Here is a 49,836-nt window from a genome sequence, read left to right as displayed (position 1 = left end):
GAGTTGGCCTGCTCGTAAATCACCTGGAAGTTACGACCCAACTGGGTGATGAACTCCTGGCACGCCACCGAACCGGCGCCACCCCAGAAGTCACCGGCAGCCAGCACATCGCGAACGATGGCCTGGTGCTCGGCCTCCAACGACGCAGCCTGGGCCCGGATCAGGGCGCCGTGCGAGTCAACGTCACCGAACTGGTAATTGATCGTCATCGTCATATCCCCTAGCTGCTCAAGATCTGCTGCGAAGCCTGCTCTTGCTGCTCGTAGTTATTCGCGTCGCGGACCAGGCCGTCGCGAACCCCGTGCAGCATGTTCACGATGTTGCGGAAGGCCTGGTTGACCTGCCCCATCGTGTCGTAGGACGTGGCCTGGGCCTGGCCGCTCCACCCAGCGCCGGCGATGTTCATCGACGACGCCCACATCTTGCGGGCCTCGTCCTCCACCGTCTGCGCATGCACTTCGAAACGACCGGCCATCGCACGCATCGCGTGCGGGTCGGTCATGAACCGAGTAGTCACTGAAATGCTCCCTTCACACTGATTTGGAATGTCATCACCCGCCGCCGCTACGGCGGGCAACGTCTAAGCGGGCCGGTTATCCGACCCCGGTGCGCGGCACGACGCTAGGCCGCTGCTGGATCACGTGGGTCGGGCTGGCGCCGCCGCGGCCGAGCATCCCGCCCGGCATGCCGCCGCCCGCTCCCATTCCGCCCATCGGCATCGGCATCATCGGCATGCCGCCGCCCATCGGGGCCCCGGCCGCGGCCGCGGCCGGCATTTCGCTGCCGAGCCCCGACATCGCGGCGCTGACCATCCGCGACGGCGCAGAACCCTGCCACGTCGGCGGCACCGACATCGCCCCGACCAGGCGCGCCTTGCCGAGACCGGCCGCGGCGTCGCCCAGGCCACCGATGCCACCGCCGCCGAAACCCTTCCCGAGGGGGGCGGTGGCGTCGACCATCTTGGGCACGGCAGCGGCAGCGGTGTTCGCGCTCGCCAGCGCCGCCGGGCTCGACGCGCTCATCCCGGCCTGAGCGGCCATCATGATCGGCGACATCATCATGCTCACCGGCATCATGCCCACCTGGGCGATCGTGGACAGGGAGGAGATCGGTGCCGCGGAAGCGAGCGCCGAGACCTGCGACACGGCCGGTGCGACCGCCGACACGACGCCACTCACCGGAGCCGATATCGCGCCTCCGACCGACGATGCGAACGTCGCCGCCTGCGACGCCATACCCGTCAGCGGCGCCGCCAGGATCGACGACAGACCCGCCAGGCTCACCGGGGGGAGGCTGAACGCCGGCAACGCGGACGCCACGGTCATGGCCCCCGCGTGGTAGCCGAACATCGCCGCCACGTCCTGGGCCCACATCTCCATGTACTCGAACTCGGTGGCCGCGATCGCGGGCGTGTTCTGGCCGAGGATGTTCGTCGCGATCAGCGCCATCAGCTGGACGCGGTTGGCGACCACCGCCGGGGTCGGGATTGTCGCCGTCAGCGCCGCCTCGAAGGCCGTCGCCGCCGTCCGCGCCTGGGCTGCGGCCGACTCGGCTTGCCCCGCTGCCGCGCTCAACCATCCGACGTACGGAGTCGCCGCGGCCGCCATGGCCAGCGACGCCGGACCCGCCCAGGGCCCATTGGTCAATCCCGTCACCACCGAATCGAACGACGATGCCGCGGCCGCCAGGTCAGCCGCCAATCCGTCCCACGCCGCCGCAGCGGCGAACATCGGCCCTGATCCCGCCCCGCCGAACATCAACGCCGAGTTGATCTCCGGGGGAAACCACGGAAAGGAAGGAAACGTCACTAGTCAACACCTCCAGCCGCAAAAACGGCTTCGACATCACACACCACGTGCACGGCCGTTCGACCTGCGCTGACAACCACTGTTGGATCGTAAGCCAATTCCGCGGCGAAAACAGGGGCTTTCGTCATTTGATTTCCAGGGCCTGGCGCCTGCGGCTTGAGACGGTGGTCCGCCGGACACCGGTCCAGTTAGTTTAGGCGGGCCGAGGCGCCGCGCGGTCGATCGCGATCACCCTACACAATTCGCCCGGGCTTCATTGCAGGTTCAGGCTCCGGTTCGGCTGGGCCGGGAGCGACGACACTCGGGGCCGGCGCGTCGTCGCGCACGAGACCGGATTGATTGGCGGGGGCGCCAATTATCCGACCCCACCGAGAATTCGCTTCAATTCGACGCGGGCCGGGCCGTGAGCCCGCGCGCACGCGCGGAATCACGGCGCCCGAATTCGGGCGCGGTCAGCAGCCCTTGAGCCGCGTCGCGAGGTAATCGGTGACGGCAGCCATCGCGACCCGTTCCTGGGTCATGTGGTCGCGTTCGCGCACCGTGACGGCGTTGTCCTCGAGCGAGTCGAAATCGATCGTCACGCAGAAGGGCGTCCCGACCTCGTCCTGACGCCGGTAGCGGCGGCCGATGGCGCCCGCGTCATCGAAGTCGATGTTCCAGCATCTGCGCAATTCGGCGGCCAGGTCGCGGGCCTTGGGGCTCAGGTCGGCGTGCCGCGAAAGCGGCAACACGGCCGCCTTGACGGGCGCCAGCCGCGGATCCAGCCGCAGCACGGTCCGTTTGTCCATGCCGCCCTTGGCATTCGGGGCCTCGTCCTCGACGTAGGCGTCGATCATGAACGCCATGAACGACCGGGTCAGCCCGGCCGCCGGCTCGATGACGTAGGGCACGTAGCGGCTGTCCGTCACCTGGTCGTAGAACGACAGGTCGGCCCCGGAGTGCTTCGAATGTGTCGACAGGTCGAAGTCGGTGCGGTTGGCCACCCCCTCCAGCTCGCCCCACGGGTTGCCGGCGAAGCCGAACTTGTACTCGATGTCGACGGTGCGGTCGGAGTAGTGGGACAGCTTCTCCGCCGGGTGTTCGAACAGCCGGAGGTTCTCGGGATCGATGCCCAGGTCGACATACCACTGCCACCGGGTATCGATCCAGTACTGATGCCATTCCCTGGCGGTGGACGGCTCGACGAAGAATTCCATCTCCATTTGCTCGAACTCCCGGGTGCGGAAGATGAAATTGCCCGGGGTGATCTCGTTGCGGAAACTCTTGCCGATCTGGCCGATGCCGAAGGGCGGTTTTTTGCGCGCGGTGGTCGCGACGTTGGCAAAGTTGACGAAGATGCCCTGTGCGGTCTCGGGACGGAGGTAGTGCAGCCCCTCTTCGGTCTCGATGGGTCCGAGGTAAGTCTTGAGCATCATGTTGAACTCGCGGGGTTCGGTCCACTGCCCCTTGGTGCCGCAATCCGGGCAGACGATCTCCGTCATCGGGACCGAGTCCGGGTCGTCGAGACCCTTCTTGGCCGCGTAAGCCTCCTGCATGTGGTCCTGGCGGTGCCGGTGGTGGCAGTTCAGGCACTCGACCAGCGGATCGTTGAACACCTCGACGTGGCCGGACGCCACCCACACCTGTCGCGGCAGGATGATCGACGAGTCCAGGCCCACCACGTCGTCGCGGCCGGTGACCACCGAGCGCCACCACTGCCGCTTGATGTTCTCCTTGAGCTCGACGCCCAGCGGGCCGTAATCCCATGCCGATCGGGTGCCGCCGTAGATCTCACCCGAGGGGTAGACGAAGCCCCGGCGTTTGGCCAGGTTCACCACGGTGTCAATGACGGACGCCACGGGGTGGTCCGCTCCTTTCTCTGGGTCGAGCCTTCGGGGTCGAGGGGCGAACGGGTGCGGCGGTCGACCACCGCGCGCAGAGCACCAGTCATGGTAGCGATCGGCGCGGTGGTCTTTGACATGCGTCATCATGCATGTGACAGTGGAGGGCGATGGGCCGCCGCCCTCCGCGGCCGGCCAACCCTCCTACCTGCCACTTCTCGAGGTGATGGCTCTCTTTCCCATGGTGACGCCTTCTTACGGGCCCCCTGCGGGGCCGACCGACGCCGACGGCGACCTGGGTGCGGGCCTGAGCGTCCTGGGGCCGGGCCCCGTCCACGAGCACGCCGGTTCCGGTGAGCCCGCGCTGGCCTATCCCGTGCCGCCGCCCCGGGAAATCCTCGGCGCCGCCGGCGAACTCCTACGCGCGCTGGCCGCGCCCGTACGGATCGCGATCGTGCTGCAGCTGCGGGAATCCCATCGCTGCGTGCACGAACTCGTCGACGCGCTGGGCGTGCCGCAGCCGCTGGTCAGCCAGCACCTCAAGATTCTCAAGGCGGCGGGCGTCGTCGCCGGCGAACGTTCGGGCCGCGAAGTGCTGTACCGGCTCGCCGACCACCACCTGGCGCACATCGTGGTCGACGCCGTCGCCCACGCCAGCGAGGACATCCCGTGACGGGCGCCGGCGTGCGTTCGACCCGCCAGCGGGCGGCCATCGCCACCCTGCTGGACTCGCTCGACGAGTTCCGCTCGGCCCAGGAACTGCACGACGAGCTGCGGCACCGCGGCGAGAACATTGGACTGACCACCGTCTACCGGACGCTCCAGTCGATGGCGGCCGCGGGAGTGGTCGACACCCTGCGCACCGACACCGGCGAGTCGGTTTACCGCCGGTGCTCGCAGCACCATCACCACCACCTGGTGTGCCGCTGCTGCGGGTCCACCGTCGAGATCGGCGACCACGAGGTGGAGGACTGGGCCGCCCAGGTGGCCGCCAAGCACGGCTTCTCCGACGTCAGCCACACGATCGAGATCTTCGGCACCTGCAGCGACTGCCGGGCCTGAGGGGGTTCAGGACGTCAGGGCCTGGCGAATCTGGGCCCCGGTGTCCAGCACCAGCAGAATCAGCGTGCGCAGCGCGTCGTCGGTGAGGCCGCCGCCCGGAAAGTTGTAGCGCAGCATCACGTCGGCGGCCTTGGCCGTGCCCTTGCCGGAGTTGCGCTGCACCGCCTTCACGCTGACATTCTCCGTCATCGTGACGCTGCCGAAGTTGAGGTCACGCGCCTGCCTGGTCACCTGATCGCTGACCTTCTTGGTCAGCGGCAGGTCCCACGCCAGGACCTGTGTGAGCGACACCAGGTCGAGGTCCTCGGCGATGTTCACCACGCGCAGCGACGCGAACGTGCCGTTGTGCCGCACCGTGAGCGCGCCGTCCGGTTCCGCCTCGACGGGAAGGGCGTCGCCCAGGATGTGCGCCAGGCGATCCTGCAGCGACGGCATCAGGCGCTCCCAAACCGACGGTTGCGCGAGGCGTACTCCTCGCAGGCGGCCCACAGGTCGCGGCGGTCGTAGTCGGGCCACAGCTTGTCCTGAAAGATGTACTCGGCGTAGGCGGCCTGCCACAGCATGAAATTGCTGGCCCGCTGCTCCCCCGATGTCCGCAGGAAGAGGTCGACGTCGGGGATGTCGGGGCGCTGCAGATGCCGCGAGATTGTGGACTCGTTGACCCGCTCCGGGTTCAGCCGGCCCGCGGCCGCCTCGCGCGCGATCTCCCTGGCCGCCTCGGCGATCTCGGTGCGGCCGCCGTAGTTGACGCAGTAATTGATGGTGATCACGTCGTTGTTCCTCGTCAGCTGCTCGGCGATCGCCAGCTCGTTGATGACGCTGCGCCACAGGCGCGGGCGCGAACCGACCCACCGGATCCGCACACCCATCTCGTTGAGGACTTCCCGTCGCCGTCGGACCACGTCGCGATTGAACCCCATCAGGAAGCGGACCTCCTCGGCCGAGCGCTTCCAGTTCTCGGTGGAGAAGGCGTAGAGGCTGAGCCACTTGATGCCGAGTTCCACCGCGCCGCACGCGATGTCGATGACGACGGCCTCGCCCATCTTGTGGCCCTCGGTGCGCCGCAGGCCGCGTTGGGTGGCCCAGCGGCCGTTGCCGTCCATGACGATGGCGACGTGATTGGGCAGCCGGTCGGCCGGGATGCGGGGCGGGGCCGCCTTGGACACGTGCTGCGGCGGCCGGCGCGGGCCGCCATCGAGTGCCGGCGGCAACTTCGGGAACACGACCGGCCACGTCGAGGTGTCCGGGAAGGTGGGATAGTCGTCGGGCGCGGGAGGGAGCTGCGGGAAGTCGGACGCCGCCTTGCGCTCGGCTCTGCTAGCCACAGTCCATATCCTGCCTGGGCAGCGCCGAGCGCCGGTCGGCGATGGCCCGATCGGCGTGGTACGTCCGCTCCACCAGCGGCAACGTCTTGAGCTGGCGTTCCAGGTGCCATTGCAGGTGCGCGGCCACCAGCCCGCTGACGTAGCTGCGATGCGATTGCGGGGTTTGTTCGGCGAACTCCCAATCGCCGTCGTGCAGCGCCGACATCAGGTCCAGCACCCCCGGCGGGGGGGTCGTCGCACCGGCGGGGCGGCAGTGCGTGCACACGCTGCCCCCGGCGGCGATGTGAAATGCCCGGTGCGGGCCGGGGGTGGCGCAACGGGCGCACTCGGTGAGCGCCGGCGCCCATCCGGCGGTGCCCATGGCACGCAGCAGGTAGGCGTCCAGCAACAAGTCACGGGAGCGGCGCCCGTCGGCCACCGCCCGCAGCGCGCTGACCGTGAGCCGGTGCAGCGCCGGGGCGGGCGCCCGCTCCTCGCCGGCGAGCCGTTCGGCGGTCTCCAGCATTGCGCAGCCGCAGGTGTACCGGCCGTAGTCGCTGACGATGTCGGTGGCGAACGCGTCGATCGCGACGACCTGGGTGACGATGTCGAGGTTGCGGCCGGGGTGCAGTTGCGCGTCGATGTGCGCGAACGGCTCGAGCCGTGCGCCGAATTTGCTGCGGGTGCGGCGGACGCCCTTGGCCACCGCGCGGACCAGACCGTGATCACGGGTCAGCAGGGTGACGATCCGGTCGGCTTCGCCGAGCTTGTGCTGGCGCAGCACAACAGCCCGGTCTCGATATAGCCGCATCCCCATAGTTTTGCACCCCGCCGCGACAATGCGGGCATCCGCGCCGATAGTCTCTCAACCCGTGGTTGGCACGCCTGGCTCCGGTTTCGGATCCGTTTCCGGATCCGGTGGCCGACGCCTGCCCACCTTGACTGACCTGCTCTATCAGCTGGCCAGCAGGGCGGTGACGTCGGACGAATTGGTACGCCGATCCCTACACGCCATCAACACCAGCCAGTCCACCCTGAACGCTTTCCGGGTGGTGCTCACCGAGTCCGCGCTGGCAGACGCGGCCGCCGCCGACCGGCGCCGGGCCGCGGGTGACACGGCGCCGTTGCTGGGCATCCCGATCGCGGTCAAGGACGACGTCGACGTTGCTGGGGTGCCGACCGCCTTCGGCACCCAGGGGCACGTCCGGCCGGCCGCCCAGGATGCCGAGGTGGTGCGCCGCCTCAGGAAGGCCGGCGCCGTGATCGTCGGCAAGACCAACACCTGCGAGCTGGGCCAGTGGCCGTTCACCAGCGGCCCCGGCTTCGGCCACACCCACAATCCCTGGTCGCGCCGGCACACGCCGGGCGGATCGTCGGGCGGCAGCGCGGCCGCCGTCGCCGCGGGACTGGTCACCGCCGCCATCGGATCCGACGGGGCCGGCAGCGTCCGCATCCCCGCCGCCTGGACGCACCTGGTGGGCATCAAGCCGCAGCGCGGCCGCATCTCGACCTGGCCGTTGCCCGAGGCGTTCAACGGCCTCACGGTCAACGGCGTCCTGGCTCGCACGGTGGCCGACGCGGCGCTGGTGCTGGACGCCGCGTCGGGCAACGTCGAGGGTGACCGGCACAAGCCGCCGCCGCTGAGGGCGTCCGATTACGTGGGCATCGCCCCCGGACCGCTGAACATCGCGTTGTCGACGCGCTTCCCGTACACCGGGTTTCGCGCGAAGCTGCATCCGGAGATCCTGGCGGCCACCCGGGCGGTGGGCAAGCAACTAGAACTGCTCGGCCACAAGGTGGTGACGGGCAACCCCGACTACGGCATGCGGTTGTCGTGGGACTTCCTGGTCCGGTCGACCGCCGGCCTGCGGGACTGGGAGGAGCGGCTCGGCGACGACGTCGTCCTGGATCCCCGCACGGTGTCGAACGTGCGGCTGGGCCACGTCCTCGGACAGGCGATCCTGCGCAGCGCCCGCGTGCACGAAATCACCGACCAGCGCCGGGTCGGCTCGATCTTCGACATCGTCGACGTGGTGCTGGCCCCGACCACCGCGCAGCCGCCCCCGCTGGCGCGGTCCTTCGACCGGATGGGCAGCTACGGCACCGACCGGGCGATGATCGCCGCGTGCCCGGTCACCTGGCCGTGGAACGTGCTGGGCTGGCCGTCGATCAGCGTGCCGGCGGGGTTCACCTCCGAGGGCCTGCCGATCGGCGTGCAGCTGATGGGCCCGGCAAACAGCGAGGGCATGCTGATCTCGCTGGCGGCCGAGCTCGAAGCGGTGTGCGGCTGGGCGAGCAAGCAGCCCAAGGTGTGGTGGAACCACCACACGGACACCCCGCCGGTGCCCGGCGCTCCCCCGTCCTGGCGGTGAAACCCGAAGCGGCACAGCGCCGAAGGGCCGCGGCGGCCGTTCGCCGACCACGACACCGGGTGGTACTCCGCAGTGGATAAATTCGCCCGAGACAACCCCGACTTCGACGGCGGCCCGTGAGAACCAGGGTCGAGCGGGTAACCCTTCGGCATGGACCAATCCGACGCTCCGCTGCTCGAGGCGCTGACCGACTACCGGCGGAAGAATCGATACGGCTTCACTCCTCCGGGTCACCGCCAGGGCCGCGGCGCCGACGACCGGGTGCTCGCGGTGCTGGGGCGAGAACCGTTCCTGGACGACCTCCTGGCCAGCGGCGGATTGGACGATCGCAGGACCAGCAACCAATACCTGAAGCGCGCGGAGGACCTGATGGCCGCGGCCGTCGGCGCGGACATCGCGTGGTTTTCCACCTGCGGGAGTTCCCTGTCGGTCAAGGCGGCGATGATGGCCGTGGCGGGCGGCGACGGCAGCCTGCTTCTGAGCCGGGACAGCCACAAGTCCATCGTGGCCGGGTTGATCTTCTCCGGGGTGCAGCCGCGCTGGATCACCCCACGCTGGGACGCCGAGCGGCACTTCTCTCATCCGCCTGCGCCGGAGCAGGTCGAGGAGGCGTGGGACAAGCACCCCGACGCCGCCGGCGCCCTCATCGTCAGCCCGAGCCCGTACGGCACCTGCGCCGACATCGCCGGCATCGCCGAGGTGTGTCACCGGCGGGGCAAACCGCTGATCATCGATGAGGCGTGGGGGGCACACCTGCCGTTCCACGAGGACCTGCCGACCTGGGCGATGGATGCGGGTGCCGACGTCTGCGTCGTCAGCGTGCACAAGATGGGCGCCGGATTCGAGCAGGGCTCGGTGTTTCACGTGCAGGGCGACCTCATCGATCGGGACCGCCTATCGGCCTGCGCCGATCTGCTGATGACCACCAGCCCCAACGTGCTGGTGTATTCCGCGATGGACGGGTGGCGGCGCCAAATGGTTGAGCACGGTCACGAATTGTTGAGCGATGCTTTGGATTTGGCCCGCGCCGTGCGCGCGGAGATCGAACGCATTCCGGACGTGGCGGTGCTCGACGACGAACTGCTCGGCGTGCAGGCGTCGCATGACCTGGACCGGCTGCAGGTGTTGATCGACGTGTCCGCCACGGGAACCTCCGGATATCAGGCCGGCGACTGGCTTCGCGAGCACGCCCACGTCGACATGGGTACGACCGATCACCGCCGCATCCTGGCCACCCTGTCGATGGCTGACGACAAAGACAGCACGAGCCGTCTCGCCGACGCGCTGTGGGCATGGCGCAAGGCGGCGGACGGCTTCGACCCGCCGCCCCACCTTGCGCTGCCGTCGCCGGAGGAATTGCAACTCGACACCGTCGACCTCCCCCGCGACGCGTTCTTCGGCCGCGTCGAAGCGGTGCCGACGGACCGTGCGGCCGGCCGGGTCGCCGCCGAGCAGATCACGCCGTATCCGCCCGGCATCCCCGCCGTCGTGCCCGGCGAGCGACTCAATGATGCTGTGCTGGAATACCTTTGCTCCGGCGTGCGCGCCGGGATGAACCTGCCCGATGCGGCGGACCCGTCGTTGCGGACGATCCGTGTGCTCGCCTAGCGGCGATCGCGAGCGCGGCGCAGCCGGGCGAAGCGGGTCGCCGCCATCAACCTAGCGGCGATCGCGAGCGCGGCGCAGCCGGGCGAAGCGGCCCGTTCTAAAACCCCAGCCGGCCAAGTTGTTTGGGATCGCTCTGCCAGTTCTTGGCCACCTTGACCCGCAGGTCGAGGTAGACCTTGGTGCCCAGCAGCTTCTCGATCTGGCCGCGCGCCGCGGTGCCGACCTCCCGCAGCCGCGTCCCGCCCTTGCCGATGATGATCCCCTTCTGGCTGTCCCGCTCGACGTAAAGCAGGGCGTGCACGTCGATGAGGTCGTCCCGCCCCTCCCGCGGGGTCACCTCGTCGATGACCACCGCCAACGAGTGCGGCAGTTCGTCGCGCACCCCTTCCAAGGCGGCCTCGCGGATGAGCTCGGCCATCAGCACCTCTTCCGGTTCGTCGGTGAGCTCGCCGTCGGGGTAATACGCCGGGCCCTCGGGCAAGGCCGCCGCCAGCACGCCGACCAGCACGTCGACCTGCTCGCCCGTCGCGGCGGACACCGGAACGATCTCGGCCGGGTCGCCGATCAGTTCGCTGACCGCGACCAGTTGCGCGGCGACCCGGTCCCTCGGCACCTTGTCGATCTTGGTGACGACGGCGACCAGCGTCGTCTTGGGGGCGGTGGACCGGATCTGCTCGACGATCCAGCGGTCGCCGGGGCCGATCGCCTCGTCGGCGGGAATACAGAGCCCGATCACGTCGACCTCGGTATAGGTGTCGCGCACCAGGTCGTTGAGCCGCTTGCCGAGCAGCGTGCGGGGGCGGTGCAGTCCGGGGGTGTCGACCAGCACGATCTGGAAGTCGTCGCGGTGGATGATGCCCCGGATGGTGTGCCGGGTGGTCTGTGGGCGCTTCGAGGTGATCGCCACCTTCGTGCCCACCAGAGCGTTCGTCAGCGTCGACTTACCGGTGTTCGGCCGCCCGACCAAACACACGAAGCCCGAACGAAATCCGGTCATGTCGCCCCTCCGTGACACCGTGTCGAGTTTTCGGCCGCCATTTCGCCGTGATTCCACGCTCGGCGTCATGACGGGTCCCCGCCGTCGGGGCCGTCGGCCGCACCGTCGGATTCCACCGGGCTCAGCAGGACGGTGCTGATCCGCACGCGGCCGCGGTGGTCCGGGCCGCCTTCGGCGTGCAGGCGCAGGCCGTGCGAGACGACCTCGGCGCCCGGCAGCGGGACGCGGCCCAATTCCAGCGCGAGCAGGCCGCCCACAGTGTCGACGTCGAGGTCGTCGTCGAAATCCACGTCGTACAGTTCGCCGAGGTCTTCGATCGGCAGCCGCGCCGAGACGCGGAAGTGCTTGTCGCCCAGGTCTTCCACCGGCGCCTTCTCGGCCTGGTCGTATTCGTCGGCGATCTCGCCGACGATTTCCTCCAGCACGTCCTCGATGCTGACCAGGCCGGCGATCGCACCGTACTCGTCGACGAGCAGCGCCATGTGGATGCGGTCGCGCTGCATTTCGCGCAGCAGCGTGTCCAGCGGTTTGGAGTCCGGCACGAACACCGCGGGACGCATCAGCTGGGCCACCGTCGTCCCCCTGCCCCCGTCGCCCGACCGGACGGCGTGTTGCACAAGGTCTTTGAGGTATACCACCCCGACGATGTCGTCGACGTTCTCGCCGATCACCGGGATGCGGGAATGGCCGCTGCGCACGGCGAGGTTGATCGCCTGGCTGGCCAGCTTGTCGCTCTCGATCCAGATCATCTCGGTGCGGGGCACCATCACCTCGCGCGCCGGGGTGTCGCCGAGCTCGAAGACCGATTGGATCATCCGGCGCTCGTCGGCGGCGACCACGCCGCGCTGCTGGGCGAGGTCGACCACTTCACGCAATTCGATCTCCGATGCGAACGGCCCGTTGCGCAGGCCGCGCCCCGGGGTGAGCGCGTTACCCAGCACGACCAGCAGCCGGCTGAGCGGCATCAGCAGCCACGAGATCGCCCGCAACGGAAGGGCCGTCGTCAATGAGATCGAGTAGGCGTGCTGCCGGCCGAGGGTGCGCGGGCCCACGCCGATGACGACGAAGCTGGTCACCACCATGATGGCCGCGGCGCCGAACAGCGCCCACCTCATGCCGAAGTTGTAGTGGAGCACGACCACCAGCAGCACGGTCGCGGTGACCTCGCACGTGATGCGCAGCAATACGACCAGGTTGATGTAGCGCGGGCGCTCGGCCACCACCGCGGCCAGCGATACCGCCCCGGGGCGCTCGTCGCGGACGAGTTCCTGCACGCGGGCCAGCGACACGGTGCTGATGGCGGCGTCCATCGCCGCGAACAGCCCGCCCAGTGCGATCAAAGCTATCGCGCCCAACAGCTCCGAGATACCGGTCAATTGAGCTGACTGCGGTCGTTGTCGGGGCTCACTCGATCTCCTCACTTCGGCTAACGTCTCCGTACCGGTCCTAACACCCTTGACCCCCATCGCCAACCAGCTAATCGAGGATCAGATGAACAGCAAGCCCAACACGCTGGTCCTTCCACTTGTCGGGTTCATCACCGGTGATAACCCACCGGAGATTACCCCGGCGCGGGTGGGTCGGGCGTGGATGCAACGGATGGTCGATAGACACACCGGTTGGCCTACGCGGTGCTTGCCAATGCTCATTGCGAACCAGGGCGGATGGGAGCTGCGCAATCCGTCGGCGTTCACCGCTACGTGGATGGGCCAGGCAGACGGCATCGACGTGCTGATCACAACGGACAAGCGCGACGCGGGCCAGTTGCTGCCCATCAGCCATTTCGGTAACGGCATCCTGACCTGGAAGCTGCCCCTGCTGTTTCGCACCCCGCCGGGATACAACCTGCTGGTCCGCGGGCCGGCGAACTATCCGAAGGACGGCGTGTGTGCGCTGGAGGGCGTGGTCGAAACCGACTGGGCCAGCGCGAGCTTTAGCATGAGCTGGAAACTGACCCGCAAACTGATGCCCGTCCGGTTCGAGGTCGACGAGCCGATCTGCATGATCGTCCCGCAGCGCCGCGGCGAGCTAGAAGAGTTCGGTCCCGAACTCAGGCGCATCGAATCCGACGAGGGGCTGCGGCGCCAACACGAGTTCTTTCTTCGCTCGCGCGACGCGGCCAAGCAGATCGAGCAGGTAGCGAGGGTCGCCGCAGGAGAGCCGGTGGAGTGGCAAGGCGACTACGTGCGGGGCAGACATGCCGACGGCGAACCCGGGTCACCGGAGCACCAGACTCGCCGCCGTCTTAGGCCTTTTGTCTAAGCGGTGAGGGGTTGAACTCGCCATGATTCGAAGACCTCAACCCTCGAAATACCTTGACTTGTCCAGCAATCGGCGGTCGCGTTCCTTTTGGCGGTGCTGTTCGTAGGCGTGGACCTGCTCGGCGACCCACTCCTCGAGCAATCGCTGCTGAAGGTCGAACATCTCTTTTTCCTCGGCCGGCTCGGCGTGGTCGTAGCCGAGCAGGTGCAGGACACCGTGGATGGTCAGCAGCGCCAACTCGTGCCCGAGGCTGTGCCCCGCCGCGGCCGCCTGCTCGGCGGCGAATTCGGGGCACAGCACGATGTCGCCCAGCATGGACGGGCCAGGTTCGGGGGCGTCGGGGCGGCCGCCCGGCTCGAGCTCGTCCATGGGGAAGCTCATCACGTCGGTGGGTCCGGGCAGGTCCATCCAGCGCATGTGCAGGTCGGCCATCGACGCGGTGTCCAGCAGTACCATCGACAGCTCGGCGCCGGGGTTGACGTCCATCTTGGCGATGACAAAGCGGGCGACGCTCACCAGCTCCGCTTCGGCGACGTCGACGCCGGACTCGTTGGAGACTTCGATGCTCACGGGACGCTCACGGGGCTCACGGGAATGCTCACGGCCCTATCATCGACGACCGCGGGAGCCCGTCGCGCGCCGAGCCGCCCGGTTCATTCCCAGCCCCGGCTCCTCGAACTTCGCGTAGGCGTCGACGATCTCCGAGACCAGCCGGTGACGCACCACGTCGACGCTGGTCAGCTCCGCGATGTGGATGTCGTCGACGTCGTCGAGGATGTCCATCGCCGAGCGCAGTCCCGACCGTGCGCCCCCCGGCAGGTCGACCTGGGTGATGTCCCCGGTGACGACGATCTTCGACCCGAACCCGAGCCGGGTGAGGAACATCTTCATCTGCTCGGCGGTGGTGTTCTGCGCCTCGTCGAGGACGATGAAGGCGTCATTTAACGTACGGCCACGCATGTACGCCAGCGGCGCCACCTCGATGACCCCGGCGGACATCAGCTTCGGGATCAGCTCGGGGTCCATCATGTCGTAGAGCGCGTCATACAGCGGCCGTAGGTAGGGGTCGATCTTCTCGCTCAGCGTGCCCGGCAGGAAGCCAAGGCGCTCACCGGCTTCCACCGCCGGCCGGGTCAGGATGATGCGGCTGACCTGCTTGCCCTGCAGGGCGCTGACCGCCTTGGCCATCGCCAGATACGTCTTCCCGGTGCCGGCGGGCCCCACGCCGAACACGATGGTGTTGGCGTCGATGGCGTCGACGTAGCGCTTCTGGTTGAGGGTCTTGGGCCGGATGGTCTTGCCGCGACGCGACAGGATGTCCAGCGTGAGCACCTCGGCGGGCGACTCGTTGTCGGTGCCGACGAGCATGGCGACGCTGCGGCGCACCACCTCGGGGGTCAACGATTGGCCGCGGGAGACGATCGAGACCAGCTCGGAGATCACCCGCTCGGCCAGCGCCACGTCGGCCGCCTCACCGGTGAGGGTGACGGAGTTGCCGCGGACATGCAGGTCCGCGTTCAGGTTGCGTTCGAGGGCGCGCAGGTTCTCGTCGGCCGAACCCAACAGGCCGACGACGACATCGGACGGAACGTCAATGCTGCTGCGAACTCGAGCAGAGGTCGATGATGGGTCACCGGCGCTGGTTTCGCGGGGCGTCACGTGGTTTCCGATGCCTGCTTCCTGAAGCTCGATGCGGGGATTGACGTAAGGCGCCAGTCTACCGCTGGTCAGCGGCGCGCCCCAAGGATCGACCGCGAATCCCTCGACGCGTCACCGGCGTGTCGCGTCGCCGATTTCACAGTCGGCGCCGGGGTCCCACCGCGGCGTGAGCACGCCCAGGGCGCCCAGCGCCACCGCCGCGGCGGTCGACGTCCGCAGCACCTGCGGGCCGAGCCGGACGGCGGCGGCCCCGGCGTCGGCCAGCGCGGCCATCTCGTCGGGCGAGATGCCGCCCTCCGGGCCCACCACGAGCAGCACCGAAGCCGCCGGGGCCAGCTTCATATCCGCGAGCCGCTCGGTCGCCGACTCGTGCAGGGCCAGGACCGCCGCGCCGGCGGCCGCCTCGTCGCGGACCCGCCGGGTGAGCGCCGCGGTGGACAGCACGCCGTCGACGGGCGGGATGTGCGCGCGGCGAGACTGCCGGGCGGCCGCTCGGGCGACGGCGCGCCAGCGGCGCAGGCCCTTGTCCACCCGGCTTCCCTCCCAGTGGGCCACACAGCGGGCGGCCTGCCACGCCAGGAACCCGTCGGCGCCGGCCTCGGTCGCCAGCTCGACCGCCAGCTCCGAGCGCTCGGATTTGGGCAGCGCCTGCACCACCGTGACCGGGGGACGCGGGGGTGGGACCTCCCAGCGGTCGAGCACCCGCGCGCGCAGCCCGTCCCGGCCGGCGTCCTCGACCCGGCAGTGGGCGAGGCTTCCGGAGCCGTCGCCGAGCACCAACTCCTCGCCGGGGCGGATGCGCCGGACGGTGGCGGCGTGGAAGCCCTCCTCGCCCTCGACGACGGCCAGCTCGCCGGGGTCGGGCAGCGCCCCGACGTAGAACAGCGTCGCGACCATGCGTGGGGTCCGAAAGCCGGCCTAGCGCCCGGTGAACGTCTCGCGCAGCCGGCTGAACAGCCCGCCGCCGGCGGCGTGCGTCGAGCGCACCTCGGCGACGTCGCGGCTGCGGCGGTTCTTCAACTCGCGCAGCAGCTCGGTGTCGTGGTGGTCCAACCGGGCGGGCACGACGACCTCGACGTGCACGTGTAGGTTGCCGCGCACCCCGGAGCGCAGGTGCGGCATGCCGTGGCCGCGCAGCGTGATCACGGCGCCGGGCTGGGTCCCGGGCGGAATGGTGATCTCGCTCATGCCGTCCAGGATGGCGTCGACGGTGACCGTCGTGCCCAGCGCCGCGTCGACCATCGGCACCGACACTGTGCAGTGCAGGTCGTCACCCTCGCGGACGAAGATGTCGTGGGCCTGCTCGTGGACCTCGACGTACAGGTCGCCGGCCGGCCCGCCCCCCGGCCCGACTTCGCCCTGGGCGGCAAGCCGGACCCGCATGCCCTCGCCGACGCCGGCGGGGATCTTGACGCTGATCTCCCGACGGGCGCGGACCCGGCCGTCGCCCATGCACTGGTGGCAGGGGTCGGGGATGACGGTGCCGACGCCGCGGCAGGTCGGGCAGGGCCGCGACGTCACCATCTGGCCCAGCAGCGAGCGCTGCACCGTCTGCACCTCACCGCGGCCGCCGCACGTGTCGCACGGGATGGGCGCCGAGTCGCCGTTGGTGCCCTTGCCCTGGCAGCGGTCGCAGAGGATGGCCGTGTCGACGGTCACCTGCTTGGTGACCCCGGTCGCGCACTCCTCCAGGTCGAGCCGCATCCGCAGCAGCGAATCCGAGCCGGGCCGCACCCGGCCCGCGGGGCCGCGGGAGGCCGAGCCCCCGCCGAAGAAGGCCTCGAACACGTCGCCCAGGTTGCCGAAGCCGCCGAACCCGCCACCGGCCGCGGCGGCGTTCTCCAGCGGGTCGCCGCCGAGGTCCACCACCCGGCGCTTCTCGGGGTCGCTGAGCACCTCGTAGACGGCGCTGATTTCCTTGAACTTCGCCTGAGCGGCCTCGTCGGGATTGACGTCGGGATGCAGTTCGCGCGCCAGCTTGCGGTACGCGCGCTTGATCTCCGCGTCGCTGGCGTTTCTGCTCACGCCGAGCAGCCCGTAATAGTCGCGTGCCACGCTTGACCTTTCTTATGCCTTTTCTTGCCGCGTGATCGCGGCCGGGTGCGCGCTCATCGGGCACCCAGGACTTCGCCGATATAGAGAGCAACCGCAGCAACACTGGCGATAGTTCCCGGATAGTCCATCCGGGTGGGTCCCAGCACACCCATGCCGCCGTAGACGGTGTCGGAAGTGCCGTAGGCGGTGGTCACCATCGCGGTGCCCACCATTTCCTCGACCGCGGTCTCGTGGCCGATGCGCACGGTCACCTTGCCGGCCTCCTGCTGCGCCGCCAGCAACCGCAGCACCACCACCTGTTCCTCGAGCGCCTCCAGGATGGAGCGCAGCGAACCCCCGAAATCCGCGGCGTTGCGGGTGAGGTTCGCGGTGCCGCCCATCAGCATGCGCTCTTCGGTGTGTTCGACCAGCGACTCGAGCAGCACGGTCGCCGAACGGCCGACGGCATCGCCCAGGCCGTCCGGGCTGCGCAACTGGCCGGCCAGGTCGGCCACCGCGATCGAGGCCGCCGACAGCTTCTTGCCCACCAGCGCCTGGCCGAGCATGTCCCGCAGCTGGGAAAGCTGGTGGTCGTCGATGACGTCGCCCAGTTCGACGATGCGCTGGTCCACCCGGCCGGAGTCGGTGATGACGACCATCAGCAGCCGGGCCGGGGTCAGCGCGATCACCTCCAGGTGCCGCACCGTCGACGAGGTCAGCGTCGGGTACTGCACGACGGCGACCTGACGCGTCAGCTGGGCCAGCAGCCGCACCGCGCGCCGCAGCACGTCGTCGAGGTCGACGCCGGACTCGAGGAAATGCTGGATCGCACGGCGTTCGGCCGACGACAGCGGCTTGACGTCGTCGAGGCGGTCGACGAACTCGCGGTAACCCTTCTCGGTCGGCACCCGCCCGGAACTGGTGTGCGGCTGGGTGATGTAGCCCTCGGCTTCCAGCACCGCCATGTCGTTACGGACGGTCGCGGACGACACCCCGAGGTTGTGGCGCTCCACCAGCGACTTGGACCCGATCGGCTCCTTGGTGGCGACGAAGTCGGCGACGATCGCACGCAGCACCTCAAAGCGACGGTCGTCGGCGCTTCCCATTGGCGTGTCACCTCCCTTGATCCCGCCCTGACCGGTTCATTTTACGGTGTTGAGGCGGGCTGACCGCCACACAGCAACCCACCCTCGCCGCCGGCCAGCGATCGCTGCGCAAACCGTTTCGGGCTAGCCTGTCGTGCATGAACCGGTCGGGCCGCGGTGACGCGTCGGGGCGCGCGGCGGGAAAGGCGCGGCGATGATCTTCAAGGGCGTGCGCGAAGGCAAGCCGTATCCGGAGCACGGGCTTTCGTACCGCGACTGGTCGCAGATCCCGCCGCAGCAGATCCGGCTCGACGAATTGGTCACCACCACAACGGTGCTCGCGCTCGACCGGCTGCTCTCGGAGGACTCCACGTTCTACGGCGACCTGTTTCCGCACGCAGTGAAGTGGAAAGGCATCACCTATCTCGAGGACGGGTTGCACCGTGCGGTTCGGGCGGCCCTGCGGAACCGGACGGTGCTGCACGCCCGGGTGTTCGACATGGACGCGCTGGTGAGCCCGCACCGCTAGACGGGGCCGGGTCACGTTTGGGCCTCGCCGGGTGTCGACGTAGTGAGAACCGTCGAGCCACACCCTTAAGGAGGTCTGCCATGTCCCGGCTACCAGGAATCTCCGACCGCGACGCCGGTTTCGGCGCCAAGCTCGCCTTTTTCTTCACCCGGCGCAAGCTGGCGCGGCTGACCGGGCTCAGCGCGGAAACCGCGGGGATGCTCGAGCCGCTGCGCATGTACGCCCACATCCCCCGCCTGCTGACCGCGTACGGGCGGCTGGAGCAGGCGGAATCCAAGTTGGACATCCTCACTCCCCGCCACCGCGCCCTGGCCGAGCTGAAGTCCGCGACGACGGTGCGCTGCAACTACTGCATCGACCTGGGCTCGCAGATCGCCCGGCGTTGGGGCATCACCGACGAGGAGTTGCTGGCCCTGTCCGATTACCGCGACGCGCCCTGCTTCTCCGACGTCGACAAGCTGATCCTCGACTATGCCACCGCGGTCAGCCGCACCCCGGTCGAGGTGAGCGACCGCCTCTTCGACGCGCTGCGCGCCCATTTCGACACCGCCCAGATCGTCGGGCTCACCCACGTCATCGGGCTGGGAAACCTGCGGGCCCGCTTCAACATCCCGCTGGGGATCGGCGCGGCCGGATTCTCCGGTGACCGGGTGTGCGCGCTGCCCGGCGCCGGCGGCAGGTGATCGATGGACGCGTCGCTGACCGCGCGATTCGAGGCGGCCCGACCGCGGCTCGGCGCGATCGCCTACCGCATGCTGGGCTCCGTCGACGACGCGCAGGACGCCGTGCAGGAGGCGTGGCTGCGCTGGTCGGGTAGCACCGGCGAGGGCATCGCCAACCCCGACGCGTGGCTGACGACCGTGGTCGCCCGCGTCTGCCTCAACGCGTTGCGCGACCGGCACGCCCGCGGGCGGGAGGAACCGGTCGACCGGCTGCCGGACCCGATCGTGGCCGCCGAGGGCGAGTTCGATCCCGAACACCAGGCGATGCTGGCCGACGCGGTGGGCCTGGCGCTGTTCGTGGTACTGGACACACTGCCGCCGTCGGAGCGGCTGGCGTTCGTCCTGCACGACGTGTTCGGCGTCCCGTTCGACCAGATCGCACCGATCGTCGAGCGCACGCCGGAGACGACCCGCAAGCTGGCGAGCCGGGCGCGCCGACGCATCGAGCGCGCCGATCCCGCGCCCGACGGCGACCTCGCGGCGCAGCGCGACGCCGTCGACGCCTTCTTCGCGGCCGGCCGCACGGGGGACTTCGACCGGCTGGTGGCGGTGCTGCACCCCGACGTGGTGTTGCGGGGCGACTTCGGCGCCCGCGCCCCGGCGTTCCGGGCCGAGGGCGCCGCGTCGGTGGCCGAGCTGGCCCGCGGATTCGCGGCACCCGAGCGGGAGGTGTGCGCGGCGACCGTCAACGGCGCCCCGGGCGCGGTGATCAGGGTCGCCGGCGAACCCACGGCGATCATGGCGTTCCTGGTGCGCGACGGGCGGGTCGCGGCGATCGACGTGCTGGCCGATCCGGGGCGCGTCGGGAAGCTGGCCGCAAACGCGACGGGCGGGTAGGGACGGCTCGCGTCCGCTACCCGCCCGGGCGGGGGTTACTGGCCGGCGGCCTGGATCAACTCCATGGCCGAGGACCGCGACAGCACCCAACCGCCCTGGTTGACGAAGGTCACGTTCTGTGTCACCGGGGTGGGGAGCTTCGGGCCCGACACGGCAACGTCGGCGGTCGCCGAACCGGCGGCGGCAGGCTGAATGTTGGTGACGCTGAACGCCAGCGGAAGGTCACCGTTCTTGTCGGCCTTCTTCAGCTTCTTGTCGGCGACGTGCGCCTCCATCCCGCTGATGCCGCCCTCGACCAGGTTGCTCTTGTTGGCGAACGGCACGTTGGGATCGGCCAGGCTGGTCAGCACGCCGGTCAGCTGGGCGGCGGTGGGAACGCCGGCGACGGGCGCCGGGTCCTGCGGCAGGGGCGCGCCGACTGCGGCGAGCCGCACCTGGGCGGCGGCGCCGCCCGCCTCCGACGGGGCCAGGGCCGCGAACCCGACTGCCGCCGCCCCGATGGCGCCGACGGCCGCCACGCTGGTGGCGAGCGATGTGATGGTGAGCTTCACGGGTAGGTCCTCCCCCTCCGGCTCGCGGTGCCGCGAGTGATTCTGCCTGCTGTGACTAATGTTTCGCGTCCCGGGCCGGTTACGTTACGGCCGAGCTCTGTGTGCTCGCACAGAGGAATCTGTGCCGCGGCTGTGGGGCAGCCCAGAAGCCGGCGACGAATGGGCGCCCGCTGCCGCTAACCCGTCGCCGCCTGGATTAGGGCGATCGCGGAATCGTGCTGCAGGATCCAGTTGCCGCCCTGGTTGATGAACGCCAGGTGCTTGGTGACCGGCCCGGCGAACTTCGGTCCCGAGATCGCGACGTCGGCCTGGGCCGCGTTCGGACCGGCCGGCGCGATGTTCGTCACGGCGAAGGTCTCCGGGAACTTGCCGTCGCGGTAGGCCTTCCTCAGGTCGTGGTCGGCCAGATGACCCTCGTCCGGGGCGATGCCGTTCTCGACCAGGTTCATCTTGGTGGTGTACGAGACGCCCGGGTCGGTGGCCTGATTGCACAGGTTCGACAGCTGATCGGGGGTCGGCAGGCCCGGCGGCGGGGGCGGCGGGTTCTGCGGCAACGCCGGTCCGTGGGCAGCGCCGCTCGGTTGGGCTTCCGCGGTGCCGGCCGCGGCGCACGTCACGCCGACGGCCGCCGCGCCGATGGCACCCAGGACCGCCACACCGGTGGCGGCGAAAGTAATTCGCATGGTTGGTTTCCTCCCCCTTGATGTGCATGGGCGCGCGGCTTCCCGCGGAACGTCGCGATCCCCAGTGGCCGCAATTCTGCCCGCCCCGCCGCGGTCCCGGGTCTCGGGTGGGTCACGGTACGGGCACGCTCGGACGGTCAGTCGTGGGCCATCTCGTGAGCTATGTCGTGGGCCATGGCCTCGCGCAGGCTCTTCGGGCGCAGGTCGGTCCAGTGCTGTTCGACGTAGTCGAGACAGGCGGCGCGGTCGGCCTCGCCGAAGGCCACCCGCCAGCCGGCGGGTACGCCGGCTGCTGCGGGCCACAGGCTGTGCTGCTCCTCGCCGTTCACCAGCACCAGGAAGGCGCCGTTGTCGTCGTCGAAGGGATTGGTGCTCATCGCGTCTCCATCGTCGTCGTGTGGCGCCTGGACGGGTCGCCCCCACCCGCGGCGCCTACGGTGGCCCCCAAAACCCGGTCGGACAGCAGTCCCAGGCAGCTGAGGTTGGGGAAGCCGGGACCCTGGGTGAGCCCGGACAGGTTGGGCAGGAACAACTTCGGGGTCATGTCGACGACGGACAGGTCGTGGCCGATCGCTTCCTGCAGGCTCTCCACGTTGAGGGCCCGACCGAGCGCCAGCTCGAGCAGGTCGAGGGCGTCCTGCCGGAACAGCGAGGTGAACCAGAGCGGGTCGGCGCCCGAGCCGTCGATGACGAGGTCGAAGCCGTGCACGGTCTCGAGGTGCTCGCTGCCCCGGTTGGTCGACAGCGTCAACCGAATCTGCCCCTGACGCGCCACCGCGTGCGCGACCCGGCCGCGCAGGTGGTGGATGCGGTCGTCGGCCAGCAGCGCCTCCTGCACGGTCGCCGAGAACACGCCGCGGTCGGTGCGGGCCAGCGCGTCGCGGCGTTCGTCCAGCGTCAGCGCCCCCCAATCGGTCGGGTCCGAGAACAGCGAGTTCTCGAAGAAGCCCTCCCCCCTGGTGAACAGCGTCACCTGCGGCGATATGACCGTGATGGTCGAAACCCGGTGCCGGAAAAGCTCGTTGAGCATCGAGGCGGCCGTCTCCCCGCCACCGATCACCGCCACCCGCTCGGCGGTGATGCGGTCGTGGCCCGCGGCGCGATCCCAGAACTGCGCGATCGACAGCACCCGCGGGTTGCCGGGCAGCAGCGACTTCTCCGCCTGGCCCGGCCCGGTGATCATCAGCGCGTCGGCGTCCACGCTGGCTTCCCGCGTGTGCAGCACCCACCGGTCGCCGGTCACGGCCAGCCCCTCCACCGCGCCGTGCACCACATTGAGGCCGACGTGGTCGGCCACCCAGGCCAGGTACTGGCTCCACCGGCGGTGGGTCGGGGCCGGCCTGCCGCGGTCGACCCATTCGGCGAACGACCCCGTCGCGATCAGGTAGGACTGCCAGCTGTAGCGGGTCATCCGTTCGTCGAGTTCGGCGTTGCGGCGGGGAACCAGCGCCGAGCGGTAGGGGAAGCCGACGTCCTTCTCAGGGCTGGTGCCCAGCCGATGCGCCCCGTCGGTCCAGCCACCGCTGGCCCGCCAGTTGGCCCCCACGCCGGCGCGCTCGACCGCGACCACCTCGGGCACCTCGACGCCCATGTCGCGCAACACCGATGCCTTGGCGGCGACGGCCACCGCCTTCGCCCCCGCGCCCAGGATCGCCAGTGTGCTCATCGCGCCAACTCCTCCAGCTGTTCGGTCCAGATCTGTTGCAGCGCGGCAATCTCGGTGTCGCCGAGAATGTCGGGCAGCGTCCGCCACTGGGTGGCCAGCACGCGCGCATCGCCCGTCCCGAGGATGCCCGCCACCACGGTTAGCTCGTGGCGCACCGCCTGGTGCGGTTCCGGCGCCCACCGCACGCCCGACAGCAGTTCGCGATCGAGGTTCAGCTCGCCGACGCCGACGTGGAGGCCGCCGAGGTAGTTGAGCAACAGCTGGGGTTCGGGGTGATGGCGCAGCCCGCCGTCAGGCCGCAGGTAGCGCAGCAGGCCGTAGTCGACGCGGCTGCCCGGGATGCGGGCCAAGTCGGTGGGTCCGTCGGCGTGGATGCGCAGCGGGAAGATCGCGCTGAGCAGGCCGACGGTGTCGCTGGTATCGGCCGCCCCGTCGATGTCGACCTCCGCGCGGCCATGCGTCTCGAGCGCCAGCAGGGGCGCCGGTGTGGCCTGGCCGCGGCCGCGCCGCCACGCGGTCACCGTGCGCGCGGCCGCCGTGACCAGCAGCTCGTCGATCGGTCGCGCCGCCGAGGCCTTGGCGAGCAGGCGGGCGGTCAGATCGGCGCCGCAGGCCGAGACGCTGATCGTCACATCGCCGACCCGGTCGGTCTCCGGCCGCAACCGGCGGGCGCCCAATCGCGGGTCGGGGCCTTCGATTTCGGCGGCCCAGAAGCCTTCGGTGTCCAGGGTACGGGCCCGCTCGGCCAGCAGCCCCGACCACCGCCGGTAGCTGGTGTGCTCACGCGCGGGTACCGGCCCTCGCCCCGCGGCGAGGGCATGCAGGCCGGCGTCGAGTTCGCTCAGCACGATGCGCCACGAGGCGGGATCCATCGCCAGCACGTGGGCCGTCAGCACCAGCACGCCTGGGGCGCCGGGCTCGCGCAGCCACACCGCCGACATGAGCCGGCCGGCCTCCGGGTCGAGGACCTCGGTCGCGTGCTGTACCTGCTTCGCGACTTCGTCGACCAGGTTACCGCCGGCCCACACCTCGGTGAGAAGGTCAGTTTTCGGTTGCGGGACAAGCGTCATCGCGCCGCGGTCCAGCTGGCACCGCAGCACCTCATGCCCCTCGACGACGGCGGACAGCAGCGCGTCCAGACCCCGGCGGGTGGTGGCCCCGGGCAGCCTGATGACTTCGGTCTGCGCGAGGCGGCGCGGGTCACCGTGCTCGTAGAGCCAATAGACGTTGGGCAGCACCGGGATCGGTTTGCCCGTCTCCGCGTCGCCGAGGGGCGGCGGCTGCGCCACGGCGGCGTCGATGGCCGCGGCGAGTTCCCGGATCGTCTCGCATTCCACCATCAGCCTGGCCCGCAGCGCGATGCCGCGCCGGCGCGCGGCCTGCACGACCGACAGGGCCACGATGCTGTCCAGACCCAGCTGCAGGAAGCCGGCGCTGACGTCGACGGCGCCGGTGTCCGTTCCCAGAACGTCGGCGAACGCCTCGGCCAGCGCCGTCTCGGTGGGCGTCTGGGCCGGCGTCGCGGGACCCTCGGCCAGATCGACTGCGGCCAGCGCTTTTTCGTCGATCTTGCCGTGTGGGGTCAGGGGTAACCGGGCCAGGACGACGATGTGGTGGGGAACCAGGTGGCGGGGCAGCCGGTCGGACAGAAGCGTTCGGAGTTCGGCCGGGGCCGGCGGGTTCGTCCCCCCCGCGACGTAGGCGGCGAGCCGGGGACCGCTGGCGTGGGCCCGGGTCGCCACGTGGGCTCCGTGCACCCCCGGGTGGCCGCTTAGGACCGCGGCGATCTCCCCCGGCTCGACGCGGAAGCCACGGATCTTCAGCTGGTTGTCGCTGCGGCCCAAGAACTCCAGACCGCCGTCGGGCATGCGCCGCACCACGTCACCGGTGCGGTACATGCGTCCGCCGTTGGCGTGCGGGTCGGCGACGAAGCGGGTGGACGTTTCGGCCGCGCGCCCGAGGTAGCCGCGGGTCAGCTGGCCGCCCGCCAGGTACAGCTCGCCGGCGGCGCCGTCGGGCACCGGGCGCAGCCAGGAGTCCAGGACGTAGGCGCGGGTGGTGCGGGTCGGGCGCCCGATCGTGGGTCGCGGGCGCTCGTCGATGGCGGCGACGACGGCCTCCACGGTGGTTTCGGTCGGCCCGTAGCAGTTGAAGGCCGTCATGGCCGTTCGCGCGCATTCGGCGCGGATCCCGTCCCACTCCGCGGCGCCCACGGCCTCGCCCCCCAGCGCGAGGACCGCCAGTGGCACCCGCTGGAGCAGTCCCGCGCTGCGCAGCTGGGCGAACATCGACGGCGTGGTGTCGATCATGTCGAGCCCGCACCGGTCGATCAGATCGACCAGGGCCTCGGCGTCGCGCTGGCGGGCGTCGTCGACGATGTACAGCGAGTGCCCGTCGAGCAGGGCCGCCAACGGTTGCCACGCCGCGTCGAAGGTGAAGGACCACGCGTGCGCGACGCGCAGCCGGCGCCCGATTCGGGCCGCCGCCGGCCGCAGCACGCGGTCGATGTGGTCGCCGGCGTAGGCCAGCAGGGCGCCGTGGGTGCCGATGACCCCCTTCGGCGCGCCGGTCGTGCCCGAGGTGAACACCGCGTAGGCGGCTCCGCCGGGCGCCACCGTGGCCGCTCGGTAATCATCGGGCGGCTCTGGGGTTTCGGCCGCCGCGATCGCGTCCTCGTCGACGACGACGGGGGCCGAGGTTTGGCGCACGATCTCGCTCACCCGCTCGGCCGGCATCGACGGGTCCAGCGGCACGATCATGCCGCCGGCCTTCAGGATCGCCAGCATGGCGACCACGTAGCTCGGGCCCCGGGGCAGCACGATCGCGACGGGGGTCTCGTCGGCCACGCCGGCCCGGCTGAGCGCGGCGGCCAGCCGGTCGGACCGGGTTTCGAGCTGCCGGTAGGTCAGCCGGCCGTCGGCCCATCGCAGCGCGACCGCATCCGGCTGCGCGGCAGCGACTTCGGCGAATCGGAGGTGCACCGCGCCGCCCGGCGCGCCGGGGTGGGGCGGGCCGGCCACCGCGGCGGCGCGCTCGGCGTCGAGCAGGGCGTCGACCTCACGCAGCGGCCGGTCCCACGACACCACCAACCGCCGCAACACCGCCAGCAGGCGGCCGCCGAGTTCGGCCGGCGCCATGCTGCCCAGCGCGCCGTCGAGCACCTCCACCAGGACGGTCAGGCGCCCCGCCGTCAGGTGCGCGGCGATGGTCACCGGGAAATGCGAGACGCTGTCCAGGGCCACCGGGCGAAAGGTCGCGCCGTTGGCGGCGAGCTCGGTGGCGCCCACCACCTCGCCGGGCGGGAAGTTCTCGTACACCAGCAGGGTGTCGAACAGCTCGCCGACGCCGGCGATCGACCGCAGTTCGGCGTGCCCCAGATAGCTGTGGTCGCGTAGCATAGCCGCTTCCCGTTGCAAGGCAAGGCATTGCGAGCCGACGGTGCGCCGGGGTTCGAGCCGCACCCGCAACGGGACGGTGTTGATGAACAGCCCGACCATCGTCTCGACGCCGGACAGTTCGCCCGGCCTGCCCGATACTGTCACGCCGAAGGTCACGTCCGCGCGGTCGGTAATCGCCGAAAGGGTTACCGCCCATGCCATTTGGACCAGCGTGTTGAGCGTCACCCCGCGGGCCCGGGCGGCCTCGGCCAGCGCGGCGGTGGCGTCGGCGTCGAGGTCCAGCGCGGTGCGCCGCGGGATGCCCGCCCCGCGCGGGGTGGCGGTGAGCGCCGGCGACAGCAACGTCGGGCCGTCCAGGCCGCCGAGGTGCTCGGCCCACAGCGCCCGGCCGGCCGACTGGTCGCGGGCCGCCAGCCAGCCGATGTAGTCGCGGTAGGGCCGGGGTGCGGGCGGCAGCGCGGCGGGATCCCCGGCGGCCCGGTACAGCGCGAGCAGCTCGGAGACGAACAGCGGCAGCGACCACCCGTCGATGACGATGTGGTGCGCGACAACCGACAGCCGCCACCGCTGCTCGGGCAGTTCGATGAGCAGGAACCGGATCAGCGGGCCGCGGCCCAGATCGAAACGGCGGCTGCGCTCTTCAGCTTCCAGCGCTCCCACGTCGCCGGGTTCGGCGCGCACGCAGCGCCAGGGCACCTCGACGCTGGCCGGGATCACCTGCACGGGCCGGCTGAGGTTGCCGTGCACGAAGCTCGCCCGCAGGTTCGGGTGCCGGGTCAGCATCGCCGCGGCGCAGGCGCGCAGCACGGCGACGTCAAGCGGCCCGGCCACGTCGGCGGCCATGGCGATGACGTACGGGTCGGCGTCGCCGGATTCGGTGTCGCTCAGCGCCGCCATCGAGAACAGCCCCTGCTGCAGGGGGCTCAGTGCCAGCACGTCCTCGATGGCCGGTCGCTCGTCGGCCCGCGTCACGGCCGGTGACCCCACGACGAGGTCAGCTCCGCCAGTTCGTCGGCGGACAGCCCCGACGCGCTCATCGGCGCGTGATGCGCGTCGGCCGAATCGGTTTCGCCGTCCGACTTGGCGTCGAGGGCAGCGGCCAGCTCGTGCAGCACGGGATGCTCGAACACCATCCTCGGGGTCAGCGGCAGGCCGGCGTCGCGCGCCTGCGCGGCCACCCGCACCGCGCAGATGCTGTCCCCGCCCAGGCCGAAGAACTCGTCGGAGCGCCCGACGTCCCCGGCGTCGAGCACGGCGGCGAGGATGGTGGCCAGGGTGCGTTCGGTGGCGGTTCGGGGCGGCTCGGCGGGCCGGGAGGCCCGGGGGGCCGGCGTGGGCCGCGGCGCGGCCGAAGTCGCGGTCCCGGGCAGCAACACCAGCTGCCCGCCGTCGTCCCACACGCCCCGCTCACCGGTGCGGTACAGCCTCGAACCCGGTTTGGCCGCAAACGGATCGGCGACGAACCGGGCGGCCGTCGACGCCGCCTCCGGCAGCCGGGCGCTCGCGGCCGGTCCACCGCCGTAGTACACGTCGCCCACCACACCGACCGGCACGGGTTTCAGCGCGGCGTCCAGCACGTACACCAGCGCCGCACCCGAGCGGTCCAGGATGCGCCGCCTCTCCTCCGCACTGCCGATCTCGACGTCGCCGAGCCGCCGATCGGGGTGGTCGGCGAACGCGTCGAGGACGCGCCCCAACCAGCCGGCGAACCGTTCGACGCTCCCGCGTTCGTACAGTTCGGGGCGGTAGATGACCTGGCCGCGGTAGCCGTCTTCGGACGCGAAGAAGTTGACGGACATGTCGGCGTGCGCGACGTCGAACGTCGGCTCGAGCGCGCTGAACGTGGTGTCACCGTCGGGCCCGCTGTCGATCACCTGGCCCTGCGGCAGCTGCTCGCGCACGTGCACCACCACGTCGAACAGGGGGTTGCGCGACAGCGACCGCTCCGGCCGCACGGCATCGACCACCCGGTCGAACGGCAGGTCCTGGTGGGCGTAGGCCGCCAGCGCCATCTCCCTCGTCCGCCGCAGCACCTCGCGCAGCGTCGGATCACCGTGCAGGTCGTTGCGCAGCACCACGATGTTGACGAAGAACCCGATCAGCCGGTCCAGGTCGACCTCGCCACGGCCCGCCACCGGGGTGCCGATGGGAACATCCGTGCCGCCGCCCGCCTTGTGCAGCACGACCGCGACGGCGGCCTGCAGGAGCATGAACTCCGTGACGCCGAGGTCGCGGGCCAGGGCGGTCAGCTTCCGGCGGGTCGCCGGCCCGAACTCGAACTCGACGGCGTCACCCGCGCCGCTGAGCAGGGCCGGGCGCTCGAAGTCCGGGCGCAGGCCGCCTGCGGGGGCCAACCCGGCCAGCTGGCGCACCCAGTAATCGCGTTGGCGGCCGGCGACTCCCGCCGCCTCGTTCAGCAGCGCCGCCTGCCAGGCACCGTAGTCCGCGTACTGCACGGGCAGCGGCTCCCAGGCGGGACGCCTGGCTTGCGCCCGGGCCCGGTAGGCGGTCAGCAGGTCGGTGAACAGCACGCCCGCGGACCACTGGTCGCCGGCGATGTGGTGCACCACCAGCGACAGCACGGTCTGGCCCGGCACGCTCAGCAGCGCCGCGCGGATTGGCCAGTCGGTCTCCAGGTCGAAGACGTGGCGCCGCTCGTCGTCAAGCCTGGCCCGCAGCCAGTCCTCATCGGGCCCGTCGGCGCGGCGGACCGGCACCTCAGCGGGCGGGTGCACGATCTGGTGCGGCACCCCGTCGATCTCGCGGTAGGTGGTGCGCAGGATCTCGTGCCGCGCCACGACATCGGTGATGGCCGCCGCCAGCGCGTCGGCGTCGCAGGGGCCGCGCAGGGCGGCCGCGAACGGAATGTTGTTGACGGCGTTGGCGCCGTCGAACCGGTAGGTGAACCAGCTCCGCAGCTGCGACGGCGACAGTGGCGCGGCACCGTCCCGCGCGACCGGCACCAACCGCGGCCGGGCCGGCCCGGCGTCGAGCGTGTCGATGTGACCAGCGATCCGCGCCACGGTCGCCAGCTCGAAGATCTCCCGCACGCCCACGTCGACGCCGAACGCATTGCGCACCCCCGCAACGAATTTCGTCGCCACCAGCGAGTGGCCGCCGAGGTCGAAGAAGGAGTCGTCGGCGCCCACCCGGTCGCGGCCGAGCAGTTCGGCGAACAGTTGGGCGACCCGCCGTTCGGTCGCCGTCCCCGGTTCGCGGAACTCGGCGCCGGCGGTGACCTCGGGTTCGGGCAGCGCGTGCCGGTCGATCTTGCCGTGCGCGGTGATGGGGATCTCGTCGAGCACGACGTACGCCGCCGGCACCATGTATTCGGGCAGCGCGGCGGCCACCCGGGCCCTGATCCGGTCGAGGTCGACGGCCGACACGTCGGCCCTGCCGTCGTCGCCCACCTCGGGCGTCACGTAGCCGACCAGGCTCTTGCCCAGCCGCGGCAGGTCGCTCACCACCGCAACGGCCTGCCCCACGCTGGGGTCGACCGAGATCGCCGCGGCGACGTCACCCAATTCGATGCGGAAGCCGCGGATCTTGACCTGTTCGTCGGCGCGCCCGACGAATTCGACGTCGCCGTCCGCATTGCGGCGGGCGAGGTCCCCGGTGCGGTACATCCGGGCGCCCGGGCTGAAGGGGTCGGCGACAAAGCGTTCGGCGGTCAGCCGCGGGCGGCGATGGTAACCGCGCGCCAGATGCGTTCCGCCGAGGTAGATTTCGCCGATGACGCCGACCGGCACCGGTTGCAGCGCGTCGTCGAGAAGGTACATGGTGGTGTTGATCTTGGGCCGGCCGATGGGCACGATGCGGGTGCCCTGCGGGCCCTCGACTTTATACCGGCTGGCGTTGATGACGGTTTCGGTGGGTCCGTAGAAGTTGTGCAGCAGCGCGTCGAACGTGGCGTGGAACTTGTCGGCCACCTCGCCGGGCAGCGGCTCGCCCCCGATGGGCACCCGCTGCAGCGTGCGCCACTCGTTGACCCCGGGCAGCGACAGGAACAGGCCCAGCAGGGACGGCACGAAATGCATTGCGGTGATGCCCTCGTCGCGCAGCAGGGCGGTGAGGTAACCGATGTCGTTGAGGCCGCCCGGGCGCGGGATCACCATCCGCGCGCCGCAGGCCAGCGTGCCGAAGATCTCTGCGATCGACACGTCGAAGCTCGGCGACGCGACCTGCAGCAGCCGGTCGGTGGCGTCGACGCCGTATTCGCCCCGGAACCACGCGAAGTACTCCGCGACCGGGCGGTGCGGCACCGCAACGCCTTTGGGCAGCCCGGTGGTTCCCGACGTGTAGATCACGTAGGCGGTATTGTCGGGCCGCAGCGGCCGGACTCGGTCGGCGTCGGTGGGGTCGTCGGCGCGGTGGGTGGACAGGTCAGCGACCGGTTCGCGTAGCACCAGCTTCGGGACGCAGTCGTCGAGGATGAAGGTGAGGCGGTCCGGCGGGTAGGTGGGGTCGACGGGCACGTATACCGCGCCGGCCTTGGCGATCCCCAGCGCGGCGATGACCAGGTCCGGTGACTTGTCCAGCAGCACGGCGACCCGGTCCTCGGCGCCGATCCCCCGCTCGATGAGCCAGTGCGCCAGCCGGTTTGCCGCCGCGTTGATGTCGCAGTAGGTGAACGGCCCGCCCTCGTAGCGGATGGCGACGGCGTCGGGGGTGCGCGCGGCCTGAGCGGACACCAGCTCGGCGAGGGTGCTGGGGGCGGTGTCGAAGGACTCCCCGCGCGACACCTCGCGCAGCCACGCCGCGTCGGCCTCGCCCATCAGGTCCAGCCGGGCCAACGGCTTGTCCGGCGCGGCGAGGGCGTCGTCGAGTAGCACGGCGAAGTGGTCGAGCAGTTGGCGAACCAGTGCGGGTTCGAGGATGTCCAGGAGGTGTTCGGCCTCGATTAGCGCTCCGGCGCCGTCGAATTCGACCATGAAGCCGAGCGGGAGCTGGGTGAGGTTGCTGCGCAGGTCGTAACGCTCGCACTCGACGCCGGGCGGCCGGAAGCCGCCACCGTCGGGTTCGCGGAAGCCGAAGCTGACCCGGGTCATCCGCTCGGCCCCGTGGCGGCGGTCCGGGTTCAGCTCGCGCACCGCGCGATCGATGCTGACCCGCTGGTGCGCGAACGCGCCGGTGGCGACGTCGCATGTCGCCGTCAGGAACTGGCGGAAGGTCATGGCCGGGCGCGGGCGCAGGCGCAGCGCCACCGTGTTGCCGAAATACCCGATGCTGTCGTCGGTTCCGGCGCCGCGGTTGAGCACCGGCGCGGCCACCAGGAAGTCGTCGCTGTGGCTGTAGCGGTGCATCAGGGCGCCGAACGCGGCCAGCAGCACCATGTAGGGGGTGCAGCCGGTGTCGCGCGCCGTCGCGGTCACCCGCTGGGCGACGTCGGCGTGGAGCCGCAGCGTGCTGCGGGCGGCGCGCCAGTTGGTCGGCATGTTGGTGCCGGCGGGGCCGGGCAGTTCCAGCGGCTCGGGCGGGTCGGCCATCACGGCCCGCCAGTAGTCGAGGTCGGCCTCGGTGGTGTCGGGGCCGGCGGGCGCTGACGCGTGGCGCTCCGGTCCTAGATCGGCGCCGGTGTAAGCCCTGGTCAGGTCGGCGAAGAACACCTGCCAGGAGCCGTCGTCCCAGGCGATGTGGTGGGCGACCAGGAGCAGCACGTGTTCGTCGGGTCCCGTGCGGGCGACGGTGATCCGCAGCGGCGCGTCGGCGGAAAGGTCGAAGGGCGTGGCGAATTCGCGCTGCGCCAGCACTTCGAGCCGGAGCCGGCGCGCGTGGTCCGGCAGATCGCTGAGATCGTGTTCTGCCCATCCGGGCCGCAGGGCGTCGTGCACCGCCGGCCGGGGCTCGCCCCCGTCGCTGACCGGGTAGGTGGTGCGCAGTATCCGGTGTCGCCGGGCAACCTCGTCGACGGCGTCGTGCAGCCGAGCGAGGTCGACGTGTCCGGTGATCCGGTAGGAGACGCACACGTTGAGCAGCGCGCCGCTGGGATCGGCCATCTGCACGAACCACATTCGCGCCTGGCCGTCGGACAGCCGGTCGTCGGGCCGGGAGCCCCGGCCCTCGGCGCCCGAGGACAACCCGCGTTCGGCGAGCCTGCGCCGGAGGAGCTCCAGCCGGGCCGCGTCGAGCCGCGCGCCGGTGTCGGCGATCTCAGTCACGCGCCATATCCCCCTTCTATGCTCGAGCGCTCGGTCGCGCCCTCGAGTTGGTCGACGAGTTGATCGCCGGTGATCTCGCCCATCAGCGTCGCCAGGGTCACCGTCCGGCCGGTCGTCCGCTGGAGGCGCTTGCGCAGGTCCAGTGCCATCAGCGAATCGATGCCCAGGTCGAAGAGCGATTCGGTCAGGTCGATCTCGCCGGGCCGGGCGGTGCCGAGGACGTCCGCCAGTTCGCGGCGCACCGCGTCGACGATCGAGACCGGCAGCTCGGGCGTCCGTCGCTCGGCGAGTGGCTCAGACCGATTGCCGTCCAGGAAGATTCGTAGCCGGCCGGGGTCTGCGGCGAACACCAGCGGGTCCTCGCCCCACTCACGCAGGCTCGCCTCGATCGCCTCGCCCGGTTCCATCGGGCGCAGTCCGGACCGCTCGACGTCCGCGACGCCCGCCGCGTCGGCGATGCTGCGGGCCGGGGACGCCTGGCCTTGCCACAGCCCCCAGCGCACCGCCACGCAGTGCCTGCCCTCCGACCGGATCTGGGCGGCCAGCGCGTCCAGCAGCCGGTTGGCGGCCGAGTACGCGGCGTGTCCGCGCCCGCCCCACAACCCGGAGACCGAGGAACACAACAACATTCGGGCGTCGGCCCGCAGGGGCCACAGTTCGGCCAGTTGTTCGAGCCCCTTGACCTTGGCGGCGAAGGTGTCCGCGGCGTCGGCCGCCGACACCGCCGCGGTGGCGCCGAAGGCGGCGGCGCCGGCCGCGTGCACGATCAGCGAGGCGCCGCCGGCGCCGTATTGCGCCGCGACGCGGGACAGTTCGGCGGCGTCGGTGATGTCACACGCGGCCGCCACGACCCGCGTGCCGTACCGGCCCGTCAGGCCCCGCAGCGAATCGGGGTCGGCCGGTCGGCGGCTGAGCAGGACGATGCGCCGGGCGCCGCGCGCGGCGAGGTAGCGGGCGTAGTGGGTGCCGACGGTGCCCGACCCGCCGGTGATGACGACGTCCTCCAGCGCGCTGGAATCCAACGGCGCCGGCAGGGCGGCCACGTCGCGAAACGTGCGCTCGAACAACGCGTGACCGTCGGCGACGTCGCGCAGGGCGGCGTCAGCACGACCGGACAGCAACGCCTCCACGACGACGGCGGCGGCCGCGGGCGTCGGTTCCAAGGACGGCAGGTCCAGCTGGGTGAAGGCCCGCTCGGGGTGCTCGTGGCCGACGCTGCGGTGCATCGCGGCCAGCGCCGCCTGCAGCGCCGACGGCAGTCGGGCTTGATCACCGACACGCTCGGCGCCGACGGTGACCAGGCGGACGGCGCGGCACCGCGGCCCGAGCGCGCCCGCGTAGCGGAGTAGGCCGGCCCCGATCAGGCCGGTCACGGCGTCGGCGGCCCGGCCGGCGTCGCGGACGTCGAGGGCGGGCGGCACCGCCACGACGACGTCGGACTCCCCCGGTGCACCGAGTTCGGCCGACGGGTGCACCCCGATGGCCGCGCGCAGCGCCCCGCCGAGCGCGCCGGCACGGCCCAGATCGACCACGGCGACGCGCACCGGCGGCCCGGCGTACGGCAGCGCCCGCGGCACCGGTTCCCAACGCTCGACCGTGACGCTGAGCGTGGGGCCGGCGCCGGGCAGGGGCGGCAGCGGCTCGGGGTGCGCCCACAGCGGAATCGCCCGCATCGGCGCGTTCGGAAAACCTTGCAGGACAACGCTATCCGTACCCAGGTAGTCGCCCCAGGGGTGGCCCGGGTCGGCCACCGCCGCGGTGGCAATGTTCGCCGACAGCGCGTCGGCCGGCGGCTCGTCGCGGCGGGCCGAGCCGACCAGCACTGCCGCGTCCTCGGCCTGAAGTTCCTCGAGCACCTGGCCGATCGACACCAGCAGCGCGGGATGGGGTGACACCTCGATGAACGACCGCGCGCCGCAGCGGATCGCCGAGGAGAACGCCCGGTCCAGCCGCACCGTGTTGCGCAGGTTCGCATACCAGTAGTCGTCGAAGGGGACGCCGGGGGTGACCACATCGCCGCTGGCGCCACCGATGAATTGCACGGGCGTGTCGGCGAATTCGGCGGCGGGCAGCAGGGCGAGGAATTCGTCGCGGAGCTTCTCGAGCAGGCTGGTGTGTCCCGGGAAGCCCGCGGTGATCTCGCGGGCGAACCGGCCGCCGGCCCGCGCCGCGTCGACGAGTGCGGCCACCGCGTCGCGGTCGCCCGACACCGCGACGCTCGAGCCGGAGTACACCACCGCCAGCTCCGCCCAGCCGTCGGTGGCCGCGATGAGGGCCTCGGCGGCCCCGGCGTCGACGCCCAGGGTCGCCATCGCGTAGCGGCCGGAAAGGAGGCCGACCACGCGCGCGCGGGCCGCGACGACGGCGACGGCGTCCGGCAGCGTGATGCTTCCGGCGACGTACGCCGCGGCGACCTCGCCGAGGCTCTGGCCGATGGTCAGGTCGGGCAGGACGCCGCAGCCGTGCCATAGCTCGGTCAGGCCGACGGCGTGCACGAATTGCGCGGCCTGGACCTCGATCTCCGAGCAGGCTTGGGAGTCGTCGGCGGACGTCAGGTAGCGCAGCGCCGATCCTGCGCCGGCCGCCTCGAGCGCCTCGGCGCAGCCGTCGACCGCGGCGCGATAGCCCGCAAACGTCTGGTAGGCGGCGGCACCCATGCCCGGCCAGTGCCGGCCCTGGCCCGGGAACACGAACGCCTGCCGCGGCGCGGCCGCGAGGGCCGACCGGGCGACGAGCGGGTGCTCGCGCCCGACGGACAGCGCGCGCAGCCCGTCGACGAGTTCGCGGCGGTCCCCGGCCCTCAGCACCGCGCGGTGCCTGCGGACGCGCCGGGTCTTGCGCAGTTGCCCGGCCACGTCGGCCACGGTCACCCCGGGGTGGCGGTCGAGGTAGTCGGCGATCGCCCGCGCGTCCGCGGCGACCAGGTCGTCGGCGTGTGCGCTGAGCAGCACCGGGATTCGCCCGTCGGGCAATCGTTTCGGCGCCATCACGCGACCTTGCCCCCGTCGGGCATCGAGACGATCAGGTGGGTGTTGGTGCCACTCATGCCGAACGCGGACACCGCCGCGGTGCGCCATCCGTCGACGGCCGGCCACGGCGTGACCTTGTCCGCCAGCCGCAAGCCCTGGCTCTCCCAGTCGATTTCGCGGCTCGGCTCGTCGACGTGCAGGGTCGGCGGTATTGCCGCGTGGTCGGCCGACACCATGACCTTGGCGAGGCCCAGCGCGCCGGCCGCGGCCTGTGCGTGCCCAATGTTGGACTTGACCGATCCGAGAAACGGTCCGCGGCCGGCCGGCGCGGTGCCGTAACTGGCCGCCAGCGAAAGCAGTTCGGTCTTGTCGCCGAGGCGGGTTCCGGTGGCATGGCCCTCGACCATCCCGACCCCGGCGGGCTCGACCCCGGCCTGCGTGAGCGCGCGCCGGAACAGCCGCAGCTGCGCGTCGCCGCTGGGAGCCATCAGGCCGTTGCTGCGTCCGTCGGAGTTCAGGCCGCTGGCCCGCACCTCGGCGAGGATGCGCCGCCCGTCGGCCACCGCCCTCGAGCGGCGCTGCAGCACGAACATGGCGGCGCCCTCGGACCAGACGGTTCCGCTGGCGTGCGCGCTGTAGGGTCGGCAATGACCGTCGTCGGACAGCGCGTGCTTCTTGGCGAATTCGACGAAATACCCCGGCGTGCCCATCACGCAGACGGCGCCCGCGAGCGCGAGGTCGCAGTCGCCGCAGCGGATCGCCTGGACGGCGCTGTGGATTGCCGATATCGCCGACGAACAGGCGGTGTCGACCGTCACCGCCGGCCCCGCCAGGTCCAGCGTGTAGGCGATGCGCCCGGAGATGACCGCCAGCGACGTCCCGGTGATCAGATGCCCACTGTGGTGGGAGAACTCGGACAGGCCGGGGCCGTATTCGAGGGCGGAGGCGCCGACGTAGCAGCCCACGTCGTGCCCGGCCAGGTCGTCGGGGTTGATCCCGCCGTTTTCCAGGCTCCGCCACGCCACCCGCAGCGCGACCCGCTGCTGGGGGTCCATGGCGGCCGCTTCGCGGTGGGAGATGCCGAAAAAGTCTGGGTCGAATGTCGTTGCGCTGGCGAGGAATCCGCCGAGGTCGCAGATAGGTTTGAAGCCTTCCCGCCGCGATCCGTCGAAGAGCTCGCGCAGCGCCCAGCCCCGGTCGGTGGGGAACGGGCCGAGCGCCTCGCGCTGTTCGGCCAAGAGCGCCCAGTAGTCGTCGGGGGTTTCGACCCCGCCCGGCGCCTCGAGCGCCAGGCCCACGATGACGACGGGATCGTTATCGGGCATGGGCGCTCACCATCCGGGCCACCGCGTCGAGGTGATCGTTGAGGTAGAAGTGGCCGCCCTCGAATTCGGACGCGGTGAATCCGCCGGAGGTGTGCGTCTCCCAGCTGGCCAACACCTCCCGACTGATCCGGTGGTCGCGGTCGCCGCCGAGCGCGTGGATGTCGGCGCCGATCCGGACGTCGGCCGGACAGGAATAGGTGTTCAGGGCGCGGTAGTCGGCCTGGACCGCCCGCACCAGGAGCTCGACGAATTCCTCGTCGTCGAGCAGCGCGGGATCGGTGCCGCCGAGGTCGACCATGTCGGCCAGCACGCCGTCGGCACCGGTCGGGAGCGGGCCGTACCCGGATGCGGTCGACGGGGATTGCCCGGCGGACGCCCACAGGACGCGCACCGGCACCCCATGGCTTTCGGCGATGCGGGCGAATTCGAAGGCGACCACCGCCCCCATGCAATGGCCGAACAGGCTCAGCGGGGCCACCGAGGCCCAGTCGCCCGCCTCGAACAGCTCCTGCGCCAACGCCTCGATGCTGTCCGGCGCGGGATGGTTTCGCCGGTCGGCGCGCTGCGGGTACTGCACCACGTAGGCGTCGACGTCGTTGGCCGACAGCGCTTTGGCCAGCGGGCGGTAGGCCGCGGCGGCCCCGCCGGCGTGCGGGAAGACCACCACCGAGCCGCGCGGCGTGCTGCCGGTGAATCGCTTGACCCAGGGTTGGAACTCCCGCTCGGCGGGTTCGGCCGCCGCCGGCGCCGCGGCGGCCGAATCGAGCTCGGTCAACACGTCGACGCCGGACATGTCCGCGATCTCCAAGTAGACGTCGGCCACCAGCTCGAGGCGTTGACCGTCGGGTTCCCGGTCGACGAGCAGCCGGGCGAGCGTGGCGGGGGTCCGGGCGGCGAAGACGTCGGCCACCATCAGGCTCGGCGAATCGAGCCACTGCCGGATGCTCGCGACGGCCCGCGTCGCCCGCACGGAATCGCCGCCGAGGGAGAAGAAGTCGTCGTGGATGCCCACGGCCTCGGCGTCCCGGTCGAGCATGCCCGCGACGATGTGGCAGAGCGCCCGCTCGAGCCGTGACCGCGGCGCCTCGAAGGGGGACGACCCGTCGGTGATTTCCGCCGCGAGGCGGGCGGTGACGGCGCGCCGGTCGATTTTGCCGCCGATGAACGGGATGCGCTCGACGAGGCACACGTGCTTCGGGACCATGTGCGCGGGAACCAATTCGGCGACCGCCTCGCGAATCCCCTGGGCCGTCAGCGCCCCGTCGTCGAGGCAGACGGCGGCGGCGAGCACGTCGGTGCCCGGCAACAGGGCCGCGACCGCGGAGCGCACCCCGGGCACCCGGCGCAGGGCGGACTCGATCTCGCCGAGTTCGACCCGGTACCCGCTGACCTTGATCCGGTGGTCGGCGCGACCGACGAATTCGAGGGTGCCGTCGGGCCAGTAGCGGGCCAGATCGCCGCTGCGGTACCAGGTCCGGCCCTCGTGGTGGACGAACCGCTGCGCGGTCAGTTCGGGGCGCCCCCGGTAACCGCGGGCGATCCCGCGCCCGGAGAACCACAGCTCGCCCGCGACCCAGTCCGGACAGTCGGCACCCGCGTCGTTGACCACCCGGCAGGCCATGTTGGGAAACGGCCGGCCGTAGGGCACCGCGGTCCAGTCCGCCGGCAGCTCCTCGGTCACCTCGAAAAGGGTTGCGTGCACCGCGGTTTCGGTGGCGCCGCCGAGTCCCGCGAAGCGGACGTCCGGCGCCCGGTCGCGCAGCCGGTGGGCCAGGCCGGGACGCACCCAATCGCCGCCGGTGAGCACGACCCGCACGGACGACAGTCGGCCGTGGCCGACCTCGGCGAGCATTTCGAGCCAGCCGGGCAGGAAGTTCAGGACGGTGACCCGGTGGGTGTCGATGAGCCGGGCCCAGGCGTCGGGATCGCGGCGCTGCGCTTCGTCCACCACCACGATCGCACCGCCCGAGCGCAGCGTGGCGAAGACGTCCAGCACCGAGAGGTCGCATTCCAGGTGCGACAGGGCCAGGCAGCGGTCACCCGCGCCGAAATCAAAATGGCCGCTGAGGAATTCGACGGTGTTCAGCGCGCCGTCGTGCGTCATCTCGACGCCCTTGGGCTCGCCGGTCGAGCCGGACGTGAACAGGACATACGCGAGGCTCGCGGGGTCCACCGCCGGAAGGCGGACGTCGATCGCGGCGGGCGCGTCGCGGATCACGTCGGCCAGCATCACCTCTGCCACCGGCACCGACAGGCGCCGCCCGCCGCAGACCAGGGCCAGCCGCACGCCTCCGGTCGCCAGGATCCGCGCCGCGCGGTCGCTCGGCTGGTCGACTCCGATCGGCAGGTACACCGCACCGGCGGCGAGGATGCCCAGCAGTGCGGGCAGCTGCTCGGCGGTCTTGGGACCCATCACCGCGACGGTGTCCCCGGCGCCGACCCCTGCCGCGCCCAGGGCCGCCGCCACCGCCAGCGCCTGGTCACGCAGCCGCGCATAGGTCAGGTCGCCGGAGGACGCGAACACCGCGGGCGCGTCCGGCCGGGCAGCGGCCTGCCGAAAGAACCCGTCGTGCAACGCATCTCCGCTGGGCTCGGCGGTGCGGCCGTTGGCCGCGTCGCGCACCGCCCGCTGCCCGGCCGGCAGTGGCGACGTATCCGCGGCGTCCCAGGCGTCGTCGGCCGAGGCCAGCCGGATCAGTTCGTCGACGTGGGCGGCGAACATGGCGTCGACGACGCCCGGCGGAAAGACACCGTCGCGCACGTCCCAGTTCACCAGCACCCCGCCGCCGAACTCGGTGACCTGCGCGTCCAGGAGCACCTGCGGCCCCTGCGAGATGATCCAGGCGGGCGTGCCGAACTGCCGTGTCACGTCGGCGCTGAACAGCTCCCCTAGGCCCAGCGCGCTGGTGAAGACGACCGGCGCCAGCGCCTGGGTGCCGCGATGGCGGCTGAGATCGCGCAGCACGGACAGCCCAGAATAGGCGGAATGGGCGGCGGCCGTTCGCATCGCGTCCTGCACCGCGTGTCCGCGCGCCGACGCCGTTCGCGCCCCGGTCAGGTCGACGTCGAGCAGGAGCGACGAGGTGAAGTCGCCGACGAGCGAGTCGACGTCGGGGTGCAGGGCCTGGCGCCCGAACAGCGGCACGTTGAGGAGGAAGCGAGGCGTGGTCGACCAGCGCGCCAGCGCGTCGGCGAACGCCGCCGCCAGCGCCATGGCCGGGGTGATGCCGCGCGCCTGGGCGCGGGCGAACAGTGCGTCGCGGGTGGCGGGCTCCAGCCAGTGCCAGCGGCGGGTGCTCTGCCGCGACTTCCGCGCGCCGATCGACGGCAGGGCCGGCGGGTCGGGCAGTTCGGGAATGCGCCGCGCCCACCAGTCCCGGTCGGCGTCGCGGGCCGGGTGCGGCCGTCCCCCGGTCGCCGCCTCCTGCGCCTCGACGGTCATGCGGTACTCGCGGTAGGTGTAGCCCAATTCGGGCAGGTCCCGGCCGCCGTAGAGCGCCGCCAGGTCGGCAATCAGGGTGCGGTAGCTCATCGCGTCGGCGGCCTGCATGTCCAGGTCGACGTGCAGGCGCGTGCGCCGACCGGGGAGCCGCGTCACCGCGAGTTCGAATACCGCGCCGTCGAGCTGCTGGTGGGATTTCGCGTCGCGGATGGCGGCCAGCCTGGCGTCGGCATCCCGGTCGAGGCGGAGGTCTTCGACGGCGACGGGAAATTCGCCGCATTCGTCCGGCCCGGCGATCCGTTGGGTGCCGTCGGGTAGGAACCGGACCCGCAGCATCGGGTGCCGGAGTGCCAGCGCGGTGGCGGCCGCGCGCAGCCGGTCGGGATCGATTGGGCCGCCGTCGAACTCTACGTAGAGGTGTCCGGCCACGCCACCGAGCTGCTGGTCGTCGTGACGGCCGACCCACATCGCGTGTTGCATGGGGGCGAGCGGGAAGGGCTCGCTTTCCTGCGCGGGCGGGCCGGCCGGCGCGGTGACCGGCGGGGATTCCGTGGTGGGCGCGGAGGTTGCCACCAGCCCCGCCCAGGCCTCGATGGTCGGCTCGGCGGCCAACGTGGCGAAATCGACGGCGATGCCCTGGCGGCGCCAGCGCCCGGCCAGCGTCATCATCCGGATGGAGTCCAGGCCCTGGCTAATCAGGTTGCCGCCGGGCTGCACGGCGTCGACCTCGACGCCGAGCAGGTCGGCCACCTCCGCACGGATCTCCTCCACGCAGGTCGGGGCGTGCACCAGGAATCCTCCTTAGCAAAGGCTTGCCTAATTTCTTCGTTACCCTATCGTTGAGCCCTGCGTCCCGCTACCACGCCCCCGGCAATCGATGAGGAGCCCGATGACCTCGAGCACGCCGCCAGCGCTGGCGGGCTTCGTACCGTTTCCCGCCGGGAGGGCCGCCGCCTACCGCGCGGCCGGTTACTGGACCGGACGGCCCCTCGACACCCTTCTGAGCGACGCGGCACGACGCTGGCCCGAGCGGATCGCCGTCGTCGACGCCCCCACGGGCGGCGGGCTGAGCTACGCCGAGCTGGACACGCAGGCAGACGGCGCCGCAGCGGGACTCCGCCACGCGGGCATCGCACCGGGCGACCGCGTGCTGCTCCAGCTGCCGAACGGCGTCCGGTTCGCGGTCGCTCTCTTCGGCCTGCTGCGCGCCGGCGCCATCCCGGTGATGTGCCTGCCCGGGCATCGGGCGGCCGAGCTGGCACACTTCGCAACGGTCAGCGGGGCCGTCGGGCTGGTGATCGCCGACACGGCTGGCGGTTTCGACTATCGGGCGATGGCGCGCGGGCTGGTCGCCGATCACCCCGGCCTCGAGCACGTTTTCGTCGACGGCGATCCCGGCCCGTTCACGTCGTGGCGCGCCGTGTGCGCGTCGGTCCCGGCCCGAGCGGCCGCGCCGCCCGCCGATCCGGGATCACCCGCGTTGCTGCTGGTGTCCGGCGGCACCACCGGCGTCCCCAAACTGATCCCCCGCACGCACGACGACTACGTGTTCAACGCGACGGCGAGCGCCGAGCTGTGCCGACTGACCGCCGACGACGTCTACTTCGTGGCGCTTCCCGCCGGGCACAACTTCCCGCTGGCCTGCCCGGGCATGCTCGGGGCGATGACCGTCGGCGCCACCACCGTGTTCGGCACCGACCCCAGCCCAGAGGCCGCCTTCGCCGCGATCGCGCGCCACCGCGTCACGGTCACCGCGTTGGTGCCGGCGCTCGCCAAGCTGTGGGCGCGCGCCCGCGAGTGGGAGCCCATGCCGCCGAAGTCGTTGCGGCTGTTGCAGGTTGGCGGGGCTCGGCTGGAACCGGAGGACGCGGCCCTGGTGCGCGCGGCGTTGAGCCCGGGGCTGCAGCAGGTGTTCGGCATGGCCGAGGGCCTGCTGAACTTCACGCGTCTCGACGACCCGCCGGAGCTGCTCGACCACACCCAGGGGCGACCGCTGTGCACCGCCGACGAGCTGCGCATCGTCGACGCCGACGGCAACCCCGCGCCGCCCGGCGTCGAGGGCGAGTTGCTGGTGCGCGGGCCGTACACGTTCAACGGGTACTTCCGGGCAGAGCGCGACAACGAGCGCTGCTTTGATCCCGACGGTTTCTATCGCAGCGGCGACCTGGTGCGCCGCCGCGACGATGGCTACCTGGTGGTCACCGGCCGCGTCAAAGACGTCATCAGCCGCGGCGGGGAGACGATCTCCGCGGCGGACCTCGAGGAGCACATGCTGAGCCACCCGGCGATCTTCGCGGCCGCCGCGGTTGCGTTACCCGATCCGTATCTGGGGGAAAGGATCTGCGCCGCGGTGGTTTTCGCCGGAACGCCGATCACCCTGGCGGAACTCAACGCCCACCTGGACGGACGCGGCGTGGCCGCGCACGGCCGCCCCGACGTCCTCGTCCCGATGGCGGACCTGCCCACCACGCCAATCGGCAAGGTGGACAAGAAGGCGATCGCCGGCCGGTTCGCCACGTGATTCGCGTTTGCGCTGCCGGCCGGAATAGGGGCGGCCGATGCCGTGTTGGTGGCAGTCGTGGCAATAGATGAACTCTTCCGGCCGTTGACCGTGCGTTCGCTGAACGTACCGAACCGCTTCGCGATGGCACCGATGACCCGGCAGGCGTCGCCCGGCGGCGTCCCGGGGCCGGACGTCGCCGAGTATTACCGGCGCCGCGCGGCCGGTGGCGTCGGACTGATCATCACCGAAGGCATTCGGCTGCCCGAGCCCGCCGCGGGTTACCCATACGCGATTCCCACCGTTGCGGGCGAGGACGTCCTCGCGGGATGGCAGCGGGTGGTCGACGCCGTCCACCAGGAGGGCTCCACGATAGCGGCACAGCTGTGGCACCAGGGAGCCCAGCGCGACGACGCGGACGGTGTGCTGCCGGTCAGCCCCTCGGGCGTCGACGGGCTCGGCAACCCGAAGGGCCGCGCGCTGGCAACCGACGAGCTCCCACACATCGCGGGACTGTACGCACAGAGCGCCGCCACCGCCCGCAACATCGGCTTCGACGCGGTCGAGCTGCACGGTGCCCACGGCTACCTGCTGGACCAGTTCCTCTGGGAGCGAACGAATCTGCGCACCGACGGCTATGGCGGGTCGCTGGCCGCCCGCACCCGGTTCCCGGCCGACGTCGTCGCCGCCGTGCGCGCCGCGGTCGGACCCGACTACCCCATCATCTTCCGGTTCTCGCAGTGGAAGGGCACCGACTACTCGGCCGCGATCGCCGACGATCCGACGCAACTGCAGGAGATCCTTTCCCCGCTTGCCGAGGCCGGGGTCGACGTGCTGCATCCCTCGACGCGCAGGCACTACGTGCCCGCCTTCCCCGACTACGACGGGGAGCTGAGCCTTGCCGGGTGGACCAAGAAGGTCACCGGGCTGCCGGTGATCGCGGTCGGCTCCGTGGGCCTGGAGACGCAGTTCCGCAGCGAGAAGCACGGCGAGATCATCCGGCCGGCGCCGCTAGACCGCCTGGTCGAGCAGTTCGAGGCGGGCGAGTTCGACGTCGCGGCGATCGGCCGGGCCCTGCTCGCCGAGCCGGCCTGGGTGAACCGCCTGCGCGACGGCGAGCTGGACCAGTTCGCCGGATACGACCCGCGGACGGCGCTGGCGTCGCTCACCTGAGCATCAGCGGTGCACCGGCAGCGCGAGGAAATAGTCGTGCCGGTGCGCGTTGTCGATGGTGTAGCGCTCCGCCTGCGCGACGGCGTCGTGGTCGGAATCCAGCCATCGCTCGGTGCGCTGGCGCTTGAATTCGGCCCAAGACGACACGGTGAAGCGCTCCAGGATCGTGTCCGGGCGTTCCGCGCTGCGATACAGCTGCCAGCTGTGACCGCCGGTTCGCAGCCGTGATCGGCGCACCGCCGTCATCGCGGTGACAAAGGCGGTGAGGTTCTCGGACGCCACCTGGTAATGCACGGTGACGAGCACCGGCCCGTCGTTGGGGCGCGGCTCGAACACGATCATCGGCGAAGCCCAGCAGGTGGAGATGTCGCGGCTCAACAACCCGGTCGACGCCCGCAATGGAAGGGCGGCGACGCTGATGGCCACGGCCCCCAGCAAGACCGCGGACCAGGTCAGGGCGAGAACTACCCCTGCTCGTGTCGCCAACACACCCCAGAGCCAAGCGCCCGATGCCTGGGATGCCGTGAAGACCAACAGGTAGACCGACAACCCGCGGGCCCGGACCCAGCGTGGCAAGTGCAGCTGCGCCGCCGCGTTCAACGTGGCGAGGGTGATCAGCCAAGCCATGCCGGACAGGACCAGGATGGGCGCCGCCGCGGCGAAGGGCAGCCAGGCCACCGCTAGCGGTGCGCAACCGTACACGGCGGTGCATCCCGCCAGGAGGACGTTGGGCGACACCTTCCGACGCAACGGCGTCGCGACCAAAACGGCGAGCGTGGCCCCAAAGCCTATGGCGCCCAGGGCCATACCGTATCCGCTCGCCCCGAGGTGCCACCGGTGCGCGGCGGCCACCGGCAACAGGGCCAGCATGGCGGACGCCGGAAACAAGAAGAGCGCCGCACGCAACAAGATCCTGCGGAAGATCGGGCTGTTGACCACGTACAGCAGGCCGGTGCCGATGGCCTGGAGGACGTGTTCGCGTTCGGTGGAAACGGCGGGCCGGGGCCGCTTCCACCGGACCAGGGCCACGATGATCCCGGTGAACGATATTGCGTTGATGCCGAACACCGCCGCGGGGCCGGCCAGAGCCACCGCGAGGCCGCCGATCGCCGGCCCGATCGCCAGGGCCGCGTTGGCCGAGACACTGGACAACGTCGAGGCGGCCGGTATCTGCTCGCGCGCAACAACCTCGGGCTGAATGGCTTGCCAGGCGGGTGCGGTCAGCGCCGAAGCGCAGCCGATGGCGACGGTGAACATCAACAGCGCCCCCGGCGTGAGCCGACCGGCGAACGTCACCGCCGCAAGCGTCAGCCCCACCACGACCGCATATGTCTGCAGGACGAGCAGCAGCCGCCGCCGGTCGAATAGGTCGGCAAGCACGCCGGCGAGCAAACCCAGAACCAGCGTCGGCCCCAGGCTGGCGGTCTGGACCAACGCGACCGTGCCGGCGGTGCTGTGCGCCTCGATCAAGAACCACTGCGCCGCAACGCTTTGCATCCAGGTACCGATGTTGGAGACGAACTGCGCGATGAACAGCGAACGGTACAGGCGATTGCGCAGCGGCGTCGGCGCCGACGGCGGCCCGCCGTCGGCGGTGTGCTCGGGGCCCTGGATCATTGTCGACTCGATTTCGTTCACCCCCAGCTCGGAGCGTCGAGCACCGGCGCGGTCGTCTCGAACCAACGCGTTGTGCGCCGATCAGCAGTTTAAGGCACGCACCGCGCCGGAGCGGGACGCGGTGGTCGCCGACACGACGCGCGCGGCAGACCCTCGCCACCGGAACTAGTACCGCCGGTATCACATACTTTACGATCACTGCGTGGGAAGGCCGAAGGCGCCAGCGGGCGCAACCGACAACGCGCGGAACCGATGACCGAAGCAATCCCCTGGATCCTGGTCGCCGCGGAACTCGCGGGTCTCGTCGCGCTGGCCGTGTTGTTGACCGTCTCGCAGCGCCGTCTGAAGGCCACCCGCCGCGAGCTCGAGCGCAGCCGCCGCCCGTCGACGCGACGACGACGCCGTCGTGGGCTCGCCCCCTTTGCCATCAGAAAGACCTGGAAGACGGCAGAGATGGTTCGGGCCAAGGGCATCGGCGCCACCGTGCGCAATTCCATCGAGGATCTGGCGGGATGGGCCCAAGTCGAGCGGCCCGACTTGGCACGGTTGACCGCGGACGGCGACGTCGTGATCGTGTTCTCCGACATCGAGGGCTCCACCGCGCACAACGAGGCACTCGGCGATCGCGATTGGGTGAAGCTACTCCGCCGACACGACGGGCTCATCCGCGCCCTGGTCGTCAAGTATGGCGGACACGTGGTCAAAACCCAGGGCGACGGATTCATGATCGCGTTCGCGACACCGCGAGATGCGCTTCGCTGTTGCGTCGATGCGCAAAAAGCGTTGGGCGAGCAGGCCGATCGCTACGACAACATTCGCGTGCGAATGGGCATTCACATGGGCACGTCGGTCAGGCGCGGAGACGATCTGTTCGGGCGCAACGTGGTCATGGCGGCGCGGATCGCCGCGCATGCCGAAGGTGGTGAGATCCTGATCAGCGAAACGGTCCGCGACGCGGTGCCCGGCATGCCTGACATCCGATTCGGCGCACCCCGAGAATTGGAATTGAAAGGCCTAAGCGGCACATACAACGCCGTAGCGGTCTTAGCGGTCGCCTGACCGACCTGACGTAAGGACAAGTCCCGACCCAAGATGGTCAATAGACTTATATCGCGGCGGCCAACAACACCGCCGATTCGGCGCCACCTACGCGGTAGTTCCCCCGTGGCGGCTGCGCCGTCGAACTCAGCACCCCCATTGGGGCGAATACCGTTGGCATCAAACAAATCAATCGGCACGGCTGCTCAAGCCAGTTGGATCTGGCATCAAATTTCGTGCCCGCAATTGTCCCGGGGATTGCCACTCGACGAGCGACAGGTGTCGTGCGCAGTTGCCTTTCACATTAGTCCTTGTTGCAACGGGCACAGACCCATGTCAACCGCCAAATCCTGTTGCTCTCCGCTCGAATCAGATCCGTTCTCAGCTGCCCCGCCCGGCGCACCACGACGACCAGCTATCCGCCAGATCGGCTAGCGGTCGCGTTGAACGCCTCGAAGGCAGCATCGGTGGTCCGCCTCCAATGATCGACCTTTCAATGAATATGTCCTTAAAACGCGACCGCGATTCTGCGGTGTATTCGCCGTCAGGACAGCCACAATCGAGGGCGAGCGCTCTTCTTGCCCTTTGGTATGACAGTACGTCGGGGGTAGCCGCCAATTGGGCTACCCAGCGCAACTCTCCGTACGACCAGGCGTTCAGCAGGAGAGGCGCCCCGAATGAACAGAATTCCCCGGACCGCAATGCTTTTGACGCCGGCGTCGATCTTAGTCATGGTCCTACCTGCGCCCGTCACTCGGTGATGTGTGTAGAGCAGTGAACGCGTCGGCTCGTTTCGTGGGCCCTCACCGCCGATCGGCTCTTGCGGTTATTCTCGGCGCGGACCCTCAACGGCCATCATCGCTCGCGGCTTTGAATCGGAAGCACGACGACCGTCGGCGCCGTGAACCGACCGTCACCGCGTGTCCCCGCTCGATCAATTCTTGATCGTCGGAGGACGACTCGCGGCAGGGGCGAGCCGTCGACGGCATACCAGCGCGCCGTACATCTGCCCAACAGTGCTCACGACCCAGCCGACAGCCCGGTGTCGATTAGTTTGCCGTGGCAGCTACATCGCTAGCCTCTCGCAAGAGAGTTGCGGGAGTCAAGAGTGACGTACATCACACACCCGCGTGGACACCGCCTTTCCGCACGCTTCATGCAGCGCCGAAGGCGGGCAGAGACCGCACTCTCCCCCAATCCGTAATAGATTCGACTGCAACGCCTTTGATCCACCGAGCGAGTGGGTCAACCTTGTTGACATCGTCGACAAATCAACGCCATCCGCGGCAGTCGAGCGCCCCAAAACTTGCGGATGCGGTGCTTAAGCAGTTGGATTAGACTCGCGTCGAATAGATTCTTAGACCCGCACGAGAGTTTGCTGGAGGCAGTGTTGTTCATCTGTCGAGGTTTAGCTTGTGGGCGGTATGGCCTCGCCCCATCGGGATCCGATCAGCCTTGGGGCACCCCGCGGCGGCGAGTTCGCCGCTGATGGCCGGCTCGGGGTCGGGGCCCCCAACGCCACGGGACGCGGCCGCGCCGGACGCGATGACCGGTGACGGTCGAGCCGCGGCGGTGTTGTTCGATCGTTGTCAGTCCGCTGAACGCGGGGGGGCGAGATGCCGATGTCCCCAATCCCCGTAGAACCGCGACACCATGCCGAAGATACATGCGTGCCGCGTAGGCACGATCATCATTTGAGCCTCTTCGGCCGCTTTACCACACCGAATCCGCTGTTTCATCCATCTAGTGCAGCCGTGCCAATTTGGCGGCAATGGCCCCGTTGTCTTTAAGGCCGCTAAGTCGGGTTTTTCGAACCTTCGATTGTTGGCGTTGGGTGAGTTTCTGCTTGTCCTGATTTTCCCGTCGATGGAAAGGGAGTCGTATGTCGTACTTCGTGGTCGCATCGTCACAACAAATCCAGGTCGCCGCGGGCGATTTGTCGCGGTTAGGGACGGCGTTGAGTACGGCTCACACGGCAGCTTCGACGTCAACGACTCAGGTCCTGGCCGCCGCCCAGGACGAGGTGTCGACGGCCATTGCCGAACTGTTCGGCAGCTATGGCCGGCATTATCGAGCGCTCAGTGCTCAGGCGGCGGCATTTCACGAGCAGTTTGTGCAGGCGCTCACTTCAGGTGGCGGCGCCTACCTGACTGCGGAAGCGGCCAATGTGTCACCGCTGCAAGCATGTGTGTCACCGCTGCAAGCGTGCGTGTCACCGCTGCAAGCGTGCGAGCAAGAACTGCTAGACGCGATCAACTCTCCGACGGAGTGGTTGGTAGGGCGGCCACTGATCGGCAACGGGGTCAACGGTGCGCCAGGAACCGGGCAGGCTGGGGGGCCGGGCGGACTGTTGTTCGGAAACGGGGGCAACGGCGGATCCGGTGCGGCCGGCCAGGCTGGTGGGGCTGGTGGTGCGGCCGGCTTAATCGGTAACGGTGGTCTGGGTGGTGCGGGTGGCGCGACAACCACCGGTAATGGCGCATCTGGTGGAGCCGGTGGTGCCGGCGGATGGCTGTTCGGTAGCGGCGGTTCCGGCGGCGTCGGCGGCACCGGTTTGGGAGGCGATTTCACAGGCGGGACAGGCGGCACCGGGGGCAGTAACGGATTGTTGGGCGGCTGGGCGGGCGCGGGCGGTGCTGGTGGTGCCGGCGGCATCGCCAGCAGCGCGACCAGTACCGGTGGCCACGGCGGTACTGGCGGAGCCGGCGGCTTCGACCGAGCACTGCTGGGCTGGTCTGGTGGAGCCGGTGGCGCAGGCGGGGCCGGCGGCGCGGGCATCGAAGGCACCGGCGGGTCCGTCGGCAGCGTCGGTGGTACCGGCGGCGACGGCGGGATCGGCGGGACCGGCGGTGCCGGCGGCGGCAGCCAAGGGCTGTTCAGCTCGGGCGGGACCGGCGGTGTCGGCGGCCACGGCGGGCAAGGCGGGCAAGGCGGCACGGGTTTCACCGACACCGTGCTGGGTTCGAACGCGGCCACCGCGGGCGGTCTTGGGGGTAATGGGGGTAACGCCGGAGCCGGTGGCACGGGCGGTGGTGCGGGATTCTTCGGCGCCGCCGGCGCGGCCGGCAACGCCGGCATTGGTGGCACCGGCGGACACGGCGGCACCGGCGGTGATGGAGCCTCCGGCCTGGCCGCCACCGTCGCCGGTCAAACCGGGGGTAGCGGCAGCAACGGCGCCTCCGGCGGCGCCGGCGGAATCGGCGGCTCCGCCGGCATT

The 49,836-nt window shown here is 70.6% G+C and carries 36 protein-coding genes; 12 read left to right on the top strand and 24 right to left on the bottom strand.

The genetic code is table 11. The annotated features are described in order from the left end of the window. From SKC42_RS25455 to SKC42_RS25440, 4 genes are all read right to left on the bottom strand, one after another. Positions 1-209: WXG100 family type VII secretion target (locus SKC42_RS25455; RefSeq protein ID WP_330967011.1), on the bottom strand; the 209-nt coding region annotated here is incomplete at its 3' end. A gap of 11 nt (positions 210-220) precedes the next feature. Next, entirely contained in the window at positions 221-517 is a 297-nt protein-coding gene (locus SKC42_RS25450) for a WXG100 family type VII secretion target (RefSeq protein WP_085254723.1), read from the bottom strand. A gap of 76 nt (positions 518-593) precedes the next feature. Next, positions 594-1,808: a PPE family protein gene (locus SKC42_RS25445; protein ID WP_442932262.1), complete on the bottom strand. Its 1,215-nt coding sequence runs from the start codon at positions 1,806-1,808 to the stop codon at positions 594-596. A gap of 452 nt (positions 1,809-2,260) precedes the next feature. Further along, positions 2,261-3,646, bottom strand: a complete 1,386-nt coding sequence (locus SKC42_RS25440) for a glycine--tRNA ligase (protein ID WP_330967010.1) — start codon at positions 3,644-3,646, stop codon at positions 2,261-2,263. 223 nt (positions 3,647-3,869) lie between these two features. Here SKC42_RS25440 and SKC42_RS25435 point away from each other — a divergent pair, with 223 nt between their 5' ends. Further along, a complete protein-coding gene (locus SKC42_RS25435; protein ID WP_330967014.1) occupies positions 3,870-4,301 on the top strand; it encodes an ArsR/SmtB family transcription factor in 432 nt (143 codons plus the stop codon). Then, positions 4,298-4,690, top strand: a complete 393-nt coding sequence (locus tag SKC42_RS25430; RefSeq protein WP_330967009.1) for a Fur family transcriptional regulator — start codon at positions 4,298-4,300, stop codon at positions 4,688-4,690. The genes SKC42_RS25435 and SKC42_RS25430 overlap by 4 nt, the downstream gene beginning before the upstream one ends. Positions 4,691-4,696: 6 nt before the next feature. Here SKC42_RS25430 and SKC42_RS25425 read toward each other — a convergent pair whose 3' ends face one another. The 3 genes from SKC42_RS25425 to recO are packed head-to-tail and all read right to left on the bottom strand — an operon-like array spanning position 4,697 to position 6,805. Continuing rightward, entirely contained in the window at positions 4,697-5,125 is a 429-nt protein-coding gene (locus tag SKC42_RS25425) for a hypothetical protein (protein ID WP_330967008.1), read from the bottom strand. After that, positions 5,125-6,015, bottom strand: a complete 891-nt coding sequence (locus SKC42_RS25420; protein ID WP_330967007.1) for a decaprenyl diphosphate synthase — start codon at positions 6,013-6,015, stop codon at positions 5,125-5,127. Before SKC42_RS25420 ends, SKC42_RS25425 begins: the two co-directional genes overlap by 1 nt. After that, a complete protein-coding gene (gene recO, locus SKC42_RS25415) occupies positions 6,008-6,805 on the bottom strand; it encodes a DNA repair protein RecO (protein ID WP_330967006.1) in 798 nt (265 codons plus the stop codon). Before recO ends, SKC42_RS25420 begins: the two co-directional genes overlap by 8 nt. Before the next feature lie 61 nt (positions 6,806-6,866). Here recO and SKC42_RS25410 point away from each other — a divergent pair, with 61 nt between their 5' ends. After that, positions 6,867-8,366, top strand: a complete 1,500-nt coding sequence (locus tag SKC42_RS25410; RefSeq protein ID WP_330967005.1) for an amidase — start codon at positions 6,867-6,869, stop codon at positions 8,364-8,366. A 150-nt stretch (positions 8,367-8,516) separates the two neighbouring features. Further along, positions 8,517-9,974: an aminotransferase class I/II-fold pyridoxal phosphate-dependent enzyme gene (locus tag SKC42_RS25405; protein ID WP_330967004.1), complete on the top strand. Its 1,458-nt coding sequence runs from the start codon at positions 8,517-8,519 to the stop codon at positions 9,972-9,974. A 97-nt stretch (positions 9,975-10,071) separates the two neighbouring features. Here the strand turns inward: SKC42_RS25405 and era are convergent, their stop codons facing one another. Then, on the bottom strand, positions 10,072-10,971 hold the full coding sequence (era, locus tag SKC42_RS25400) for a GTPase Era (RefSeq protein WP_330967003.1): 900 nt from the start codon (positions 10,969-10,971) through the stop codon (positions 10,072-10,074). A gap of 65 nt (positions 10,972-11,036) precedes the next feature. Continuing rightward, on the bottom strand, positions 11,037-12,347 hold the full coding sequence (locus SKC42_RS25395; RefSeq protein ID WP_330967002.1) for a hemolysin family protein: 1,311 nt from the start codon (positions 12,345-12,347) through the stop codon (positions 11,037-11,039). A gap of 115 nt (positions 12,348-12,462) precedes the next feature. On the opposite strand from SKC42_RS25395, the gene SKC42_RS25390 reads away from it, so the two are divergent. After that, on the top strand, positions 12,463-13,233 hold the full coding sequence (locus SKC42_RS25390) for a DUF6065 family protein (RefSeq protein WP_330967013.1): 771 nt from the start codon (positions 12,463-12,465) through the stop codon (positions 13,231-13,233). A gap of 36 nt (positions 13,234-13,269) precedes the next feature. On the opposite strand, the gene ybeY is transcribed toward SKC42_RS25390, so the two are convergent. From ybeY to hrcA, 5 genes are all read right to left on the bottom strand, one after another. Beyond that, on the bottom strand, positions 13,270-13,803 hold the full coding sequence (gene ybeY / locus SKC42_RS25385) for an rRNA maturation RNase YbeY (RefSeq protein ID WP_330967001.1): 534 nt from the start codon (positions 13,801-13,803) through the stop codon (positions 13,270-13,272). A 39-nt stretch (positions 13,804-13,842) separates the two neighbouring features. Further along, the gene (locus SKC42_RS25380) at positions 13,843-14,892 is read right to left on the bottom strand and encodes a PhoH family protein (RefSeq protein ID WP_330967000.1); all 1,050 of its coding nucleotides are present in this window, start codon (positions 14,890-14,892) and stop codon (positions 13,843-13,845) included. A gap of 111 nt (positions 14,893-15,003) precedes the next feature. After that, on the bottom strand, positions 15,004-15,789 hold the full coding sequence (locus tag SKC42_RS25375) for a 16S rRNA (uracil(1498)-N(3))-methyltransferase (protein ID WP_330966999.1): 786 nt from the start codon (positions 15,787-15,789) through the stop codon (positions 15,004-15,006). Positions 15,790-15,810: 21 nt separating this feature from the next. Further along, entirely contained in the window at positions 15,811-16,947 is a 1,137-nt protein-coding gene (gene dnaJ, locus SKC42_RS25370) for a molecular chaperone DnaJ (RefSeq protein ID WP_330966998.1), read from the bottom strand. Between the two features lie 53 nt (positions 16,948-17,000). After that, positions 17,001-18,032, bottom strand: coding sequence for a heat-inducible transcriptional repressor HrcA (hrcA, locus tag SKC42_RS25365; RefSeq protein WP_330966997.1), 1,032 nt, complete (start codon positions 18,030-18,032; stop codon positions 17,001-17,003). Between the two features lie 193 nt (positions 18,033-18,225). On the opposite strand from hrcA, the gene SKC42_RS25360 reads away from it, so the two are divergent. The 3 genes from SKC42_RS25360 (at position 18,226) to SKC42_RS25350 (ending at position 20,099) form a co-directional block, all read left to right on the top strand. Beyond that, positions 18,226-18,540 carry a type II toxin-antitoxin system VapB family antitoxin gene (locus tag SKC42_RS25360; RefSeq protein ID WP_330966996.1) on the top strand — a complete coding sequence of 105 codons (315 nt, stop codon included), beginning with the start codon at positions 18,226-18,228 and terminating at the stop codon, positions 18,538-18,540. A gap of 80 nt (positions 18,541-18,620) precedes the next feature. Then, positions 18,621-19,223, top strand: a complete 603-nt coding sequence (locus SKC42_RS25355; RefSeq protein ID WP_330966995.1) for a carboxymuconolactone decarboxylase family protein — start codon at positions 18,621-18,623, stop codon at positions 19,221-19,223. 3 nt (positions 19,224-19,226) lie between these two features. Next, the gene (locus SKC42_RS25350; protein WP_330966994.1) at positions 19,227-20,099 is read left to right on the top strand and encodes a sigma-70 family RNA polymerase sigma factor; all 873 of its coding nucleotides are present in this window, start codon (positions 19,227-19,229) and stop codon (positions 20,097-20,099) included. 35 nt (positions 20,100-20,134) lie between these two features. Here SKC42_RS25350 and SKC42_RS25345 read toward each other — a convergent pair whose 3' ends face one another. The 9 genes from SKC42_RS25345 to SKC42_RS25305 all read right to left on the bottom strand — a co-directional run bounded on the left by SKC42_RS25345 (position 20,135) and on the right by SKC42_RS25305 (position 41,083). Beyond that, the gene (locus tag SKC42_RS25345; protein WP_330966993.1) at positions 20,135-20,650 is read right to left on the bottom strand and encodes a hypothetical protein; all 516 of its coding nucleotides are present in this window, start codon (positions 20,648-20,650) and stop codon (positions 20,135-20,137) included. 176 nt (positions 20,651-20,826) lie between these two features. Continuing rightward, the gene (locus SKC42_RS25340; protein WP_330966992.1) at positions 20,827-21,333 is read right to left on the bottom strand and encodes a hypothetical protein; all 507 of its coding nucleotides are present in this window, start codon (positions 21,331-21,333) and stop codon (positions 20,827-20,829) included. Positions 21,334-21,470: 137 nt separating this feature from the next. Next, positions 21,471-21,710, bottom strand: a complete 240-nt coding sequence (locus tag SKC42_RS25335) for an MbtH family protein (RefSeq protein ID WP_330966991.1) — start codon at positions 21,708-21,710, stop codon at positions 21,471-21,473. Further along, complete coding sequence (mbtG, locus tag SKC42_RS25330; RefSeq protein WP_330966990.1) at positions 21,707-22,999, bottom strand: NADPH-dependent L-lysine N(6)-monooxygenase MbtG; 1,293 nt, start codon at positions 22,997-22,999, stop codon at positions 21,707-21,709. The genes SKC42_RS25335 and mbtG overlap by 4 nt, the downstream gene beginning before the upstream one ends. Then, on the bottom strand, positions 22,996-27,369 hold the full coding sequence (locus SKC42_RS25325; RefSeq protein ID WP_442932263.1) for an amino acid adenylation domain-containing protein: 4,374 nt from the start codon (positions 27,367-27,369) through the stop codon (positions 22,996-22,998). Before SKC42_RS25325 ends, mbtG begins: the two co-directional genes overlap by 4 nt. After that, positions 27,366-32,555 carry an amino acid adenylation domain-containing protein gene (locus SKC42_RS25320; protein WP_330966988.1) on the bottom strand — a complete coding sequence of 1,730 codons (5,190 nt, stop codon included), beginning with the start codon at positions 32,553-32,555 and terminating at the stop codon, positions 27,366-27,368. Before SKC42_RS25320 ends, SKC42_RS25325 begins: the two co-directional genes overlap by 4 nt. Further along, positions 32,552-35,542: a mycobactin polyketide synthase MbtD gene (mbtD, locus tag SKC42_RS25315; RefSeq protein WP_442932261.1), complete on the bottom strand. Its 2,991-nt coding sequence runs from the start codon at positions 35,540-35,542 to the stop codon at positions 32,552-32,554. Before mbtD ends, SKC42_RS25320 begins: the two co-directional genes overlap by 4 nt. Then, complete coding sequence (locus tag SKC42_RS25310) at positions 35,542-36,849, bottom strand: beta-ketoacyl [acyl carrier protein] synthase domain-containing protein (RefSeq protein WP_330966987.1); 1,308 nt, start codon at positions 36,847-36,849, stop codon at positions 35,542-35,544. Before SKC42_RS25310 ends, mbtD begins: the two co-directional genes overlap by 1 nt. Then, entirely contained in the window at positions 36,839-41,083 is a 4,245-nt protein-coding gene (locus SKC42_RS25305; RefSeq protein ID WP_330967012.1) for a non-ribosomal peptide synthetase, read from the bottom strand. Before SKC42_RS25305 ends, SKC42_RS25310 begins: the two co-directional genes overlap by 11 nt. 85 nt (positions 41,084-41,168) lie before the next feature. Between SKC42_RS25305 and SKC42_RS25300 the strand changes: the two genes are divergently transcribed. Together SKC42_RS25300 and SKC42_RS25295 are read left to right on the top strand one after the other, a co-directional pair. Then, positions 41,169-42,812 carry a (2,3-dihydroxybenzoyl)adenylate synthase gene (locus tag SKC42_RS25300; RefSeq protein ID WP_442932260.1) on the top strand — a complete coding sequence of 548 codons (1,644 nt, stop codon included), beginning with the start codon at positions 41,169-41,171 and terminating at the stop codon, positions 42,810-42,812. A 57-nt stretch (positions 42,813-42,869) separates the two neighbouring features. Then, positions 42,870-43,964, top strand: a complete 1,095-nt coding sequence (locus SKC42_RS25295) for an NADH:flavin oxidoreductase (protein ID WP_330966985.1) — start codon at positions 42,870-42,872, stop codon at positions 43,962-43,964. A 3-nt stretch (positions 43,965-43,967) separates the two neighbouring features. Here the strand turns inward: SKC42_RS25295 and SKC42_RS25290 are convergent, their stop codons facing one another. Continuing rightward, a complete protein-coding gene (locus SKC42_RS25290; protein ID WP_330966984.1) occupies positions 43,968-45,602 on the bottom strand; it encodes an MFS transporter in 1,635 nt (544 codons plus the stop codon). 231 nt (positions 45,603-45,833) lie between these two features. On the opposite strand from SKC42_RS25290, the gene SKC42_RS25285 reads away from it, so the two are divergent. After that, a complete protein-coding gene (locus SKC42_RS25285) occupies positions 45,834-46,640 on the top strand; it encodes an adenylate/guanylate cyclase domain-containing protein (protein WP_330966983.1) in 807 nt (268 codons plus the stop codon). Positions 46,641-48,501: 1,861 nt separating this feature from the next. Next, positions 48,502-49,836, top strand: a 1,335-nt coding sequence (locus tag SKC42_RS25280; RefSeq protein ID WP_330966982.1) for a PE family protein, incomplete at its 3' end; no start/stop codon positions are given.

Origin of the sequence: Mycobacterium sp. 050134, assembly GCF_036409085.1 — a bacterium.
Classification (GTDB): domain Bacteria; phylum Actinomycetota; class Actinomycetes; order Mycobacteriales; family Mycobacteriaceae; genus Mycobacterium.
The sequence above is the reverse complement of the archived record's forward strand: the minus strand, read 5'-3'. Positions and strand labels throughout refer to the sequence as shown.

Excerpts from the sequence above, each read along its gene's own strand:
- SKC42_RS25435 (WP_330967014.1), top strand. The coding sequence starts at position 3,870 with ATGGTGACGCCTTCTTACGGGCCCCCTGCGGGGCCGACCGACGCCGAC.
- SKC42_RS25425 (WP_330967008.1), bottom strand. The coding sequence starts at position 5,125 with ATGCCGTCGCTGCAGGATCGCCTGGCGCACATCCTGGGCGACGCCCTT.
- recO (WP_330967006.1), bottom strand. The coding sequence starts at position 6,805 with ATGCGGCTATATCGAGACCGGGCTGTTGTGCTGCGCCAGCACAAGCTC.
- SKC42_RS25405 (WP_330967004.1), top strand. The coding sequence starts at position 8,517 with ATGGACCAATCCGACGCTCCGCTGCTCGAGGCGCTGACCGACTACCGG.
- era (WP_330967003.1), bottom strand. The coding sequence starts at position 10,971 with ATGACCGGATTTCGTTCGGGCTTCGTGTGTTTGGTCGGGCGGCCGAAC.
- SKC42_RS25390 (WP_330967013.1), top strand. The coding sequence starts at position 12,463 with ATGAACAGCAAGCCCAACACGCTGGTCCTTCCACTTGTCGGGTTCATC.
- SKC42_RS25375 (WP_330966999.1), bottom strand. The coding sequence starts at position 15,789 with ATGGTCGCGACGCTGTTCTACGTCGGGGCGCTGCCCGACCCCGGCGAG.
- hrcA (WP_330966997.1), bottom strand. The coding sequence starts at position 18,032 with ATGGGAAGCGCCGACGACCGTCGCTTTGAGGTGCTGCGTGCGATCGTC.
- SKC42_RS25360 (WP_330966996.1), top strand. The coding sequence starts at position 18,226 with ATGATCTTCAAGGGCGTGCGCGAAGGCAAGCCGTATCCGGAGCACGGG.
- SKC42_RS25355 (WP_330966995.1), top strand. The coding sequence starts at position 18,621 with ATGTCCCGGCTACCAGGAATCTCCGACCGCGACGCCGGTTTCGGCGCC.
- SKC42_RS25350 (WP_330966994.1), top strand. The coding sequence starts at position 19,227 with ATGGACGCGTCGCTGACCGCGCGATTCGAGGCGGCCCGACCGCGGCTC.
- SKC42_RS25340 (WP_330966992.1), bottom strand. The coding sequence starts at position 21,333 with ATGCGAATTACTTTCGCCGCCACCGGTGTGGCGGTCCTGGGTGCCATC.
- SKC42_RS25335 (WP_330966991.1), bottom strand. The coding sequence starts at position 21,710 with ATGAGCACCAATCCCTTCGACGACGACAACGGCGCCTTCCTGGTGCTG.
- mbtG (WP_330966990.1), bottom strand. The coding sequence starts at position 22,999 with ATGAGCACACTGGCGATCCTGGGCGCGGGGGCGAAGGCGGTGGCCGTC.
- mbtD (WP_442932261.1), bottom strand. The coding sequence starts at position 35,542 with ATGGCGCCGAAACGATTGCCCGACGGGCGAATCCCGGTGCTGCTCAGC.
- SKC42_RS25310 (WP_330966987.1), bottom strand. The coding sequence starts at position 36,849 with ATGCCCGATAACGATCCCGTCGTCATCGTGGGCCTGGCGCTCGAGGCG.
- SKC42_RS25300 (WP_442932260.1), top strand. The coding sequence starts at position 41,169 with ATGAGGAGCCCGATGACCTCGAGCACGCCGCCAGCGCTGGCGGGCTTC.
- SKC42_RS25285 (WP_330966983.1), top strand. The coding sequence starts at position 45,834 with ATGACCGAAGCAATCCCCTGGATCCTGGTCGCCGCGGAACTCGCGGGT.